We start from the raw sequence: 56,680 nt of genomic DNA on the forward strand, positions 1-56,680 counted from the left end.
GCTACCGCCGGTGTTGCCTATCGTGCTCTATAATGGAGAGCGTCGCTGGAGCGCGCCTGTCAACGTTCGGGATCTCATTCAGGCAGGGCCTGGCAGCCTGGCGCAATACCGACCGGATCTGTCCTTTCTGCTATTGGATGAAGGTGCCCTCGTTGCCGACCAGCAGTTCTCCAGCGAAGCGCGTAATGTGGTGTCGGCCATCTTCCAGCTGGAGCATCACCGGAGTCCCGCAGATGCGGTTGAGCTGATCGGGTTGCTGGTGAAATGGTTGCAGACACCAGAGCAGGCAGATTTGCGTCGACACTTCGTCATCTGGATCAAGCGAGTACTATTGCCAAACTGGGTGTCAAATGAGGAACAGGGCGGATGGCAGGCCCTGAATGAATTGAGCGAGGTGCACAATATGCTGGCAGAAAGAGCCAAGCGGTGGCCTGAGCAGTGGAAGCAGCAGGGGCTGGCGGAGGGCCGTCGGGAAGGTCGCGAGGAAGGTCGCGAGGAAGGTCGCGAGGAAGGTCGCGAGGAAGGACGCGAGGAAGGTCGCGAGGAAGGTCGCGAGGAAGGTCGTCAGGAAGGGCGTCAGGAAGGGCGTCAGGAAGGGCGCGAAGAAGGCAAGCTAGACGTAGCCCGCAATATGATTCAGCAGACTTCGCTGGATGATCAGACGATCGCGCAAGTGGCCGAGATTTCGATAGAACTGGTCAGCGAACTGCGAGAGCAAATCGAGCGCTCCAGCTGATGGTCTATCATGGCCTGTTGGTCGCTCACAGAAATCCCGCTGCCTGAAGTGTTGATTATTCCTCACCCCCACAAGCCCTCCGCAGCACTGCGCGGCGGAGGGCTTGGTTGCAGCCGGTGTCTAGCGCAGGCTGATTTCATCCTTGAGCCGAGCGACGGTGGCGTCACCGATGCCCTTTACTCGAGTCAGGTCCTCGATGGTGGTGAAGGGGCCATTGGCCTGGCGGTCTTCGACGATGGCCTGAGCCTTGCCTGGGCCGATGCCGGGGAGTTCCGCCAGCAACTCGACGCTGGCCTCGTTGATGTTGATCGGCTCGATACTCAGCTGCTCTTCGGCCATGACTGGCTGTGCCAGCAACATCCAGGTCAGTGCCAGTAGTGCGATAGTCCATAACCTGGACCGCTTGCTTGCGGAAAGGGTGCTCGAGTTGTCGTTCATCGATGGATGGCGAACAGCCTGTTGTGCGTTGTGGGTCTGCATCGGACATCTCCTTGGTGTTGAAAGTCGTCTTCATGACGTAGGGGGCTTGCCCCTTCGAGTCCGTTCGACGTGATGCCGTTGGGTCTCGACTTTCACCTTAGGCGCCGAGCGACGAATCCAGTTATAAGAAATTACTTATAAAAATATCAGTGGAATTAGATATTCAGATGAAGCCATAGGGCCGCGCGGAAGTCGCTTGGGCTGATATACTGCGGCGTTTTGGCGCTCCGGGTCCTGTGTCTCGCGACCGGGCCGGCTTGGCTCACGTCATGCAGGCCGCAGGTGCGCCCTTCGATTCCACTGTGCCGGAGGCCTCCGTGACTACCTCATCGCCCTTGATCATCGCACTCGATTATCCCTCCATGGACGCCGCGCTGTGCATGGCGGACCGACTGGACCCCGAGCGCTGTCGTCTCAAGGTTGGCAAGGAGCTGTTCACCCGCAGCGGCCCCAATGTGCTCGAAGCGCTGCATGGCCGGGGTTTCGAGGTCTTTCTCGACCTCAAGTTTCACGATATTCCCAATACCGTGGCGGCTGCCGTTCAGGCGGCGGCAGAGCAAGGCGTGTGGATGGTCAATGTTCATGCCAGCGGCGGCGCCCGCATGATGGAAGCGGCGCGCGAACGGCTCGATAGAGAGGGCCTTGCGACCCGCCTGATCGCGGTGACGGTGCTGACCAGCATGACCGCCGAGGAACTTGCAGCTACTAATGTTTCGGTAGCCCTGGACGAGCAGGTGGAGCACCTGGCGCGACTGGCCAAGGCCAGCGGGATGGATGGTGTGGTGTGCTCGGCGCAGGAGTCGGCGCGTCTCAAGGCAGCCTGTGGCGAAGACTTCCTCAAGGTCACCCCGGGTATTCGCCCGAGCTTTGCCCAGGCCGGCGATCAGCGCCGAATCATGACCCCGCGCGAGGCCATGGACGCCGGTAGCACGCACCTGGTGGTGGGAAGACCTGTCACTCAGGCAGAAGACCCGATGACGGCGTTAGAGGCAATCGAGAAGGAGTTGAAAGAGGCGTAACCCAGTCGGAGTCGGCTGGTTACGATCCGGATCAAGTCAGGCAGAAGACCCGATGGCGGCACTCGAGGCGATCGAGAAGGAGTTAGAGGCCAAGTGACCGCTACTCTCCCTCTATACCGGTGATGGGTTTGGTGGTGCCCCAATTCCTGCATCTGGGGCACTGCCAGTGCAGGTGTTCACCTGAGAAGCCGCAGCGCCGGCAGCGGTGGCGGGGTAGCGCCTTGATCAGCGGCTGGGTGTGCTGGCGCAGCAGGTCGAAACGGGGATCACCTTCGCTTGCCTCGCTGCGCTGGTACAGCCCCATCAGATAGTCCACCCCACCAAGGCTCGGCTCCTTCCTGAGCTGTTCGGTGATCAGCGCTATCGCCTCCTCATCACTCCCTCGCACCTTGCGCAGCGTCTGCGCCAACAGCAGCATTACGCTGGTACAGGGATTCAGCTCCAGAAGCCGGTGCAGGTGCGCGATCAGTCCCTCGGCGTCGTCAAGAAGCTGATAGGTGCGTTCCAGCGGCTCAAGCAGCGTCGGGATAAAGTCGGCGTCCTGCTGGGGAATGCGATCCAGATGCTTGAGCGCCTGGCGGTACTGGCCGGTGTCGTGGCACAACTCGGCCTGGATCAGGTTGGCACGGATGCAGCGTTCGTCGATGGAAAGCGCCTGCTTCAGGTGCTTTCTGGCGATGCCGTGGCTATTGGATGCTCGCGCCTCTGCGGCCAGTTCGCAGTGCCAGTGGGCGGCGGCCCGACGCAGGTCATCATGGCGTCGGGTCAGCTGGGGGACGGCCTCGTCGATCGCCTGCTGCCATTCACCCTCGCGCTCGAACAGGTCCACCAGCAGCCGCTTGGCATGGTGGCGTACTTCGGCGTGGGTTTCTTCCTTGACCAGCCCCTTCAGCAGCCGTTCGGCGCGATCGTGCAGACCCAGTTGCAGAAAGTCCCGGGACAGCTCGAGCTGCACCCAGGCTCCCTGGTGGCCGTCCAGGAAAGGACGGGCGAGCAGGTTCTGGTGAATCTTGACGGCGCGGTCGGCCTCACCGCGAGAGCGAAACAGGTTGCCCAGGGTGACGTGAGTCTCGATGGTATCGCTGTTGACCTCCAGCGCAGAGATGAAGGTCTCGATGGCCCGGTCCTGCTGATCGTTGAGCAGGTAGTTCAGACCGACAAAGTAGTCGCGGTGAAGACTTGGGGCGGGGCGTTCTTGCTGTCGACTCTCCCGCCGGCCGAGCGCCCAGCCAATGGCGAGGGCGACGACCAGCAGGCCCAGCAGCAGAAGATCGGGCATTCAGGGAAGTTCCTTCATCTCCTGCACGCGAAGACGATCGAGTTCCTTGCGCTGCTGCTGGTTATGGCGTTGGGCGCGAGTCAGCAGTGCGCGCAGCCGAATGTAGACGCCGCTCATCGCCAGCATGCCAAGCAGCACACCGACAGCCAGGGAGGCCAGCAGCCACACCGACAGGGAGGCCTCGGGCAATTCGAACCAGATGAGGTTCAGCGGCAGGGCCTGTTGGTTGTTGGTCGCGAACAGGATACCGATGACCAGTACCGCCAGCAGAATGATGGCCATGATCAGGCCTTTTAGCCAACGCATGTGTGACTTCCCATAGTGAGACAAAGAGAACGGAGAGAGCGGTTGTCAGCGAACTCAGTAGCCCAGCGCACGGCTGGCGTCGACTTGTTCGCGCAACTCCTTTCCGGGCTTGAAGTGTGGCACGAACTTGCCTTCCAGCTCCACCGCTTCACCTGTCTTGGGGTTGCGGCCGACGCGGGGCTCCCGATAGTGCAGAGAGAAACTGCCAAAACCCCGTATCTCGACCCGCCCACCATCGGCGAGGGTATCGGTGATGTCGTCCAGAATGAGGCGCACCGCGGCCTCGACGTCCTTGATCGACAGCTCCGGCTGCCGCATGGAGATCTGCTCTATCAGTTCGGACTTTGTCATCGGTTGTCTCCGTGAGTCCCACCTGGGTGTTGAGCGCTGGCCAAGCCAGTGGCGAAGGCCGTATCCGTCACAGCCTCTTGTTTTTAGATAGCATACTTTTCAAGTCTTGAGAAAACAACGCACTACATTCGTGGCAATGATCTTGCGCCGGGTCACCTCCGGGATACGCCGGCGGCTGCCTGGTCGATCGTGCTGCGGTATACTGAGGCCACACATTCCATCCCTGACGAGGTTCCCCTTGGATCAACCGTCTTCCGTGGCCTCCCGCCTCGAGGCCGAGCGCAAGCGCCTGCACTGGCACTCCCGCCGTGGCATGTGGGAGCTGGACCTCTTGCTGCTGCCGTTTCTCGAGCATTGCTACGATGAACTCGACGAGGCCGATCAGGCCGCCTATCGCCAGCTGATCACCGAAGAGGACCAGGACCTGTTCATGTGGTTGATGCGTCGCGAGTGGCCGGAAGAGCCCAGCCGTCGCCGTATCGTGCAGATGATCGTGGACTATGCCGAGACCAGCGGTCACGGTCACAATCGGGGCCTCTGAGCAGCAGCATCTCTTCCAGGGGGCGCTGGTGGCGACCATCGCGCTGGTCGTCGCCGGCGCCACTCCCTCGCCGGTAGGAGCTGTGCTCACCGCAGCTCTCTGCAGCAGACTGATTCACGCCCACCGCCATCCGCTTCAGGGTCAGCTAAGGTGCCTGGTCGAGAGTGAGCCAGCAGTGGCATCTGGGGCACCGCTGGTCGCCGTGGATGACGAGCAGGCCGAAGATGCGGGTCTTTCCGTATGGCAGCGTCGGCAGCGACGCCTTCTGCGCGCCCTGAGTCAGACGCTTTTGCGCTGGTGGGGCAAGCCCAGGGCCCCGGTGCCTGGGCGTTGGCAGTGGTGTCCGTTGGCGTCAGCTGCGGACAGATCCGTGAGGCTTTATTCGGACGACGCTGACTGGCGCGAGATCGAGCTGACCTGCGAAAGCGTCGGCGCCAGGCTGATCTCCTTACGCTGGCAGGGGCACACCCACTGGCTGTGGCCCGATTCGATGACACCCGAGGAACACCGTGTGCTGAGACGTTACCTGCTTGGCATGCCTGTGGCGTTGGGTTCTCAGACGTCAAAACGGTAATGACAGCTGTTGCCTGGCTTCCTGTGGCACCAGGCGTACGCCGACGCCGAGCAGGCGCACCGGGCGGTGGGCGCGTTGCCAGGCCTGGTCGAGCAGTTGGCGGTAGCTGGCGAGATCCGGCTCCAGGCCCTTCGACTCCAGGGTGGTGGTGGTGAAGTCGTCAAAGCGCACCTTGACGAACACGCCGGCCAGGGGCGGGCGACCATTGCGGTCGATGCGCGCCTTCAACTTCTCGCAGAGGGTGACCAGCGCCTGCTGGGCCGCGGCCAGATCCGGCAGGTCCCGGCCGTAGGTGCTTTCGACGCTGATCGACTTGCGTTCGCGCTCCACCTTGACCGGACGCTCGTCGATGCCGCGGGCGAGTTCATAGAGGCGTCGCCCGAATTTGCCGAACTCGTCCAGCAGCTTGTCGATGGGCTGTTCGCGCAGCTCCTCACAGGTGGTGATGCCCAGCGCGTCCAGGCGGGCGCCGGTGGCGGGCCCCACGCCGTGAAGCTTGCGCACCGGCAGGGCCAGCACGAAGCTTTCCACCTGGTCGGGTGGGATCACCGTCAGCCCATCCGGCTTGTCCCAGTCGCTGGCGATCTTGGCCAGGAACTTGGACGGTGCCGCCCCCACCGACACCGTGATGCCGGTGCGCGCCAGACACTCCTCCTTCAGCCAGCGGGCCATCCAGGTGGCGCTGCCCTTGAACCCCTCGACATCGCTGACGTCCAGATAGGCCTCGTCCAGCGACAGCGGTTCGACCAGTGGCGTCAGCTCATGGAAGATCGCCTGAATCTGCCTCGACACCTCGCGATACTTGTCGAAGTCCGGCGGAACCAGCGTCAGTTCCGGACACAGGCGCAGCGCGCGGGCGGTCGGCATCGCCGAATGGATGCCGAACTTGCGCGCCGGATAGTTGCAGGTGGTGATGACGCCGCGGCCCTCGCGCGCGCCGCCCACCGCCAGCGGAATGTCCCGCAGGGCGGGATTGTCGCGCATCTCGACCGCGGCGTAGAAGCAGTCGCAGTCGGCATGCAGAATCTTGCGTACGGGTGCAGGCATGGGCGGGCAGGTGCTGGCACGACGTCGGTGAAAACGGCGACTAGCCCAGGGCCTGGCCGTTGCCTCCGCGAATGACCCCAACCCCGACGCCCTCGATATCCAGGCTGTCGCGGCGCAGGTCCAGGGTGATGGGCGCGAAGTCGGGGTTCTCGGCCTCCAGGGTGACCTGATGGCCGTCACGCTGGAAGCGCTTGACCGTCACCTCATCCTCCAGGCGTGCTACCACGATCTGGCCGTTGCGGATGCGCTCGGTGCGATGCACCGCCAGCAGGTCACCCTCCAGGATGCCGACGTCTTTCATCGACAGCCCGCGCACGCGCAGCAAGTAGTCTGCGCGCGGGGTGAAGTAGTCCGGCGGCAGCGGGCAGTAGCGGTCGATGTGCTCGGCGGCGAGGATCGGGCTGCCGGCGGCGACCTCGCCGATGATCGGCAGTCCCTGTGAGGGGCTGGCTTCCTGGGGCGACTCGTTGGCGGCGCCGGAGTCTGCCTCCTGGGCCGGCAGGCGGATGCCGCGAGAGGTGCCGCGAATCACGCGAATCGCGCCCTTGCGCTCGAGCGCCCGCAGGTGCTCTTCGGCTGCATTGGGGGAGCGAAAGCCCAGGGCGCGTGAAATCTCCGCGCGGGTGGGCGGGTACCCCAGCTCGTTCATGGTCTTGACGATAAAGTCATAGACGTTTTGCTGGCGAGGGGTCAGGGGACGTGTCATGCGGCCTCCCACGGGCGGCGATGGAACAGGGTGGCTTGGCGGCGGCTTGCTGCCGGCGCTTGCCAGTGCTGGGGGCGTCAATGCTCGCCCTTGGTGAAGTGTACAGTATGGATGTACATCCAGTAAAACCGCGAAAGGCCAGGAATAGTGTGCCAGGGCACTGGTGTAGTGGGCCGCCGCCTGATGCATTCGTTTGAAACAGGGTGGAGCCAGGGTTGATTGTGCGAGAAGGGCGGCTCCCTTACACTCAAGCCAGTATTCAAACAATTGTTTCCAACTGCCCTTGACAAGACTGGACGGAGCCCGCGAATGGCCCAGACCGATACCGTGACGCGCATCCTGGACACCGCCGAGGTGCTTTTCGCCGAACGCGGCTTCGCGGAAACGTCGCTGCGCAACATTACCGGCAAGGCCAAGGTCAACCTGGCCGCCGTCAACTACCACTTCGGCTCCAAGAAGGCGCTGATCCAGGCGGTGTTCTCCCGCTACCTGGATCCCTTCTCCGATCGCTTTCATGCCGCCATCGATGAGCTCGAGCGCGGCTACGGTGATCGCGTGATTCCGCTGGAGGTGCTGCTCGAGACCATGGCCCGCACCGTGCTCGAGGTACCGGCCGAACGACACAGCCTCAAGGTGTTCATGCGCCTGCTGGGGCTGGCCTACAGTCAGGCCCAGGGGCATCTGCGTCGCTATATCCAGGACCAGTACGGTACCGTGTTCACCCGTTTCGTGGCGCTGGTGCGCAAGGCCACGCCGGAGCTGCCGGACTCCGAGCGCTTCTGGCGTCTGCACTTTGCGCTGGGCACCGTGATCTTTACCCTGTCCGGGCTCGATGCCCTGCGCGACATCGCCGAGAAGGACTACGACGAGCACGTCTCGGTGCGCGACCTGGTGCGCCGCATGATGCCGGTGGTGGTGTCGGCGCTGAAGGCGCCACTGCCGGAGCCGGCGCCGACGATGCCTCCGGCGACGCGCGAGCCAACTGCATAAGCCGAAAAGGGAGTCAGGGTGATGCATACCCCGCAACTGGCAGCGCTTCCCCCCAGCGAGGGCGTGTGGGTGGAGGTCGACACCACCCGCCAGCAGCTGACGCTGTGGCGGGGCGAAGACCCCGCCTGGCAATGCCTGGTGTCCACCGGTGCTGCCGGGACCGGTCAGCACGAGGGCAGCGGCCAGACCCCGCTGGGCTGGCACCAGATCCGTGCGGCCATCGGTGAGGGGCAGCCTGCGGGCTGCGTCTTTCGTGGCCGTCGGCCCACCGGTGAGGTCTACAGTGAGGCGCTAGGCCAGGCCCAGCCAGAGCGCGACTGGATCCTGACCCGGATCCTCTGGCTCAGTGGTCTGGAGCCGGGCTTCAATCGTGGCGGCGACGTCGATTCCCAGCGCCGCTATATCTATTTTCACGGCACCCCGCCGGACAAGCCCATGGGGGTGGCCGACTCCCATGGCTGTATTCGGCTGCGTGACGACGACCTGTTGCGGCTGTTCGACGAAGCGACGCCCGGCACGCCGGTGTGGCTGCATGACTGATCACGTCCACTGATCAAGCCAATACAGACGTCAATAAAGGCGTCACTGAGCGAAGTCCTCGTCGGCTCAGGCTTCGTCGAGCCTGGGCTCCTCAGGTCGGCATTCGACATGCCTGGATTCATCAGTCCGGGGCTTGGTCAGATGACGTTGCCCAATTGGAAGATCGGTAGATACATCGCCAGCACCAGGCCACCCACCACCACGCCCAGCACCACGATGATCAGCGGCTCCAGGAGGCTTGTCAGGGTGTCGACGCGATCGTCCACCTCGCGCTCGAAGTGATCCGCCACCCGCGTCAGCATGCTGTCCAGCGCGCCGGCTTCCTCGCCTATGGCCACCATTTGCAGCGCCAGTGGCGGGAAGCGCCTCGTCGCCCGCATCGCCAGGTGGAGTCGCTGGCCACTGGCTACCTCGTTCTGCACTGCCGCCACCGCCTGGCAGTAGACGTCATTGCCGCAGGCGCCGGCGGCGGTCTTCAGCGCCTCCACCAAGGGCACGCCTGCGGCGAAGGCGGTGGCCAGGGTGCGACAGAAGCGTGCCACCGAGGCCTGTTCCAGGATCGTCCCTACCACCGGTAGCCTGAGCGCCAGGCCGTGAGCGGCGAAGCGCGCCCTGGCCGAGCGCTTGACCCACCATCTCGCCGCACCGGCCATCACACCTGCGCTTCCCAGCAGCACCAGCCACCATTGCTGGGCGAACTCAGAAAGCTCGATGGTCAGGCGAGTCAGCGGGGGGAGGCTTGCCCCGACGCCCTCGAACATCTGCTCGAACTGGGGCACCACCTTGATCAGCAGGATGGCGCTGACCGCGAAGCCCACCGCCACCACCGTGGAGGGATACCACAGCGCCTTGCGAACCCGCGCCTTCAATCGCTCGCGCTTTTCCAGGTGGCCGGCCAAACGCTCGAGCATGCGGTCCAGCGTACCCGACTGCTCACCGGCGGCGACCAGATTGACGTACAGTGCATCGAAGGTGAGCGGGTGGCGGGACAGCGCCTGGGCCATGCTGGCCCCGGCGCTGACGTCCATGCCCAGTGCCTGAACGACTAGCCGCATGGCTGGCTTTGAAAGACTTTCGCCCAGCACGTGAAAGGCCTGCAACAACGGCACGCCGGCGGTCAGCAGGGTCGCCAGCTGGCGCGAGAACAGGGTGAGATCCCGCGGCGATATCTGGCGCTCGAAGCGCGCAAGCGTGCCGCTCTGGCGCAGCTTGCGCGGGATCACGCCAAGTTGATGCAGGTGTCGCTGGGCCTCCGGGCGGCCGGTGGCCAGTAGGACCCCGCTGCGCCGCTGGCCCTGGCGATCCTCGCCTTTCCAGTGCCAACATCTCTGGCGCGGATGCTGGGGAGTAGAACGGCGTGCACTGCGTGGGGGCCCACTTGTCCCGCTTGACCCGCTCGAACCGTTGGAAAGGTGGCTGTGGTCAGCGCGGGAACCCGATCCTGGGGCGGAAGAAGAGGCGGGTTCCCCTGGCGTCGCGCCGGGCGTGTAGCCACCCACCTGCCCGGGGGGCCTAGGAGGAGAGGCCGGAGAGGACGACGACAGGGAAGAAGAGGCAGGCGGAGCCGTAGAAGGCGAGCGATGACGAAAGGGCACGTGTCAGTGGACTCAAATGGTGGAGGGGAGGGCGGCGGTCTCATGCGGCGGTGATGCGGCAGACCTCGGCCAGACTGGTCACACCTTCGAGCACGCGGTTAAGGCCGCTGCGACGAAGGTTCGGATAGCCCTGGGCGCGGGCCAGGGCGTCGAAGTCATCGGCGCTGCCCCCTTCCAGGATCAGCCGGCGCATGCGTTGGTCCACGGGCACCACTTCGAACAGCCCGACCCGCCCCTTGTAGCCCTGGGTGCAGTGACGACAGCCCACGGCCTCGTACAGCTGGGCGGTATCGGCCTCAGCCTGGGTCAGGCCCCGTTGCATGAGTACCTCGTTGGGCAGGGTGACTGGGGAGCGACACTGGCTGCACAGGCGCCTGGCCAGGCGTTGGGCAACGATCAAGCTGACCGCACTGGCGATATTGAAGGCTTCGATGCCCATGTTCGAAAGCCGCGACAGGGTGTCGGCGGCAGAATTGGTATGCAGCGTGGACAGCACCAGGTGGCCGGTCTGGGCGGCCTTGATCGCGATCTCGGCGGTTTCCCGGTCGCGCACCTCGCCAACCATCACCACGTCCGGGTCCTGGCGCAGAAAGGCTCGCAGCGCATTGGCGAAGTCCAGGCCAATCCGGGGCGCCACATTGACCTGATTGATCCCGGACAGCTTGATCTCGACCGGATCCTCGGCGGTACAGATGTTGCGCTCGACAGCGTTGAGCTGATGGATGCCGGTGTACAGCGTCACCGTCTTGCCGCTGCCGGTGGGACCGGTGACCAGAATCATTCCCTGGGGGCTTGCCAGGGCGGTCTCGAACAGCCGGCGCTGGTCCGGCGAAAAGCCAAGCTGCTCGATACCCAGACGTGCCGACCTGGAGCCCAGTAGCCTGAGCACGATCTTCTCGCCGTAGACGGTAGGCAGCGAGTTGACCCTGAAGTCGATGTCCTCGCCATCGTCGAGCTGGACCTTGATGGTGCCATCCTGGGGCAGGCGGCGTTCCGAGATGTCCATCCGCGCCATCACCTTGAGGCGCGAGGCGATGCGCCCGCGAAGGTTAAGCGGCGGCTGGGCCACCTCGTGGAGCAGGCCATCGATGCGAAAGCGCACCCGAAAGGACTCCTCGAAGGGCTCGAAGTGGATGTCAGAGGCACGCTTTCTGACCGCGTCACGCAGGATGGTATTGACGAACTTCACCACCGGGGCGTCATCGGCCTGGTCGTTCAGGCTGGAAGTCAGCCCCGAACTTAGCCCGGCGTTGAGCTCCTCGTCTAGGTCTGCATCCTGTTCAGCGTCGAAGGCCGCGCCCGGGTCAGACGCCAGAGCCGACTGCAGACCCGGCTGCCGCGACTGAGACATCTTGCCCCTACGCTCGTCGACGCCCGTACTGTTCCCGCTTGAGGCGCCTAGCGCCCCCAGGGCGACGGCGATGGCGCCATCATCGGGGCGATCGGCGCCCAGGTAGGCGTCAAGCAGCGCGCGGATCTGATTCAGCGGTGCCAGCGCCGGCTTCAAGCTCTTGCCGGTGACGAACTGAAGCTCGCCCAGGCGGGCGAGTGTCGAAGGGTAGGGCACCGCCACGTGCAATTGGTGATCATCGAGGCTAAGCGGCAGTACCGAATGCTCACGCAGCAGGGCGTCGGGAAAGTGAGACAGCGCCGGCAGTTCGCTCGGCTCCAGCTCCTGTAGATCGACAAATGGGAGGTCATACTCTTCTGCCGCTGCACGGGTCGCCGGTCCGACACTGACCAGTTCATGCTCAACCAGGTAGCGCAACAGCGTGCTGTGGCTGTCCTGAGCCTCCCGCTCGGCCCGCAACGCCGCCGGAGGACTCAGTAACCCCTGTGACACCAGTCGTTGGGCCAATCCACTGTTTGGCCCCTGTGGCAAGCCGTTTCCGAACCCCTGGTCAAATGGCACAGCACCCTCCCTAAAAGTGGGCCCCACGATGGGCCCGATAGCTCCCGTCGGCGACATTCTGAATCTAGCCGTCAGTCTACCCCGCGATAGAACGCCCATAGAGGCCGCACAGGCGGTTTTGTTATCCGAACCCGAACTGGCGTCAAGGTTTGGGCGTATAGCCCTCAGGGGCGCTCGCAGCGCCAAGTAAGATGCTCCGAACCCGGTAGGGCGGCGTTATGGGGGTTGATGGCCTGGCTCAGCGCCATTTTCGCCATGCCGCACCACCGGTCAGGAAGTGCACCACCGTGAAACGGCAAAAAGCCAACAGGGAGCATCAGACATGGAAGACAGTAAAAGCAGTACCAGTACCAGTCATTCAGAGCAGAGCGGAACCGTGATACCGGCAGGGCAGGGCGGCTTTACCCTGATAGAGCTGTTGGTGGTGGTGGCGATCATCGGGCTGCTGTCAGCCATCGCCATACCGCAGTACACCAACTTTCAGAAGCGTGCCGCGGTGAATGCCTGCAAGGAAGAGCTGGCGGCTGCCAGGACGGCGTTGGCGGTTGATGGCACCTTTGATGAAGCCTCACCCGACATGGCCAATGCGTATGCGTGGTCTGCATGTCTGGATTCAAGTATTGCCTATACCGCTCCCACCACGACGGAAGAAGGTTCGCTCCTGGGCTGGCCATCCCCGAGTCAATTCGCGGTAGCAGATAATGCCGCCACCCTCGTCCTGCCCAAGGTCATTGATATCGATAGTCCTTGAGACTAGGCGGGGAAGCTCCAATCGCGTGCTCCCAAGCGCCCGGCCGCTGGCATCGGGACTTGGTACCCGAATTCAGGCAACAAGGAGCAGGATCTATTGGAATACCCTTCCATTATCCACCACGGTGGCGCCGATGGCGTCACCGGAAGCTGCCACCGGCTACAGATTTCTCCTGATCACGCCATCCTGATCGATTGCGGGCTATTTCAGGGAGAGGACCTCAAGGGCCAGTCCAGCTTCGAGCGACACCAGATCGAATTTCCGGTCGACGACGTCATCGCCCTGGTGGTGACCCACGTCCATATCGACCATATCGGTCGCCTACCCTACCTGATGGCAGCAGGGTTCAAGGGCCCCATCATCTGTACCCCGCCGAGTGCGCGGCTGCTGCCGCTGGTGATCGAGGATGCCCTTAAAATCGGCTTTACTCGTGACCGCAGGCTAATCGAGCGGTTTCTTGATACCGTTCAAATGCATCTTGATCCAAGTCCCTATGGCGCTTGGAAAAGCTTGCTGAACGATGAGCGTTGCAAGGTCAAGGTGCGTCTACAGAACGCGGGGCATATACTCGGTTCAGCATACGTCGAAATTGATGTTGAGGACGAGCGCGCGAGTCTGGATAATCGCTACGTCTTCTCGGGGGACCTTGGGCCGCCCGACACTCCGCTGTTGCCGGATCCCACACCACTGGAGCGGGCAGACGTGCTGGTGCTCGAGAGCACCTACGGCGATAGAAGGCATGAAGGTCGCAGGACGCGGCGCGCACAGCTCAAGGAAATGATTTATCGTGCACAGCGCGAGGGCGGTAGCGTGGTCATTCCAGCCTTCAGCATCGGCCGCACCCAGGAGCTGCTTTACGAAATCGAGACCCTTCTGCACGAGCGACAGGAGGGAGAGAAAGGCGAGCGCCCCCTGATCATTGTCGATTCACCGCTGGCTGCCCGCTTCACCGAAGTATACCGAGACCTCAAGCCCTGGTGGGACAGCGAAGCCAAGGCGCGACTCGACCAGGGCCGCCACCCCCTTAGCTTCGATGGCCTCGTCACCGTAGACAGCCACGACGACCACCTCGCCATGGTCGAGCACCTCGCCACCACCAACACCTGGGCCATCGTCATCGCCGCTAGCGGCATGGCCACCGGGGGCAGGGTAGTCAACTACCTCAAGCGACTGCTTCCTGATCCTCGCCACACCGTATTGTTTGTTGGATACCAGGCTGAGGGCACGCCAGGAAGGCAGATCCAGAGAGCGAAACGTGGAAGCGAAGTCGTTGTCGACGGAGAGCGCATGGCGGTGAATGCCTACGTCAAGAGTGTTTCGGGGTTTTCAGCGCATGCGGATCAACGGGATTTGGTTCAGTTTGTTTCACGATCTTACCCACGGGTTGTTGAAGTACAACTGGCTCATGGAGCTGGTAAAAGTCAGCGAAAGTTGCTGGAAGCACTAAAAGCGTATGTGGCAAACATTGAGCTTGGCTGTAAATCCTAAGGGCGGTCTCAAGTTCCAAGCGCATGGTATTTCAGAGAGCTCAGGCTTGCGACCCGTTTCTTGAGCACCTCGGCGTAAACCTCCATTGACGTGCGCTACTCCAGTGTCTGGTGCGGTCGCGTGTGCGGTGAGTCGGCGATCTCGTCGAGTACTTCCAGGCTCTAGACGGAGAGGTCCTTGCCCTTCGGCATGTACGGCCGCAACAGCTCATTGGTGTTCTCGTTTAAGGCCCGATGTCATGGGCAATGCGGTCAGCGAAGTAAATCGCCGTACCGGCCTTATGCGAGATTTCGTCATGCTTCACCATCTCTCTGCCTTAGTCGTGGGTCATGGACAGACGCATGCAGCGCGGCACCTCATTGCCCTTGTTGCTGAAGCCGCCGGCTGCCGCCGTGGCCGTGGTGCAATCTACTTTCGCCAAGATTACTAAGCGCGTGGTGTCCTCCACCAGCGTACCGTTGTCGGAGCGATTGTTCGCGCCCATGATGAGATCGCTCTCCTAGTGGCCAGGCATTAGGCGGTCTTCAATCTCAGGCGGCCGCATGTGACTGCTAACCAACTCGGTGATCTACTGGTGTCGATCCTTGCCACGACAGCGTGACCGACCCTTGCCGATGCCCTGTCGGAGGCTGGCGATGAGGTCCTTCTTAGGGCTGCCACGGAGCCTACATAGAGCGCGTTGTAGGTGGCCTTATGCGAGACCTGACGACGTGAATCGTTGGGAGACATGTGCTTTAGTGTGCGGGCGAACTGTTCCGGTGACTAGCACTTGCGCAGCAGGTAGACCACCACCTCGAAGAGCTTTCCGTCGGCACGCAGCAAGGGATGCTAACGTGGGTGATGTCGCGTCAGCCGGCCCCGGTAGCTCACTAAGTCGGCTTGTAGTCCTTTAGAAGATCGACCGTGTGGCGAGCGATTTCTCGCGACACGGTAGTCGGGGCACGACCCAGATGAGTGGAGATGGCCTGGATCGAATGAGTTGCTCGCATCATAATGATGCCGCCTCGGTTTTTTGCGGAGAGATGGCGATAGCAGTGATTCATGGCCAAACCGTACCTGATGGGTCACGTGTTGCACTTGTATATTGAGACCGTCCACCCCGACCACGCCAAGCGTTAGCCGCCTAGTGTATGAAAAAGCTAGGGGGATTTACACCTCGGTTTTGTTATAGTTTTAATCTTTCGTCCCTTGTACTAACTTTTTCACAGCATTTTTGGTTCGTGCGTGTTTCGTCGATGCTAGTGCGACAGAGTTCTTGTTTTATCTCTTTTGTGAATGGGTTTAAGGTGAATGAGTCTAAATAGACTAGTGAATGTAGGGCTGCGTGCACTGACTTTGTTGTCGAAGTTTTCTTTGATATTTTTTCTGGCGTTATTTTTGGAGGCCCGTGACGTAGCTCTTTACGGGTTGTTTACTGCTACGGTCAGTTATTCGATTTATTGCATTGGTTTTAACTTTTATTCATTCAGTACACGTGAATTGCTTAGTCATGAAAGTAGTAAATGGGTAAGTTTTCTAAGGGATCAAGGTGTTTTTTTCTTTTCTTCCTATTTAGTAGTGGTGCCTTTTTTTAGTATTGTGTTTTTAACGGGGTTGTTGCCGTGGGAGCTGGCAATGTGGTTTTGCTTACTTGTTGTTTCAGAACATTTAAGCCAAGAGTTGAGTAGACTTTACGTCGCCGTGTCTAAGCAGCTAATTGCCAGCTTTATTCTTTTTTTTCGGTCTGGTTTCTGGGCTTTAGCTGTCTCGCTAATTATGTGGAGCCAGCCTCAGTTTCGTTCTCTTGAGAGTATTTTGTTCGCATGGGTCTGTGGTTCTGTTTTTGCGTGTTTTCTTGGGCTCTCTTATTTTAGGTTATTTGACTGGAGATACCTCAAGGCGGCTGTAGACTGGGGTTGGATTAGAAGAGGGATTAAGGTTGCACTTCCCCTGCTAATTGCTAATCTTGCTATAAGAGGTATTTTTACCATAGATCGGTATTGGGTTCAGGCTGTTTCGGATGAAGAGATTTTAGCCGTATATGTCTTTTTTTCTGCAGTGGCTGTTTCTGTAGTGTCATTTCTTGAAGCTGGTGTGTTTGTATATCTTTACCCTAGAATCATAGCCTCGTTTAAGGAGGCACGCATGCACGATTTTTATTCCTCTGTTAGGTCATTGTTGCTGCAAACTTTTACCGTGGCATCTTTTTTGTGCGTGACTTTAGTGTTGGCTTCGAATTTGTTTTTGTCTTATCTAAATGATATGTACTCTGAGAATTTGGATGTTCTATACGTTTTATTGGTTTCAATATTTGTTTACTCATTAAGCATGGTTCCTCATTACGCGCTTTATGCAATGTCTCGCGATAAGGAAATAATCTTCAGTAATGTGGCTGGTGTTGTGGCGTTCTCTTTGTTTGCTTATTTTTTTTCTTTTTTGAGTAATTCCTTAAGAGTTCCCGTGGCTCTATGCGCAGCGTTCTCAGTTGTACTAATTATAAAGTTTCTACTGTATTATAAGAATCAAAAAGATTATTAGATATAAATTGGTTGATGCGCTAAGCTTAATTTTATTGTGGTGGAGTGGAATGACAGTTTCCGAACCAACTAGAGGATTGAGTGCAGCCCTCGGAACCTGTCAACCTGATTCGGACCGATTGTTAAATCTTAATGTAGATTTTATCGTGGTATCGCCTGCCGCCGATCGCGTTGGAAAGTTTACCAGCCTGTAAGGGGGGCGTCGTCATCGGGCTGTACCGGACTGATCGAGACACTGTCCGGTGGCACCGCCACCTTGGGACGTCCGCGTAGCAACCGCTCGGGGTGGGCCTCGAAGCTGTCATCCAGTGTTCATATAATAAGTGCAGCAGTGCGTCAGGCGAAGCCTGGTCACCCGGGAAACCTACTGCTCCGGCGTGGTGGAAAGGGTGAATTGAAACCCAGTGGGTGAGAGTGCCACCCGGCCAAGGCTAGCCACCAGCCGGTAGCGAGTCTTGCTTGGCGTCGGGCAACCGCCGCTGCGAAGCGTAGACAGCGAGCGAATAGGCCGTGTGATAGAGCACCGAAATTAATGTTTATGTGACCGCCGACAGTCTTGCCGCCCCGGAAGGCAACATTGACCCGCTCAATTGGCTTTGCGGGAAAGGTCACCTGTGTCAGAGAGCAGTGCATGTCCGCATAAGGGTTTCCCAGGAACCTGGGAGGCCCGTCATTCTCCCCCATGGATGAGAGAACAGGCGGGGGCTGCCTGTCCCGAAAGCTCCAGGCCCAATGCTATCCTGCCTGATGGTGCTGGGAGCGAAGCGCTGGCACTCATGGGGTACGGTCAGGCAACCACAAGGAGCCAGCCGGATGGGAAGACGGGAGTCGGAGTCGCTCATAGTACTGACGAAGGCTGGGAACCGGTTCGACTGGACTCAGTTGAGGGAAGGGGCGACCAATCATCAGAGCCACATGAGGGAATCATGGCAGGTGCACAAGAACATTTGTGCATGTACACATCACAATTGCGGATAGCAGCGCCGGCAGAGCGCTTCCCGCAGTGTGCCTTCACGTCACTGGCGCACCACATTGAAGTGGACCAATTGGAGCGGGACGCCCCGATAAGCCTCATACTGGAGGCACTGGAGGTGTTCATGACCAAGAAGACTCGACTTCGGAATTCCGATGAATTCGAGGCGGACGCGGTGAGGCTTGTGACCGAGCAGGGGTATTCCGTATCCGAGGCTGCCCGGCGCCTGGGGGTTGACCGTAGCCTGATGGACCGCTAGTGCCGCAAGCACCGTCAGCAAGTCTCCAGCACCCCGGAGCAGCAGGAAGACGATCGCGACGCCGAGATCAAGAAGTTCCGCGAAGAAGTTCGTAAGCTTCAGGTTGAAAAGGATATTTTGGAAAAGGCGGCCTTCTTCGCCAAAGAGTCGAGCTGAGATACCAGTTCATCGAGTCGGAGAAGGCCACCTAGCCCGTGGCCGTGTTGTGTCGGGTCATGCAGGTCAGCCGGAGTGGTTTCTATGCCTGGCCGCAGCATGACCCTGATGACCTTCGTCAGGCCCTGCTCCGCGAGGTCAGAGAGATCCATCGCCGGAAGCGCGGCAGCTACGGCAGCCGCCGCATGGCCGAAGAGCTGCGACGCCGCGGCTACGAGGTCGGCCGTTACCAGGCCCGTAGTCTGATGCAGGAAGCCGGCGTAGAGGCAAAGCAGCGGCGCCGCTGGCGTCATACCACCGACAGCGAGCACAGCCTGCCGGTAGCGCCCAACCTGCTTAACCGCCAGTTCTCGGTGGCGACACCGAACCAGGCATGGGTGGGCCGATATCACGGCGATCTGGACGCTTGAGGACTGGCTCTATTTGGCGGCGGTGCTCGTCCTCCACGAACGGCAGCTGGTGGGCTGGGCAATGGCGGATCACATGCGCACGCAGTTGGTACTGGACGCACTGGAGATGGCCGTGGGACGCCGGCAGCCCGAGAAAGGGCTGATAGATCACAGCGACCGCGGCAGACAATACGCGTCACATAACTACCGATCCGCGCTGGATCGGCACGGGTTCCAGGCCTCGATGAGCCGCAAGTGGAACTGCTGGGACACTCAGGCTAATTTCTTTATTGAGCATGCGGGCTCGGTCTGACCCGTGCTGGGATTGGCGCAATTCCTTGGCATTGACCTGTCGGCCCGGCCTTAGTGCTCATCTGGCGCGGCCAGGCCTGCCGTCTGTGACATAATAGGAGCCTTGTCCTGCACCGTGAGTGTCCTGTCCTTCGGCATGTTTGGTGGCACATGTTGGCTGAACATAAGGGGGAAGTGACAATGGCGCAGGTAGAGGCACTGATTGAGGTGGTATTAGGGGTCGACACGCATCTGGACGTGCATGTCGGTGTCATCGTCGATCCAGTGGGACGTGTGCTCGGCACCCGCTCAATCGAAACCTGTACTAAGGGTTACCAGGATCTCCTTGAATGGGCATGCTCATACGGCTTCCTCTTGCGTGCCGGGGTTGAGGGCACCGAAACCTATGGCGCGGGGCTTACTCGTCATCTTCAGGAGGCGGGCATCAAGGTGCTTGAAGTTAATCGACCGGATCGCGCTCGCCGGCGCCGCCGTGGTAAAAATGTTCCCACTGACGCCGAGAGCGCCGCCCGTGCCGCGCTCTCTGGCGAGGCCTGTGCACTTTCGAAGGCCCAGTCCGGCGCCGTCGAGGGGATGCGCGTACTTACTGTCGCCCGCCGTAGAGCGGTGAAGGCGCGAACGCAGGCGCTCAACCAGTTCGCAGCCTGTTAGTGAGCGCCCCGCAGGTATTGCGCGAGCAGCTGCTTAAGCCAAAAGCGGTGGCGTGTGTGACAGCCTGCCTGGAACTGGAGAGAGAGGAGGATTCAATACTGCTCCAGACCCTGGAATCGACCCTGCGGCTACTCGCCCGGCGCTGGTGGGCGCTGACCGAGGAGCGTCGTGAGTTAGATGCCTCACTGGAGCGGCTCACGCGCCAAGCCGCTCCGATCTTGGTCGCCAGCTTTGGTGTCGGCGCACCAGCAGCGACACTACTGGCGACCGCAGGTGACAATCCCGAACGTCTTCGCAATGATGCAGCCCCTGCCGCGCTCTGTGGCGTAGGCCCCCTTGAGGCCTCTTCGGGCAAGGTCATCCGCCATCGGCTCAACCGCGACGGCGATCGCCAAGCGAATAACGCGCTCTGGACGATTGCTATGGTGCGTACGCGCGCCTACGTCGAGCGGCGCACGCATGAGAGTCGTTTACCAAAGAGACCCTCCGCTGTCTTTAGCGTTACATTGTGCGCGAACTCTATCCTCTGATCATCAAGGATTTACAGGCCGCCGGCGCCGCGCCTTAACATAGGAGGGTCAATTCTGTCATGGAGCGCTTCTTCGACTCACTGAAAAGCGAGTGGCTGGCTGGCTGGCCAGCGATAACTGGAGCCGACAGGCCGCACGCAGGGACGTGATCGAATACATCGAGATGGAGTACAACAGCTGCCGGCTCCACTCAACCTTGGGCTACTAGACGCCGAGGGAGATTGAATTGGCAGTTGCGGTTTGAAAATTTGTCCGCTCTGACTTGACCAGAACACGCTGGCCGCTCAGCTCGACACGGACAGAGCGGTTGCACTCAGAAGCTGCATCCGTCCTCTCTTACGCAGAAGACCCATTCAACGCGAAGACGACTGAGGCGGACTTATTGCTTGAATTCAGGTTTACGAGCTAAGTCACCGATACCGACATTGTAAAGTGGCAAGCAAGACATATGCCCGCGGCAGAAAATGCCTTGGCTATCTAACGCTGCCAAAGGTAGTATCTATAGAATGTTAAAAAGCGCAAATAAATCGGACACAATGGCTAATAATATTGTTGATAAGTTAGGTATGGGAATAAAATATAATGTACATTGTAATATAACTTGTGTCTTCTGGGTGCATGTGGATTGAATTTTATTTTTTCATCAATCACCTAGGGTGAACTTTTAATCTATTCTTTTAAATAGACTTTGATCTAAGGAAAAAGCATGTTTGACGAAGCATCTGTTCTTATCACAGGCGGCACCGGCTCGTTCGGTCACACTTTTATTCCTATGCTGCTAGAGCGCTATAACCCGAAACGAGTGATTATCTTTTCTCGCGATGAGATGAAGCAATGGGAGATGGCAAAGAAGTTCGAAGGTGACCCAAGGGTGCGTTTCTTTATTGGGGATGTGAGAGATAGAGATCGTGTTTATCGTGCACTAGATGGTGTCGACTATGTAGTGCATGCTGCCGCGACCAAGATTGTACCCACGGCTGAGTACAATCCATTTGAATGTGTGAAAACGAATGTCCAAGGGGCAATGAATCTGATTGATGCCTGTATCGATAAGGGCGTGAAAAAGGTGGTAGCACTATCTACAGATAAGGCAAGTAGCCCAATTAATCTCTATGGTGCGACTAAACTAACGTCAGATAAGTTGTTTGTGGCAGGAAATTCATACGCTGGTGGACATAGTACCCGCTTTGCGGTGGTCAGGTATGGAAACGTAATGGGGTCGCGGGGGTCTGTGATTCCTTTCTTTATGTCGATTAGGGATAAGGGGGAGTTGCCGATCACCGACGAGCGCATGACTAGGTTTATGATTTCGCTCGAACAGGGGGTGGAGCTGGTCTGGCACGCGTTTGATGATATGGAAGGTGGTGAAATCTATGTCAAGAAAATCCCCTCAATGAGAGTTACCGATCTAGCGCGAGTTGTTGCCCCGGATGCCAAGCAAAAAGTGGTGGGTATTCGGCCTGGGGAGAAAATGCATGAACAAATGATTGGTGCGGAGGATGCTTATTATACATATGAATACCCCGAGCATTATAAAATTCTTCCGGCTATTAATAGTTGGGACAAGGATGCGAACCGTATAAAAGATGGAAAGCGAGTCCCTGAGGGATTTGTGTATGCAAGTGACAATAATAAAGAGTGGATGTCTGAGGAAGAACTTCAGTCTTGGATTAACAAAAATTGGGAAAAAATCGGAGCAATTTGATGATACCGTACGGGCGCCAAGATATCCGGCAGGATGATATAGATGCAGTGCTCGAAGTACTGCAATCAGATTTCTTGACTCAAGGGCCTATGGTCGTAAAGTTTGAAAATTTGCTCTCGGAAAAAGTTGGTGCCCGCTATGCCTTGGCTGTGAATAGTGCTACTTCTGCCTTGCATGTTGCATGTGTGTCATTGGGGCTGGGAGAAGGCGATTGGCTTTGGACCTCTCCGATCACTTTCGTCGCATCGGCAAATTGTGGTCTATATTGTAACGCTAGGGTGGATTTTGTAGATATTGATCCTGAGACGTATAATATTTGCCCAATGGCTCTAGAAAAAAAATTGCAAAAAGCAGAGCTTTCCGGCTGCCTTCCGAAAGTCGTTGTGGCTGTTCATTTATGCGGGCAGCCATGTGACATGAAAGCTATCTATAGCCTCAGCCAAAGATACGGGTTCAAAGTAGTTGAGGATGCATCGCATGCCGTTGGCGGTAGATATAAAGATGAGGCAATAGGAAACTGCCGGTACAGCGATATTACGGTATTCAGTTTCCACCCGGTCAAGATTATCACTACTGCTGAAGGCGGGATGGCTCTGACAAATAATGAGGAACTTGCGGAGCGAATGAGCCTTCTGCGTAGCCATGGGGTGACACGTGATCCTGAACTGATGACGCATGAAGCCGATGGTCCTTGGTACTATCAGCAAGTCGACTTAGGCTTTAACTATAGGATGACGGAATTACAGGCGGCTCTAGGAGTGACACAGTTAGAGCGACTGGATTCCTATGTGGCGGCACGGCATTCACTAGCGGTTCGTTATGACCGATTGCTTTCTGCACTACCTCTGACCACCCCCTGGCAGCACCCTGACAGCTATTCTGGGCGCCATCTCTATGTCATACGACTCGATCTCGCGTCGATCAACAAGAGTCAACGGCAGGTTTTTGAGACGATGCGGGCGCTGGGTATAGGGGTTAATATCCATTATATCCCGGTGCACACCCAGCCCTATTATCAGGGACTAGGCTTTAAGTCAGGTGACTTTCCGGAAGCTGAGCGCTATTACGCCGAAGCCATTAGTTTGCCCCTGTACCCGACGATGACAGAAGCCCAGCAGGATGAGGTGGTCGAGGCTTTGCGGCGGGCCCTTGAGGAGGCTTAAGTCATATGACGCAGTGCATAGCCGTACTTCCCGCTCGTGGCGGCAGCAAACGTATTCCGCGAAAGAACATTCGTGAGTTCGCAGGAAAGCCTATGATTGCCTGGTCAATTCAGGCTGCCCTCAAGAGCGGATGCTTCGATCGAGTGATTGTGTCCACTGATGACGATGAGATTGCAGAAGTGGCCGTAGACTGTGGTGCTGAAACCCCATTTCGGCGGCCTGCGGCTCTCTCCGACGATCACAGCGGCACTATCCCAGTCATTGCTCATGCAATTGACTGGTTGGGCGAAGAGGAAGGGGTGAGGCCAGAGGCTGTGTGTTGCCTTTACGCCACTGCGCCGTTTGTGAGAGCAATGGACTTGCGTAGGGGGATCATGGAACTGAAAAGAGAAGACGCCGACTATGTCTTCTCTGTAACCAGTTACGCCTTTCCGGTTCAGCGCGCGTTGAAAATAGATAAGGATGGCTACGTGGCTATGTTCCAGCCAGAACATTTCCACTCACGTTCTCAGGACTTGGAGGAAGCGTACCACGACGCGGGCCAGTTTTACTGGGGCCGTGCAGCCGCCTGGTGCGCTGGCACGCCGATCTTTTCTGAAAGGGCTCGGCCGTTGCTTCTGCCGAGACATCGTGTGCAAGATATCGATACCCCGGAAGATTGGGATCGTGCTGAGTGGCTATTCCGCGCAATGTTGGCGGAGGAGGCATGACAGTAACTCTACAGACAGTGCCAGTAATTGCTTTTCGCGCTGATGCCTCGCGCCAGATTGGTACGGGCCATGTGATGCGCTGTTTGACCTTGGCGGATACACTCTCCGACCAAGGGGTTGTCTGTCACTTTCTATGTCGTCCCCATGACGGCCACTTGATTGAGCGGATCGAGTCTCATGGCCACACAGTGCACCAACTACCTTTAGATGAGGCGCTTGTTCAAGGGAAACGCTTCGGCACTGATGGGGCGAATGTTCCTGCGCATGCGTGTTGGCTGGGCGTGCCGTGGGAGGTCGATGCCGAACAAAGCTCTAGGGTGTTGGCCTGCCTGCGACCGGATTGGTTGGTTGTGGACCATTATGCACTCGACGCGCGTTGGGAAGAGATTGTCGCTGCCCCTGGCTGCCGGGTAATGGTGATTGATGATCTGGCAGACCGATCGCATTGTGCAGAAATGTTGCTCGATCAGAATCTAGGGCGCTGTGCCGCTGATTATGCCGACTTGGTACAGAAGTCTTGTCATTTGCAATTAGGGCCCACCCACGCCTTGTTGCGGCCTGAATTTTCGGAATGGCGTAACGCAAGCCTGGCTCGTCGCCAAAACGTGCGGCTTCAGCGCCTACTGATCACAATGGGCGGAGTTGACACTGATAACATCACCAGCCAAGTTTTGTATGTATTAAACCGTTGCAGATTGCCAAACGATCTTGAAATTACCGTAATAATGGGGTCTACCGCACCTTGGCTTGACGCCGTACGCTACCAGGCACAAAAAATGCGGAATCCAACAAAGGTTGTAGTTGACGTTGACGACATGGCCCGACGTATGACCGAGTCTGACCTGGCTATCGGTGCGGCGGGTAGTACTTCTTGGGAACGCTGTTGTCTAGGACTGCCCACCGTGATGCTGGTCCTGGCTGATAATCAAACAGCGATTGCACAGCATCTGCATGCGGCTCAGGCTGCGATAAATATTGGAAGTATTGAAAGTTCTAATTGGGAGAACCAGCTTGAGCGTGTAGTGGCGGAAGTAAGTGCCAACCCACTTCAACTTCGTGTTATGACAGAGCGCGCCGCCAGCCTTACTGAGGGACAAGGCGTTTGGTCAATAGTTAATTATTTGTTGAGTGGCGGATGATCCATGCAGATCACGTTGTTATGTTCTAGCCCTGAGCACCCTGTTAACGCGTGGTTGGAAAGTTGGCGGGCACACCATCAAGGCAGGCACTCCATTACGTTGTGTCGCACCAAGGATGAACTCCCAGGAGGGGATGTATTGTTTCTCGTCTCCTGTAGTCAAATTATCGATGCCGCTACTCGTGCCCACTATTTGCATACATTGGTGTTACATGCTAGCGACCTACCCTACGGCCGCGGGTGGAGTCCGTATATCTGGAGACTGCTTGAAGGCGCTGCGTCTATCACGGTAAGCCTGCTTGAGGCCGAGGATGGCGTGGACACGGGGGCCATTTGGGCTAAGCGGACTTTTCCGGTGCCTGCGCACGCCTTGCACGATGAAATTCATCGTCTGCTTTTCGATACAGAACTGGAATTGATGGACGAGGGTCTGACTCTTATCGGGGCCGGGGCCCAGCCGGAGCCCCAGCCAGCCACCAAGACGCCAACGTACTATCGTAAACGTACGCCAGCGGATAGTGAAGTCGACCCGACAAAATCTCTGTGTGAGTTATTTCCAACTATACGTCTCATGGATCCGCAGCGCTATCCAGCTTTCTTTCGCCTACATGGCCATACATACTCTATTGAAATTAAAAAGGTAACATCTCATGATGACGATTAATATCGATGGCCGAGAAATCGGACCGGAGCAGCCCCCGTATATCATTGCTGAGTTGTCGGCTAACCATAATGGCAGTATTGACACAGCACTCAAGATCATTGAAGAGGCTAAGCGTGCAGGTGCTGATGCCATTAAGTTACAGACCTACCGGCCTGATACCATTACGCTAAATAGCGACTTACCGGATTTTCAGATTACCGACGGACTCTGGAAGGGGCGTACCCTCTACGAGCTATATGAATGGGCTCATACGCCTTGGGAGTGGCACCGGACTCTGTTCGAGCGTGCTCGGAAACTTGGGATTTCCATTTTCAGCTCCCCTTTCGACACTACCGCTGTGGACTTGCTTGAAGACTTGGGCGCGCCAGCTTACAAGATTGCATCTTTTGAGGCCGTTGACCTGCCACTGATCGAGTATGTGGCCAGAACAGGCAAGCCAATGATTATATCTACTGGGATGGCTGACTGTGACGAGATTCAAGAGGCAGTTGATGCCGCCCGCGGTGCTGGGTGCCAACAGTTGGCTATTCTCCAGTGTGTCAGTGGCTATCCGGCCCCGTCCGAAGACTATAATCTACGCACTATTCCCGATATGATGGGGCGTTTTGGGCTAGTCACAGGGCTTTCCGATCATACTCTCGACAACACCACTGCAATTGCCAGTGTGGCACTCGGCGCCAATTTGATTGAAAAGCATTTTACGTTGGATCGAAATGGCGGAGGGCCCGATGACAGCTTTTCACTAGAGCCGACTGAGCTTACGGCGCTTTGTCGTGATACCAAAGTCGCTTGGCGGGCGCTTGGAAAGGTTGACTATGGGAGAAAATCAAGTGAGCAAGGGAATGTGAAGTTTCGACGGTCGTTATATTTTGTTAAAGATATGAAGGAGGGTGATGTTATTACTGAAGATTCGGTTAAGAGTGTGCGGCCGGGCTACGGAGCAGCACCCAAAAATCTAATGAACTTGATAGGGGTGAAATTATCGAGAAGTGTAAGAAAAAACACTCCGGTCCTCCAGAGTGATATATCTGGTTAGTAGCAAAATCGATGACGCGCCTGCAGGAATGTAATGATGAAGAAATTGGAGGATTTAATGACGAAACGTCACGTTTGGTCCACGAGAATAGGGTGTTGCCATAAAGCACTACTCCCCCAATCTTGCTACAGAGAATCGGTTTGCCATCATTATGAGGTAAGCTAGGAATTCGATCCGGACCGTAATCAGTCAACTGGTCTGGGTTCGGCACCATTTGCTGTCCCCAAATATCTGAACACGCCCGGGCTTAGCCGCGTAGTGAATACAGAAACCCGGGGACATTACTTATTTGCCGCGGTGCCTTGCAGCGGCATAACGCATGGATTGGATTCTATCGCATGATCCGGGACGCTCGATGCTTGCCACAGTTCTCGCCGGCTTCCTCGAGGCCGGCATAAAGTTGCGAATAGCCATAGACGCTACTACTGGCGGCGTAGTAGTTGCGGATCAGCCCGAGGAATCTCTGGTCCTCGATCGCCCGCTCTGTCAATGGCTTTTGCAACCAAGCGTAGAACCCACTACCTTAGGCTCAACTGATCACTGCCACCTAATGGGGGCAGACATGGCAAGGCGAGAATGGCGAGGAGGACTCTCTGCAAGCCCAAAAGCAGTTGCAGGCGGGTAGTTTGTCGGCTGCTTTGCCAGGACCCATGCTCAGTATGTCGTGTGCTGTCCATCAACGGAAGTATCGCACCCCGACTTCGGTCACGGTCCAGTCGCAACTGACCGTATCCGATAGACAGACGATCTCTCGTGGTCTCGCTCCTAGTTTATCCTATCGGCGCATCGCCAAGCAGTTGGACCGTTCTGTTTCCAAAGGGAGCCGGGAGGTCATCCGCTACAGTGGCCGAGCTCAATACCCGGCAAGCATCGCCGATGAGGCTGTATGGGATCGGCAAAAACGTCCTAAGATGTGTTATCTGTTGACTGTTCTTGAGCTGCGACAGTTCTTGGCTGAAAAGCTCTCGTTTCAGCGGTCTCATGAGCAGATCTCGGGTTGGCTGAAACTCCGCTTTTCGAGTGAACGGCGTCTGTATGTATCACATGAGACGATCTGCCGTAGCCTGCACATTCAAGCGTGGGGCGTGCTGAAGAAAGAACTGATGCAGCACCTGCGCCCCAAGCGCATGAAGTGACGCTCCAGCCATGCTGCAAGCCAGCCACGCGAGCAGAGCCGGGGTGCAGTCTCTTATAACGCGAGTGTCCTTCAGAGGCGGAAGACCGGGGCGATTCTGGGTCACTGGTAAGGCGACTTGATCACCGGTGCCAAAAATTGGCTCTTCGTCGCTGGGTGTGGAATTCGCCCCCAGAGCTGGGCCAGGATATGACCTCCACATGGACAGGGGGTACGACATGAACGGCACGCAGATTCTGACCCTCGGCCTGGGCCTTGAAGCGCCCTGGATGCTCAAGGACCAGCACCTGAATACCTCCGTGTCGCCCCACCGCCTGGACCTCTATGTCGAGGCCGAGCGGGGCAGCCTCTACCCCTGCCCGGAGTGCGGCAAGGCCTGCCCGGCCCATGACTTTTCCGACAAGACTTGGCGGCACCTGAACTTCTTTCAGCACCACTGCTACCTGCACGCTCGCGTGCCTCGCACCAAGTGCCCCGAGCATGGCGTCAAGCGTATTGAAGTGCCCTGGGCGCGGCCGGGCAGCGACTTCACCCTGCTGTTCGAGCAAGCCGCTATGTCGTTGGTCAAGGAGATGCCGGTGCTGGCCGTCTCCCGGCAACTGGAGATCTCCGACAAACGCCTGTGGCGCATCGTGCATCACTACGTCGGCCGCATGCTGGGTGGGCTGGACCTGGCCAGCGTGGCCACCGTCGGCGTCGATGAAACCGCCTCCCGACGCGGTCATCGCTACGTCACGGTATTCCTCGATATGCAGCGCAAGCAGGAACCGGTGATCTTCGCCGTCCCCGGCCACGGCAAAGACGCCATCAAGGCCTTCAGCGCCTTTCTGGCAGCGCATGGCGATGACACCGACAACGTGGTCGAGGTCGTGTGCGACATGTCACAAGCCTTCCTCAGCGGCGTGGCCGAGCATCTTCCCAAGGCCGACATCACGGTCGACTGGTTCCATATCGTTCAGACCTTCACCAAGCGGCTGGACGAGGTGCGCAAGAAGGAACGCCGGGAGCGGGGGCATCCCAAGTCGCTGCGCTGGGCCCTGCTGAAAAGCCTGGACAACGAGAACCTGACGCCCAAGCAACTGGCGGCGCTCCAAGAGCTGGTGGCCGATCAGAGCGCCACAGCCGATGCCTGGGTGATCAAAGAGAAGCTGCGCTGGATCCAGAAGGCCCCGACGCCACGGGCGGCTCGGTGGCGTATCACGAACTACCTCAAGGTCATGAAGGCGGCGGTCACCGAGAAGCCTCTCCTGAAGCCGATGGGGAAGGCCTTGGCGACGCTGGAGCGCCATGCTGACGCAGTGGTCAGGCGCTGGATCTCGGGACTGACCAACGCACGACTGGAAGGCATGAACGGCCTGTTCCAGGCGGCTCGGTCACGCGCACGTGGCTACCGGAACGAGGCCAACTTCATCACGATGATCTACCTGATCGGCAGCCCGGTGGGCCGCCTGCTCGATCAGGCCAAATCCACATGAAGTGACGAAGAACCCAAAAATTTCTATATCACGACCTTGGCCGAGCGCCATTCTCGTTTCACCATCTTGGTTCAGGTAGATGGCAAAGACACGACCAGTTTTGTTGCTGCTTTGATAAGGGAGACCAAGCGCCTATCTAATGCTTTGAAGAGAACTCTGACATTGAATCGAGGTACAGAGCTAGAAGCACATAGGTACTTCAACGTTGCAACCGTTGTCCAAGTCTACTTCTGCGACCCTCAGAGTCCATTGAAGAGAGGAGCTAATGAGAATACCAATGGACTGTTGAGACAGTACTATCCGAAAGTCATGGTTTTATTCACGTCCACCCTGAAAGACTTGGATCAGGTGGCCATGCGGCTAAACGAGAGCCCGATAAAGGCGCTGGTCTACAAGACACCTGTTGAGGTCTTATCAACCACTGTTGCATTGATCGGTTGAGTACAGGGCGGCTTTTTGCGATTTCAAGCTCTTCCGACTTCTCGGCCAGTTGTCGCTTAGCCGGGCACCCTCTTCGGCCAATGCTTGTTCGCGTGCCGAAGTATTTCGCTGGCTGGGCCTTGGACCTTCACGGGTAGAGCTGGCTGGACTGGCGACCACACTCTTGGGCGGCAGCACTGATGCGGACATTGATAGCAAGCGAGAGGGCCTTGGCCTTGTATTCCTGGGAGTAGAGTGTACAGGTCTCCTTTATCGAAGCTGCTTGCCTTGCCATGGTGTCACCTCGTTCGGTGTACTGCCTTAACGGGGTGTCCACTGTTGGTGGGCAAGATCATGGGTATGAATTCGTTGTTTGCGGCACTGGACATTACGACAGGTGAAGTCATTGCTCGCCTCAAGCCACGGCAGCGAAGTGTGGAGTTTCTTGATTTCCTCAATGCAATCGAGCGGTCAGCGCCAGCTAATCTCGATGTCCACCTCATTTTGGGCAACTTTGGGACACCCAAAACTGATAAGGTGTAGGCTTGGTTGGCGGATAGACCGTGCTATCATGTTGATTTCACGCCAGCGTCAGCATCATGGTTGAATCTCGTGGAGCGATTCTTTACATGATCAGCGAGAGATGGATCTAGCGTCAGGATCACACCTCTGTGAAGGACTTGGCGGATTCCAACCGTCACTACCTGACGGGCTATAACGAGAACGTCAAGACATTTCCAATGGCGGAAACCCTGAAGAGATAGTGGCGTCGGTGGGTCGAATAGTATCATCGCTTGAGCGACACACCGACAAGCCAGACTAATTGTATGAACTTGTAAAAAACCACACTAGGGGTTGTCTGACAAGTGCATGCGCTAAGCAATAGGCGTTAAAAACTTGCTTATAATGCTCGTTTGCGTCTTGTGAGTTTCGCTTTCTTACCGACTACTTCCTTGTCTAACCTTTGCTCATCGATTTTTCGGACGAAGTCTAGAGGACTCCCGGGAGATCAAATTACCTTAATGTGTCGTCCACGGTTCTTGGGGAAAATCGGACTGTGTTAGTCGGCGAAGTAGATGCTGGTCTATATTAAAACCTTTCTACTCGCGCGATTGGCCTAGTTGAGCTATAAAACAATTGAGTAATAGCAATCATCTCTTATCTGATAGTCAAAGGCTGCATACTATGAATGGGTGCTGGTATAACCCTCATGAAGATGAGGGAGATCATTGGGAGATTAAATTTAGAGGCGTAACAGTGTGGGGGTATTTTCGCCCCGAGTGGAGGCAGCGAAAGGTGACTTCATTTTCTCCCAAGGTAGCGTTTAGCTATCGTGATCTAGCCACATTTTTGAGGTTTTTATCGATTCCCTTTAGGAAAAGAAGGCCTTTAGTTTTCGTGACGGGGCGTCAAGATATGCTTAGATTTGTAGCTTATCACTTTAAAGGTGTTGATATTGACTTGTATGTCAGGTCAGAAACAGTTAGAGGTGACTCCTTTTTTATAGAATGTTTTAGATTTATTTTTAGAAAGACTTTTTGGTTGGTTTTTTTTAAGGACTACCGTAGGTTGCTCTGCTCTCTTTATAAGATAAGACCTAAACATGTAGACAATGAAAGCGTCGCTCGTCAAGTTAAGGCTATTATTGGCGATTATTTTTTTAATTATATTCTTAGATTTTTTTTTAAAGATAGAGAGGTCTATTTTTCTAATTGTGTAGTTCCACAAATTGAACGTTATCAAAATTTACTTAATAGCTGTGAGATTCAACACGGCGTTATACATTCGTCACACTTAGATTATGCGAAAATACCTAACGGCCTATTTAAAACAAAACTTTTGGCATGGAATAATTTTTGGGAGAAAGTAATAATCGAGAAGTGTATGTTCAAGGGGGCTGTGATAAGTTCAGATTATGAGCCGATATTCCAATCCTCTGATGGGTTTTCTTTTGATGTTTTGATATATACTACGGTAGATGACGAGTTTTCAAAGAAAATAGAAAATATAGATTGTAATTCAAGTTCTCAAATTATTGTTCAAAAACATCCAAGAGATTATTATAGGTATGAAAAGATAGGAGGAAATGTCCGTTTTGGTTATGGGGTGAATGCCTTGAAAGCGGAAAAAGTGGTCGTATCAGATTCCACATTGATTAGAAAGTTAAATGTCTCCGGCAAGTTCTTTTATTATATGATGGCTGGAGAGGAAGAGAGAGAAGAGGTTGCGAGAAGACTTATGTCTAAGTATGATGTTAAAATCTATCAAGATTACGAAATAATTGAGTCTTTGAATGATATTATGTGATAATTGGTTGTTAATAAATCAATCTTTAAGCAAGCTTGTTAACTCATGTTAACTCGGTGTTGCTCATCCTACATCGTTAAATGGTAATTACTCGTCGACTCGGCCATAGCCAAATCGACTTCTCGGAAGTCTTATTATGGAAGATGCCCCCACTGCCAAGCTAGTTGGAGCCTCAGCAGCTGTTAGACTCTGAACCATGTGGGGCGTGATGAGGTTCCAATGAAGTACTCCGACGAGCGCCGAGAAGCCATCCTCAAGAAGCTGCTCCCGCCGCATAACCGCACAGTGGCGGAGTTGGCCTAAGAAGAAGGCATCTCAGCAGCCACGCTATACAACTGGCGTAAGAAGGCTCGCCAAGCGGGCCGTTTGCTACCTGACCAGAGCGATGATCCCGAGGGCTGGAGTTCGCAGGACAAGTTCCACGCCGTGCTGGAGGCGGCGGCCCTCACTGAAGCGGAGCGTGCCGAGAACTGCCGGCAGCGCGGCCTCTATCCTGAACAGATTCAGCGCTGGCGGGTGAGCTGCGAAGGTGTCGACGCCGGAGTGAAGTCACCTCCAAGCAGCAGAATGAAGCCCGCAAGGCGGACCGCCAGGAAAACAAGGATCTCAAGCGTGAGCTGCGCCGCAAGGAGCCCGCTCTCGCGTAAACCGCAGCTCTCTTGGCGCTACGAAAAAAGGCCCGAGCGATCTGGAGGGACGAGGACGAATGATCAGCACTTCAGATCGCTAGGACGCCGTACAGCTGATAGATGAGGCGCGTGCCGAGGGAGCCCGCCTGCAAACCGCCTGCGCAGAGTTCAGCATCGGTACCAACACCTACCGCCGCTGGGGTCGGGGCGGTCAAGATCGCCGGCCTCTGGACGTGCGACCTGCCCCACGCCATGCCCTGTCATCTGAAGAGCGTCAGCAAGTGCTGGAGATTTGTCATCGTCCCGAGTTTGCCAGCCTGCCGCCCGGGCAGATCGTGCCGCGGCTGCTGGACGAGGTAGGGCTATACGTGGCGTCAGAGTCCGGCTACTACCGCATCCTCCGGGAGTGCGGCGAGTAGCACCAGTGGTGGCCGCGCTCGTACCCCACGCCCAAAGGGGGATCCTTAGCGACACCGCGAGACACGCCCCAATGCCTGTTGGAGTAGGGGCGTGACGTACTTACCGACCCGGGTGCGTGGGCAGTTCTACTACCTCTACATGATCGTCGACATATACTACGGCAAGATCGTTGATGCCGAGGTCTTCGATCAGGAGTCCATGGGCAACAGCAGCGAGGTCATCCAGCGCGCCGTGTTACGCGAAGGCTGCATCAACAAACCATTGGTGTTGCATGCTGATAATGGCTCCGCCATGAAAGGGTCGACGCTTCAGGCGACACTTGCAGCGACTGAACATCATCCCGTCGTACAGCCGCCCCAGAGTCTCTAATGACAACGCATTTTCAGGACATGCAAGTACCGGCCTGACTACCCATCGGACGGCTACGAGAGCCTGTCAGCGGCGCAGCAGTGGGTGACCGGCTTCTTGCGCTGGTACAACCACGAGCACCGCCACAGCGCCATCCGCTTCGTCATCCCAGAGGAGCGGCATGCCGCCCAGGATGACGAGGTTCTGGCAAGGCGGGATGCCATCTATGCTGAGGCGAAACGGCAACATCCCGGACGGTGGAGCGGCGCTACCCGCAACTGGACGCCACGTCGGACGGCCTGGCTGAACCCCGATCAGGAAGATCCAATCTTCATGCAGGATCAGCGTTTAGAAGCCGCGTGATCCCGCGTTCCAACAAGCTTGACAGGCATCGCCAGGTTCCTGGACGAGGTCGCGCAACAGCGCTCGCTGCCTGCCTCGATTGTCTGCGATAACGGCCCCGAGCTGACCGGCAAGGCGATGTTCTTCTGGGCGCGTAAGCGAAAGGTCACGCCGGCCTTCATCCAACCGGGCAAGCCGACACAGAATGCCTTTATCGAGAGCTTCAACGGGAAATTCCGGGATGGCTGTCTCAATCAGCACTGGTTTCTGAGCCTCACCGATGCCCGGCATGAAATCGACCAATGGAGAGCCTACTACAACTAAGTCAGACCGCACAGCTCACTGGGCTATATTCCGCCCGTCGGCTATGCCCAGCGGTGTGCATGAAGGGGCGGTTTCTCACATTGTGGACGGACCTTGAACAGGGGAAGGTTACGGTCATTTGGATACATGCGCTTCAGTGTGATGGCTATCTGCCTAGGAGACCAGTACTTGCGCAACAGGTAGGTCACCAGGTCGAAGAGAGGCGTATCAAGGCGCAACTTAGATTGTCGTCGTGCTCGATGTCGGGTTAGCGTGGCCCTGAAACCCGCCAGACTGGCATCATAGCCCGCATGAGAAGGTACCGTATGCCGAGCCAGTTCCCGAGAAATCGTGCTGGAAGCTCCCCCAAGGTACTTGGCGATGGAGCGTATCGAGTGACCTTCCCGCATCAGCATGATGGTGGCGCGTTCTTCAGCGGTACGGTGGTGGTAGCAATGAGTCATAGCGATAGCGTACCTGATCGATCAGGTGTTGCACTTGCTCATTGAGACCGCCCTGCTGAGCCACATCGTCCTTGAATTCAGGGGTATATCTCTGATTATTCATAGAAATTCCTCCTATGCTAAAATAATATGCCATAGATTTTTTAAGGGCTGGGGAACGTCTAATATAAGGCGCGGAGGTATCTAAGAAGCCCGGCGTTATTCAGAAAGACATTGAAGGCCAAGGTGTTACTGAAGGTGTATGCAAATGCTTTATAGGTGTCGAGACCGACATTTTTTGCCACGTTAAAAGTGTTTTTCTTAGAGTGTCAATTTCTTCCCTTTTAATTTTTATAAATTTCTTTTCTGATAGATTTAAATATGTATATGAGCTTACTGCGCCGCATTAGTCATTTTTTTAAGTTAGATGTGTATGTAGCATACCTAGGAGATTTTTCATTTCAGATCGGTCCACCAAGTTCTATGAAGAGTCTATCCGAGCTATTAAGTGAGATTTATAAAGTTGAGGTGACTAATAATTTAAGAAAAAAAATAGAGTCAACTAATGAAAATAGTCAAAACGATGCCGTAGCGGCCGGGAAAAGCAATACATTGTGGAGGTTCAATATAAAGAAAAAAGCTGTGAAATATGCGAGGCTATATTGTTTTTTAAGAATATTAAGGTTTTTTGTCCTGCTGTTATTGTTTAACCTGAAGTGCAATTTTTTACAACTTGTTAATAAAGGCTTGGTTGTTGTTATAACCCAGCCATTTTATTTTCCAATAATTAATAGGGGGCATGTAGTATATATAAGAAGAGCTAACGAGCCTTTAGGTAAGGTTTTGGAAAAAGGTGTTAAAGGATATCTTGAAAAACGTTTTTACGATTGGGTGGTTAAAAGAGTTGTTTATTTGGTTCCGATAAACCGTCAATCACCAGGCTGTGTAATTCCCAACCATTTCGATGTAGAAAATCATTATTTAAATTATCCTAGCGCAATGTCGTCCTTACACGTTACTGGCACATGGAATTATCGAAAGGGGGCCGATCGTGTTGCTAGTGTGATAGAAAATTTACCTTTTCAATTAAGGTCCAGGGCTTGTGTTTATGGAGGGCTGGGATTGGATGATAATATTAATGAACTTGTAGTTTCTTTAGGGGATTGTTACAAAGGTATTGTTGCTGAGCCTTTCAAACACTATGTTGTTGGTGATATTTTTTTGTCATTATCTCGCTTAGAGGGTTTTCAGAGATCTATGGCAGAGGCGTTGTTACAAGGGTGTCTAGTTGTAGCAGTTAGTCGTCCAGATAGTCGGTATATAGAGGATTATCCGGGCGTTTTTATAGTTGATAAAGGAAAAGAGTTTAGCTTTGAGGAATGTGCTGAATTTATTGAAGAATTGTTTAGTATGCCAATAGAAGAAAGGGTAACTCTTGGTGAGAAAAATAGAGAGCGCGCTATTGAAGATATGGGGAGAGATTCTATTTTAGCGGCGTGGAAGTCTGTTCTTGATGATGTTATGGAACAAAGCAATGACTAAGTCGTCTGGGAGATTTGTATATCTCGAAGTTACCCGTTTGTTTTTGGTGTTTTATCTCGTATTTCCTTTGGCTTTTTATGGCCTACCATATCTCTACTCATTATCTGAAGGTGCGATTAGGCTGCATTTTTTTAATACTTTCTCTATATCTAGTAATGATTTTTTTATTTTTTTTATAGGACATTGTCTTTTAGGTTCTGGGGTTTTGGCAGCGTGTTGGAAACAGGGAGTTATTTTGCGAGTAAGAAGAAACCAATCTCCGATGTTTTCAATTATAACGCTCGTACTCTTTTTATTACCCTTTTTGGTATCGAATGGATATATAAAATCCATTGTTATGCCTTTTTTTTTAATATTGTTGGTTTGTAGGTGGCCAGGAAATAGAGTGTTTTTATGTTTGTTTTTTATAGCTTTTGCTCAGATGCTGGTATCAGCTGACCGATTTCCTGTTTTGTTGATCATTATGCTCTGGTTACTACCTTTTATAGCTAAGCAATCTTTTTTTAAGATTATTATTTTCGGCTGTTTTGCTGTTTTGTTTCTTGTTTTTATCTTGCAGCCGCTACGTAGTGGTATTCTACCTTTTTCCGGTTATTTTTCTGACTATAGTTATTTTTTCAAGCATTTACATCCAATTTATATTGGTGCACACCTTTCGTTGGAAGCGGAATTCCCCATGAAGATTTTGCTGGCTGAGAGTATTCCGTTGATGAAATCATTAACTTCATCTGTAAGTGTGATCGAAGTTATTGCAAGGATGGGCCTTCCAGAAAATATTATAGCAAGTGGTATTAGGCATGGGTCAAACTCGTCAATGTACTTCTCTTTTTGCGGGATTTTTGTTTTGGCCGGATTAATACTTGCAACGAGATTTTTAAATTCTTTTGTAAAGATAAGTTTGATTAAAAACTCTGTTATTATGTATTTTGTTGTATATGGACCATATTTTGTAAGAAGAAGCTTTGGGTCATATTTTGTTGATATTGTTGTCCTAGTGTTCGTTGGTTTGTTAGTGACGTTTTTTGTTTTTCAGGCAAGGTGTTCGTCTAATCGTTGAAATGACTCGCCCTATAACTGAGCAAATTGGCTATAGTGCAGTGGTGTAAAGAGGAGGTCTCTAACTACAAGCACAACACTATTGGAGTGTCGGAGATATGGGCACTGACTTCTGGAGAACCTCCGCGTATACCTCCAGAGGCGTCTTGGCGTTCAACGTCTCTGCGTGTGTCTGCGATCTCACCGAGCTCCTCCTGGGTGTAGGTCGATAGGTCCGTTCCCTTGGGCAGATACTGTCAAAGCAGACCATTGGTATTCTCGTTCGTCCCACGTTGCTACGGGCTGTGTGGATCGGCGAAGTAGATGGCTGTCCCGGTACGTTGGGTTATTTCGGCATGCTTGACCATCTCGCTCCCTTGGTCGTAGGTCATCGACACCCTAAGTGAGCGTGGAACACGGTTCAATTTGTCACTAAAGCCGACCATCCCCCGACCGTCAAGCTAGTTGGAGGCCCCCACTGCCAAGCTAGTTGGAGCCTCAGCAGCTGTTAGACTCTGAACCATGTGGGGCGTGATGAGGTTCCAATGAAGTACTCCGACGAGCGCCGAGAAGCCATCCTCAAGAAGCTGCTCCCGCCGCATAACCGCACAGTGGCGGAGTTGGCCTAAGAAGAAGGCATCTCAGCAGCCACGCTATACAACTGGCGTAAGAAGGCTCGCCAAGCGGGCCGTTTGCTACCTGACCAGAGCGATGATCCCGAGGGCTGGAGTTCGCAGGACAAGTTCCACGCCGTGCTGGAGGCGGCGGCCCTCACTGAAGCGGAGCGTGCCGAGAACTGCCGGCAGCGCGGCCTCTATCCTGAACAGATTCAGCGCTGGCGGGTGAGCTGCGAAGGTGTCGACGCCGGAGTGAAGTCACCTCCAAGCAGCAGAATGAAGCCCGCAAGGCGGACCGCCAGGAAAACAAGGATCTCAAGCGTGAGCTGCGCCGCAAGGAGCCCGCTCTCGCGTAAACCGCAGCTCTCTTGGCGCTACGAAAAAAGGCCCGAGCGATCTGGAGGGACGAGGACGAATGATCAGCACTTCAGATCGCTAGGACGCCGTACAGCTGATAGATGAGGCGCGTGCCGAGGGAGCCCGCCTGCAAACCGCGTGCGCAGAGTTCAGCATCGGTACCAACACCTACCGCCGCTGGGGTCGGGGCGGTCAAGATCGCCGGCCTCTGGACGTGCGACCTGCCCCACGCCATGCCCTGTCATCTGAAGAGCGTCAGCAAGTGCTGGAGATTTGTCATCGTCCCGAGTTTGCCAGCCTGCCGCCCGGGCAGATCGTGCCGCGGCTGCTGGACGAGGTAGGGCTATACGTGGCGTCAGAGTCCGGCTACTACCGCATCCTCCGGGAGTGCGGCGAGTAGCACCAGTGGTGGCCGCGCTCGTACCCCACGCCCAAAGGGGGATCCTTAGCGACACCGCGAGACACGCCCCAATGCCTGTTGGAGTAGGGGCGTGACGTACTTACCGACCCGGGTGCGTGGGCAGTTCTACTACCTCTACATGATCGTCGACATATACTACGGCAAGATCGTTGATGCCGAGGTCTTCGATCAGGAGTCCATGGGCAACAGCAGCGAGGTCATCCAGCGCGCCGTGTTACGCGAAGGCTGCATCAACAAACCATTGGTGTTGCATGCTGATAATGGCTCCGCCATGAAAGGGTCGACGCTTCAGGCGACACTTGCAGCGACTGAACATCATCCCGTCGTACAGCCGCCCCAGAGTCTCTAATGACAACGCATTTTCAGGACATGCAAGTACCGGCCTGACTACCCATCGGACGGCTACGAGAGCCTGTCAGCGGCGCAGCAGTGGGTGACCGGCTTCTTGCGCTGGTACAACCACGAGCACCGCCACAGCGCCATCCGCTTCGTCATCCCAGAGGAGCGGCATGCCGCCCAGGATGACGAGGTTCTGGCAAGGCGGGATGCCATCTATGCTGAGGCGAAACGGCAACATCCCGGACGGTGGAGCGGCGCTACCCGCAACTGGACGCCACGTCGGACGGCCTGGCTGAACCCCGATCAGGAAGATCCAATCTTCATGCAGGATCAGCGTTTAGAAGCCGCGTGATCCCGCGTTCCAACAAGCTTGACAGGCATTGCAGCAGTCGCCAGGCGTAGTAGCGGCTGCGGGCGACACCGAGAAACGCACACATCCGTTGAATGCTGAAGGCCTGACGATGCTGCTCGATGAAGGCGTACTTCACTTCAGGCTTTTCGCGAAGTACACCGCCTTTTTCAGAATATCCTTTTCAAGTTGCTGACGGTGCTTGCGGCACTAGCGGTCCATCAGGCTACGGTCAACCCCCAGGCGCCGGGCAGCCTCGGATACGGAATACCCCTGCTCGGTCACAAGCCTCACCGCGTCCGCCTCGAATTCATCGGAATACCGACGTCGAGTCTTTTTGGTCATGAACACCTCCATCGCCTCCAGTATGAGGCTTATCGGGGCGTCCCGCTCCAATTGGACCACTTCAGTACTTGTCGATGGGGCATATCGAGTGACTTTCACGCATCAGCATGTTGCTGGCACGTTCTTCAGCGGTAAGGTGGTGGTAGCAATGAATCATAGCGATAGCGTACCTGATCGATCAGGTGTTGCCGTTGCTCATTGAGAGCGCCTCCTGTCCGCTACCATACACTTAAGGTGCGCTGCAATCCCACAACTTCATCGTCTCTGAATTTTAATTTATAGATTCATGAGATAATTATCGGATTGTAACGCTAACAGTTACCATGATTTTCTTCAAAGTGAGGTTTTCTAGTGCCCTTTTCTGTTTTAATGTCGGTTTATTATAAAGAAAACCCAGACTACTTGCATAGTTCTTTACGGAGTGTTTGGGATGATCAAGAACTCAAGCCAGATCAGATAGTAATAGTTAAGGATGGGCCTTTGACGTCACCTCTGAACGATGTTTTGGGTGAATGGGAAGAAAGGCTAGGCGAGAGTTTGTTTACTGTACTTGCTATAGAGAGAAACGTTGGGTTGGCGGAAGCGCTGAATAAAGGTATTGAAGTTTGTAGATATGATTTAATCGCTCGAATGGATACTGACGATATTTCGCTTCCCACAAGGTTTTTAAAGCAAATAAACTTTATGGAGAAAGCACAGAATGTTGATGTATCTAGCTGTTTTATAGAGGAAAGGGGCGAAGATTTAAAAGATGTTTACGGCATAAGGGAGATTCCTGTGGGGCATGAAGAAATTCTGAATTTCTCAAGAAAGCGGTCGCCAATTAACCACCCTGCTTCAGTGTTTAGGAAAAGTTCTGTTGTTGAGTCAGGTGGCTATCCTGATAAGTATCCCGAAGACTATGCTCTTTGGGTTAGAATGCTATTTTTGGGGTACCGATTTGCTAATTTTCCTGAAGTTCTTTTGATGATGCGCACCGGTGATGGTTTCTATGAAAGGAGGGGGAAGAAATTTTTGAAGGGAGAGCTGAGTATAATTTTGATGCAAAAAAAATATAATATGATATCTTGGTTTGGTTTTTTTCGAAATGTAATGATTAGGTGTGTCCTACGCCTTTCTCCCGCTTGGGTAAAAAAAATTGCTTATAAGTTAGCTCGATAGATGTTAGGTCCCGGATGAATAATTACACGCTTGGTCAATAGCTCAGGACGCCGGTTCTGCCAGTCTTTCATCGCAGAAATGGGGGCTTGGTGCTTCAATGCCTTCTGCGGGATGTGATGATTATACAGCCAGCAGTACCGTTTTAGCGTTTGCTCCAGGTCGTCTCCGGAGACATAGCGACGCGTTGCCAAGACGTCACACTGATACGGCCATTGAAGCGTTCGACCATTTCGTTGGTTTGAGGGTGGCCCGGTCGAATCAGGCAGTGCTCCACGTGGTACTCTGCACATGCTTGGTCAAACGGATGCTGTCCGGTAGGCTTGCGCTCTCCACCAGAGGTGAAGCGATCCGTGAAGCTTTTGCCATTGTCCGTCAGCACCTTTTGGACCTTGAACGGCGCCTTCTCAACGACCCGGTGAAAAAACGCTTCAGCATCGCTTGCCGCCTGGCTGGAGCGCAGCTCCAGGTAGACACAGCGCGTAGCACGGTCGATGGCAACGTACAGATAGCGGCGCTGCGTCTCATCAGGCATCTGCGGTAGATACTTGATATCGATATGGAGGTAGCCCGGTTCGTAGTCTCGAAAGGGCTTGGGCGCTTCCTTCTTGCCCTCCTGGTCCCTCTTAGCCAATTGGGCCAAGGTAGGTACCTGGCGGCGTTTCAACATCCGGTGAAGCGCCGCTCTGGATAGCGTGGGGTGCAAGAACTCCCGGGCGACGACGAGCAGGTCGTCGAGCCCGAGACGAAGGAGTTCGGTAAGCGTCCGGTGAACCCATCTAACGCTGAGTTCCGAGACGGTAGGTGTCAACCTATTCATAAGTGGACACCTACCATGAGTGAGTTAAGCGTGTTGGCAACGCCCCGGAAGCGTCGCCGATTCACCGCTGCGTTCAAGGCCAAGGTCGTCGAAGCATGCCAGCAACCCGATGCCTCCGTGGCTGGGGTTGCCTTGGAACATAGCCTGAACGCCGACCTGGTACACAAGTGGATCCGTGATGCTCGTCGGCGGAAGCCGGGGGGGGGACACCCCACCGTTTGTCCCGCTACCTATGGCAAGTCCCTTGGCTCCTGCGGCCACCCAGCATCAGGAGACGGAGTGTATACGACTCCCGATCCCGCACTCTCGGGGGGCAGTGACCGTGGAGTGGCCCGTGTCAGCCGCCGAGAGCTTTCGGACGATGCTTCGGGATCTGCTGTCATGAGCCGTATCGATGAGATCTGGTTGGCCACCGAGCCGCTGGATGCGCGCCGGTCCCGATACCGCCCTGGCGCGGGTGGTGACGGTGTTCGGCACCGCCCGGCCGCACTGCGCCTATCTGTTCGCCAACCGGCGCGGCAACCGCATGAAAGTGCTGGTTCATGATGGCCTGGGAATCTGGCTGTGCGCCCGGCGCTTGAACCAGGGCAAGTTCCACTGGGCCGGCAGCGGGCACGGCGACCGGGTGGAACTATCGCCGGAGCAAGTGACTGAAGTGACTCCCTCCATAGCTGCACAGGGTATAGTGCAGTCATCAGGAGGACAGGATGAGCGACGGCAACTCCATCAAACGGTGGACCGCGAAGCGCAAGGCCGCCGTGGTCGTGGACATCTTCAAGGGCAAGACCACGACGGCTGAAGTGGCTCGCCAGTACGATCTCACTGTCTCTGAGATCGAGGGCTGGGTCGATGAGGCCCAGCGCAGCATGGAAAACGGGTTCAAGGCCCGCCCCAAGGACATCCGTGAGCAGTATGAGTCCGAGCTCCGGGAGACCAAGGAGGCATTGGGTGAGGCCCATCTGCAGATCTATGCGCTAAAAAAATTCAAGCGCCTGCTCGACGAGGACGAGAACTCGTAAGGTCGCTGCAGGCGCAACTGGCCGAGGAAGGCCATGTGGTATCGCTCGTCAAGCTCTGCCGCTGGCTGGGATTCCCCCGGCGCGGCCTGTATTATCGGCCCAAATCGCGGAAGCGTGCCATCAATGCCGACTTGGCGGTGCGGGTGAAACTGGCCCTGGAGTGGTTCCCCACCTATGGCTATCGCCGCCTGGCGTGCGTCTTAGGAGAGAACCGCAAGCCGATCCAGCGCATCCTGCAAATGAAAGGCTGGCAGGTACGCAAGCGGCCACAAGGCTTCCGACCGCGTGCCAAGAGCTTGCCGTCAGTCACGTCACGGCCTGATGAATGCTGGGCGACGGATCTCACGCACGTGTGGTGTGGAAAGGATCGGCGAGCCAGCCTGGCGGTGATCATCGACTGCTGCACAAGAGAGATCCTCGGCCGGCGACTATCGGACAATGGCAGCAGTAAGACCGCTGAGGCCGCTCTGGAGGAGGCGCTGCTCTATCGACTGGGGGCGCTGGCACTTCGCTCCGACAACGGCCCGGTCTTCAGGCCGGCACTACACGGGCACGGTGAAGGCCTATGGTCTCACCCAGGAGTCCACTACGCCGTATACACCGGAACAGAACGTCCTCGTGGAGCGCTTCTTCCGGTCCTTGAAGGAGGAGTGCATCTGGCAGCATCGCTTCGAGTCGCTGGGCCAAGCCAGAGTCGTGATCGATCGCTGGATCCGGTATTACAACGAAGAGCGACCACCTCATTCTCTGGGCTATGTGGCACCCCGAGCACACCTCGCATTAACTGGATGAGGTGTGCAGAAACCAGGGGGGCATTACACTCGGACGCAGCAACTGGCTATTTGCGGGCTCACTGCGCAGCGGCCAGCGCGCTGCCAACATCATGAGCCTGATCCAGACTGCCAAGCTGAACGGCCATGAACCGCATGCCTACCTGAAAGGCGTACTGGCTCGGCTGCCAACCCAGAAGGACAGTCAGATCCACGAGCTGCTGCCTCAGCACTGGCAGCCAGGCGACTGATCACTCGCAATGGGTGATGGCCAGCCGCTTACAGCGAAAAACGCATAAAGCGACGGATCTATTCTACTCGAGATGCTGCTTTTAGCGGTGTGTTCGACTATATCGTAATGCTCTACAATCCAAGGTGCTGTCACGGCACAAATTATGGTCTATCTCCTATTGAGTACGAACAGCGTTATGCCCTGATCCTAGCGTGTGTCTAGAACACTCGGGGAGATTCATATATGAATATGAATTAAATATAAAAATAGATAAATATTTCACGTCTATTTTTTTAATTAATTTTCACGTATTGTTAGGGTGGTTTTGTGAGCTATACCTATGAACGTCGTCATTCAAGATGGTATGAGAAGTTACTGTTGGGTGTGCCTTTTCAGATTTTATTTGGGTTGCCTTTTGTTGTTATTTTTCCTTCTCTGGAAAGGTGGGGTTGGGGGTTTTGGAACAATCTTAGCGACAACCGTATTAATACCGTAAGTGCTATTGCTTTATCTTTCTTAATAATTACATTTTTCTTGCGTAGGTTCACGAGATTTCCTGGTGTACGTGTAGCTGCTTATGTTGCGCCGACGGTAAGTTTGGCATTTCTTGTCATTGTTGCTATTTTGCTTTTCACGAGGGAGGCCTATACACGGCAAGTTCTTTTTATGGGATACTTGGCGTGTCTTGTCTGGTTTTTTTCAGGTTACTTTATAGGGCGACGCTATCGGCAATTGAAGATTGGTGTCGTCCCAATCGGTAATGCTTTGGACATGGAGTCGCACTCAAGGATAGAATTGAGACGTCTAATTTCACCAGAGCCAGATGGGGTGCGTTACGATGCGATAGTTGCAGATTTAAGAAACGATAACTTGGGTGCGAAGTGGGAAAGGTTCTTGGCTGAGTGCACACTATGTAGAATTCCTGTATATCATGTAAGGCAAATTCAAGAGTCAATGACTGGCAAGGTTAGGGTCGACCATCTTTCCGAAAATGAATTTGGTTCTTTGATGCCTTCTGCCATTTATTCAAATGTAAAGCGTGCCATTGATTTGGCTGCTGCTTTATTGCTACTTCCTCTTTTTCTTCCTATTATGCTGGTAACGGCTGTATTGATCCGAAAAGAAAGTGAAGGTCCTGCTATTTTTCGGCAGAAAAGGATGGGGTACAGAGGGGAGGCGTTCGAGGTTTACAAGTTTCGTAGTATGTATGTGGGTAAGGCGGGGAAGGGATTTACTGACGGGGAGCACGATCCACGTATAACACGAGTCGGAAAAGTGATTAGGAAGTTCAGGATAGACGAACTGCCCCAGATTTTTAATGTGATTAAGGGGGAGATGAGTTTTATTGGTCCTCGGCCAGAGTCGATGGAACTCTCCGAATGGTATGAAAGAGATGTGCCTTTTTTTAGGTATCGCCATGTCGTCCGTCCAGGTATTTCAGGGTGGGCACAAGTAGAGCAGGGGTATGCGGCGGAAGTTGAAGGTATGATTGAAAAGCTACAGTACGATTTTTATTATATAAAGCATTTCTCTCTTTGGTTAGATGTTCTTGTTTTGTTCAAAACCGTAAAGACGGTGTTTACCGGTGACGGTGCAAGATAAAATTATTTTGGTCGATAACAAATGCTTCAAGTAAAAGATTGTAATGTTGCTTTCTCTTCTACTTCTACACCGAAGTGGATGTATACTTTTTGTCTTGCTCTGACGTTTATCTATGGTGGTCTTCGTATATGGCTTCCTGATATTGGCCAAAAGGCAGGAACAGTTATAGCCTTGCTGGCATTGGTTCTGATTCTGTGGAAGGGGAAGACGCTTCGAACCAGTATGGTTTTCTGGTGTCTGCTCGGTGTTTTGATTGCTCAACTGCTGAGTTGGGGGGCAGGGTATTATCACCATCCAAATTGGTTACCAGACAACCCCGAGTTGGATCGACTTGGTAAGTGGTTTTTGTTCGTAGGTGTCGCATTCTGGCTTGGTGGTATGCGTAAGAATGTGTGGACCATGTTGCTGCTCTCATTAATCGGCTTTGTGGCAACATGCTTTCTTTTTGAAGGGGCGATTGAACAGTGGTGGCGTGGCCTTCAGGGGCAAAGAATTGACCTTGATATAAGAAATGCCCAACATACTGCCATGTTTTTTGGCGTGGCTGTTATTGGTTTGTTGTGCTTTTCTAGGCGTTGCTTTTCACTTGGACGATTATCCGTATTGACGGTTCCTTTTTGGGTCGTTTCATTTGCGGTTTGCCTGCTGGGTGTTTTCGTGACCCAGACTCGGGCGGTGTGGTTGTCGCTGACAGTAACCACGTTTCTGGCGATTCTTGTGTTTTTAATAGTGATCTTCAAAGGGACTGTTTCGAGAAGTATCAAAAGGCAGGGAATCGTAGCACTCGCGTGTATTCTCGCGATTCTTGGCACGTCAGGCATCGTCTTCAAAGACACTTTCGAAAGACGTCTTGCATCTGAAAATTCGGTTATGGTCAATGCCTGGCAAGGTAACTGGGAAGAAGTACCTTATAGTAGTATCGGCAACCGTCTTCACACTTGGCGTGCTGGCCTCGAGTGGTTCGCGGAACGTCCAATCGTCGGCTGGGGAGGAGATGCGAGAGGGTTAGTAATTGACCATACTGAATGGCTGCCCCAATCGGTCAAGGATAGGTATGGACATCTTCACAATACCCTACTGGACTTTGTCGTGAGCTATGGTTTGCTGGGGTTATCCGTCATTATTGTTCTTGTTATCTGGACTGGGTTAGGAAGCTGGAAAGCCTGGCGTGCTGGCGTTATGCCAACGGAGGTTTTTGCGTTTGGTTGGGCATTTTTTGTCTACTACTTTATCGTCAGCCTATTTGAATCCTATAGCTTCTTTTGGACAGGGTCCTACATACAAAATGTTGTGATGGGGGTGGTGGTCACCTTTATCTGGCGGTGGCAGCTGGAGACAGGTAAATCGGTTTTCCCACTCCAAGGAAGCTAACTTCTTGATGATCACTCAGGTCAGCCAGTTTTGGTCTATTTCCTGTAGCACGAAATTTTCGTGTGCCTTGATATGGGTCTGGAAGAAGTCGTGACCACCATAGTCACTCCAGTCTTTACAGGGGATTCCGCTCAATAACCTCTTCAGCTTTCGTTTCAGTTGTCGCTCAAGCCCTGGCGTGCCTCCAAGATCGTGCATGGAGTGCAGTGCCAGGGCTTTTTGTTTCTGGACTTCGATGCTTAGCGGGAAGCTGGCGATGCTGTCGTCTTGAGGTAACGATGTGCTGGTTTGGATTGGCCATACGCCTGTTGCCGCGTGAGCGGGACCTCTTGGGAAGCCACGGGTGCTCTTCAGATGGTTGGCGTAGAGCAACAGGTGGTCAGGGGCGTGCCCGCTTTGCTCGATGGCTGCCTGCAGGTGTCGGGTGCTGGCGATATGGTCGGCGTGAGGGTCGAGGTCTGTGTGGGGCGTGATGATGGTTGTCGGTTTGATTTTGTTCAGTAGCGATGAAAGGTCGCTCTGGAGATTTTCTCCAGTATTTTGCACTTGCCCATCCGTTGGGAGAGACAGTCTGTTCCACTGGCGATAGGCGTCGGGCGTGAGCGTCGGTGCCGAGTGTGAGGGCACGGCGGTGTGTGGCTTCTCATACAGCTCTGCAAGAGTGTCGTTGAAGTAGCCTAGCATGATGAGTTGCTCTGCCGGCACACCGGCGAGCAGCGGGGTGGTGGCACTATTCCAGGCGCGAACAAAGCCCTTTCGTTGTGAGGCTTCTGCGAGTGAATCGTCGAGCCCTGGCCAATATTGCTTGTCGAGGCGCTTAAGGCGCTCGCCCGCGGTGAGGGTGACGATCCAGGTGTTTTTGGGGTACTGGCTGTAGACACCGAAGGCAGCGAGTTCGGCGTCATCAGGGTGGGGAGCGATGATAAGGATCGGTCCGCTCGCCAAGTCTGGGTTGCGGCAGCCGAGTAAGGTGGCGTCCCCCTCAAGCGTCAGATGTTTAAGCTTTAGCTGAAGTTGGTCGAGTGACTCGATGCCTGTGAGGTTGATCAAGCGCTTGCCGGTCTGATTGGGCTCGAGATACTGGGTAAAGCGTTCCGTAGGTTGGCTGTTGCTTCGGTCGATGATTGTGACTGCAGGCAACTTCCAGCGGGACGTTGCCCGGTAACGTACCTCCAGCATCCAGGTGTTGGGCCGAACGTCGCCTGTGCTCAGTGCGGCAATGGCTGGGTCAGCCAACTGAATGATGCCATTGTCGTCGATGGTGGCCTTGCACTCCCAATCGGGTGCAAGGGGTAAGTGGTGGTCACGCTGGATGGGCATAGAGGTGTTCCGAAGGGGCTTCTGTCAGTGCCATAAGTTGCGCGATAACGCTTTGCGGTTCAAATGCTTTGATCATCTTCTCGTCGATGATGACAGGGTCTTTAACGGCTTCCAAAAGCTTTTCGGCAAGGCCAGCATCGCTGGGCTCGGCCAGCAATCTAGCCTGTGGGCCCGTCAACACCTCGCTGATGCCGCCTGGTACCTTGCAAGCGACGCACTGGGTGCCGATGGCCAGGGCTTCGACCAAGACGATACCGAGCCCCTCGAAGTCGGAGCTGAGCACCAGGGCGGTTGCGTCTTTCATCCAAGGGTAGGGGTTGTCCCGTTGGCCCAGAAAGTGGATACGGGAGGCAAGACCGAGCTCCAGGGTCATCTCTTCCAGATGGCGACGTTCGGAGCCATCGCCGATGATCACCAGATCGTGGTCGAGGCCTTGATTCACCGCCAGGTGGTAGGCCTTGAGCAGCCGCTGCTGGTTCTTCACTGGAACGAGTCGCGCAACATGTACCAGGTAGGGTCTGGGGATGGCCGGTTCTGCCGGTTCTGTTGCCTTACAGCGTATGTCTTCGATCGGTACCGCGTTGTAGAGAAGTTCGCTTCTGCTGGGCTCGACCCCTTGGCGCTCCAGATAGTCGCCGACTTCCTGCTGTACCCCTCTGGAGACGTGAAGTAGTTGCTTGCCCTGGTACAAGGTTCTCGTCAGCCAGCGGCCTTTGGCGGTGTTTGGAAATCGCCCTGTCACGGCTTCGACGACGCGCCAGGTGCGTTCGTCATCGAACGCCCAGAGGTTCTCGAAGGCGCCCTGGCCTCGAATCAGGATAAGGTCGAAACGCCCATGCTGAGCTTCCAGTGTTGCCACATAGTGTTTGAAGGCATTTGAGCAGCGCCTGCCGCGCCAGACGAACCCCGACTGCTTGATAAGAGGAGACAACAGCGCCTTGTCGGCAAGATGGGTGAAGCGACCTATCCCCTGGCGGCTCTCACGATCAACATCGTATTGGTGGAGCCAGCAGGTTTCTCTATCGGCTGATGGGGCTGTGCCCTTGAGGACCAGCAGGTGAGCCTCGTGGCCGGCGCTTTGCAGCTCCCTTGCCAGGTTTCGTGTGGCCTGCTCTATCCCGCCCATGCCCATTCTTCTCAGTACGAGCAGAACACGCTTGTTGTCCTTCATATTCCCAGTCCCAGCTTTTTCTTCGATTTTTCGTTAGTTTAGCAGGTGATTGGTCGGCGCGAATGGCCGAAATAGCGCAGTTTATGATCCGGCATAGTCGGCCCAATAGTGCGCGGGAGCCCATGGAGCGAAGGGTAGAGGAGGAGAGGAAGCACGCCGTTGATGTTTCGCGAGCGGTCGGCTCGAACCTGCATAGCATTGTGTGGTCTCATTGTTCACTTTTGCGATCGCAGGACACAAGGGCGCCTATCATGAGAACGCTGGTTGTGGTCAGATCCCTCAAGATGGGCGGGATGGAGCGGGTGGCGGTCAATCTTGCTGATGCCTTCCATGAAGCAGGCTATGAAAGCCATCTGGTGTATTTTCGCAAGGTGAAGCGCCCCCTGAGGCCAGAGCATTCCGGGGTCAAGGTACATCACCTTCCACTTCAGCAGCGTAATCGATTGACGCTGGTCGGCTCTGGCCTAGAAGTGTTGGCCCGCCTGTTACTCAATCCGCTGATGGGCAGGGCATTGTTCCTGGGGCTTGGCGTAATGGGCGGCGTCGTGTTTCGACACTGGTTGAAGCGCTTCGAGCAAACGCACGGAAGAGTAGACCGCATCGTGTTTCGGGGCATCGGCACCTTCGAGCTGGTATGGAGCTTTCGCGACAAGCGTGCTCGCTACGTACTCGAAAATATATTTCACTTCGACGGCGCTAGTCGCCGCAAGGCCCTGTTTGCGCGCTGCCTCTATCATCGCCGGGATCTGGTGGCTGTGTCTCATGGGGTTGCAGACAGTTTGCGCAAGGCGCAGACACTCTGGAAGTTTCGCCCACGCTCTCTCACGGTGATTCCCAACCCTTGTCCGCTGCGCTCGATCCGTGAGGCGATGCTGGAAGCCAATGACGCGATACCATCCGAGCCATACCTTTTGAATGTGGCGCGTCTGGTGCCGGCCAAGGGACAAGACCTGCTGCTGCGTGCCTACGCGCGATCCGGTACTAGCCTGCCGCTGGTGCTGGTAGGGGATGGTCAGGAACGAGATAGCCTGGTGGCTTTGGCGAATGAGCTTGGCATCGCTGACAAGGTCATCTTCGCCGGCAATCAGCACAACCCGTACCCCTGGATGGGTCACGCTCGGTTGTTTGTGCTCAGCTCGCGTTTTGAAGGCATGGGCATTGTGCTATTCGAGGCGCTCGCCTGCGGTACGCCGGTATTGTCGGTGGACTGCCCGGGAGGCGTGCGAGAGATTCTCAAGGGAGAACTCGAGATCAGTCTGGTCGAGCGTAGCGAGGATGCTCTCGCTGCCGGAATCACCGCTGCGCTCGAAGGGCCCAAGCCTGAAGTGCGTGAGCAATGGCTTGACGATTTCAGGCCGGAGGGAGTGGCGCAGGCCTTCGTTGCGCGCTGAAGATAGCATTTAAGACCTTTTTTGATTTGGGCAGTGGATATGGTAACTGCCAGACAATGTCGTAAGGATGAATAGAATGAAGGTATTAGTCACCGGTGGAGCCGGCTATATCGGGACCCACACCCTGGTCGAGCTGATCGCCGCCGGGCACGAAGCTGTTGTCTTTGATAACTTCTGCAACAGCTCATCCAAGGCTATCGCCAGGGTCGAAGAGCTGGTCGGCCAGAAGGTGCCGGTGGTGCACGGTGACATTCGTGATCGCGCCTGTCTGGACAGGGTCTTTGCCGAACACTCGGTGGAAGCGGTGATCCATTTTGCGGGCCTGAAGGCGGTCGGCGAAAGCTATCGGCAGCCGCTTTCCTACTATGACAATAACGTCACCGGCACCCAGCGCTTGCTCGAGGCCATGGAGGAGGCTGGGGTTAGATCGATCGTGTTCAGTTCCTCCGCCACGGTCTACGGTGAGGACGCACCGGTGCCTTACGTCGAAGTCATGGGACGTGGCAGACCTTCCAACCCCTATGGCGCGACCAAGGCCGTGGTGGAGCAGATGATCGAGGACGTGGCTAGGGCCGATGATCGCTGGTCCGCTTCCTTGCTTCGCTACTTCAACCCCATCGGCGCGCATCCTTCCGGGCGCATCGGTGAGGACCCCCAGGGTATCCCCAACAACTTGCTGCCGTTTGTCTCCCAGGTGGCGGTGGGGCGCCTGCCGGAGCTGTCCATCTTCGGGGATGACTATCCGACCCGGGACGGCACCTGCGAGCGTGACTATCTGCACGTGGTAGATCTGGCCGTGGGGCACGTCAAGGCGCTGGAGGCGATGAAGGAAATGACGTTGTCGGGTGTGGCAACCTATAACCTGGGCACCGGCAGAGGCACTACGGTTCTTGAAATGGTCCGTTCCTTTGAGCAGGTGACGGGGCAGCGGGTGCCGTATCGCATTGCTTCGCGCCGTGAAGGCGATCTTCCCGCCTTCTGGGCAGACGCCTCGAAGGCAAGATTGGAGCTTGGCTGGAGCGCCAAGAAAACGCTGGAAGACATGATGCGGGATAGCTGGCGTTGGCAGTCGGCCAATCCTGAGGGGTATGGAGGCTAGTTGTGATTTCTATTTTGGCAGGCGTGGCGCACGGCTGCGACTTCCGTCTAGTGCTGTAGAAACTGCGCTAGAACGCTTGTTTTGTGTTTCAGCACATCAGTCATGCGTGGTAGGGCCAAGTATCTGTTCTCGTGAACGTGAGAAGCCGCTGATGATAGGGAGCTCCTTTTTTGGTCGGATGCTTCCTGCATGTCTTCTCGCAGCGTATTGCGCGTTCTTTTTATCGTGGATCATCTGAACTCAGGCGGAGCGCCTGTAGTGGTCAGGGATTTGATCGCTGGCATGGTCAGCGCTGGTGCAGAGGTCACCCTGCTGATCCTGAGTGACCGACAACGTCACCGTCTGCCTGCTGAGGTGCACCTGGTGACGATGCCCTATGTGGTCAAAGGGAACCTCAGCAAATGGATGCGCTATCGGGTCCACGCGAAGATGCTGGATCGCTGGTTGAAGGAGCAGGAGCACGCCTTCGATCGGGTGTATGCGCACCTGCACCATGCCCATCAGGTGGTATCCCGCTCGCGGCTCAGGGACGTCGCCTGGTATTGCCTGCATGCGGACCCAGTGATTGGCTTTCTCGGCAACAAACATGGCTTCTCGCGGTTATTGAAGAAGCGCAAGGTGCGCGCCTTGTACCAGGGCCGCAAGCTGGTCACCGTGTCCCAGGCGATGCTGGATCGATTGTGTCTGCACTTTGGTGTGACGCCGTCTCGTGGCGTGGCCATCCATAATCCGGTCGCCATCGACAACGTTCGTCGGTTGGCGGGCTGTGCCGTCGATGATGTACCTGACGACTACCTCATCTATGTGGGACGAATGGATATTCGTCAGAAGCGGCTGGACCGGCTGCTCGACGCCTACCTGGCCAGTGGCACCGCCTTGCCATTGATCATGGTGGGAGGCGGGGCGGGGCTCGACAAGGTCAGGTCGATGGTAAAACAGCGCCAGTTGGAGGGGCGAGTCCTGACCCTGGGGCCCCGGGACAATCCTTATCCGTATATCGATCGGGCGCGAGCGCTGCTCCTGAGTTCCGACTATGAGGGATTTCCACTTGTTCTGCTGGAAGCTTTGGCCTGCCAGACCCCTGTGATCAGCGTCGATTGTCCCACCGGCCCGGCAGAGATACTGACAGGCGCTTTGACGCCTTGGCTCGTGCCCCTCGAAAGCATCGAGACCTTTGGCGCCTGTATTGCTCGCCTGGTGAATGACACGCCGCAGATTGATGCCACCCAGTGCGAGCACTATCGGCTGGAGAACGTCGTCGAGCGTTACCTGGTACTTCATGATGACGATTAGCACACAGCCGCATTTGGGCGACCCGCTAGCCCAGGAAAGCATTGCCAACATTGGCTTTGTCAGGGAGAGCTGTCGCCGAACTCGCGTTGGCTGAAACGCTACCTGCTGTCCTGGCTGAGATCCCCGTCGAACTGATCCAGGTAGTGGTGGAGTCGGGCGGAGACTTCCTTGAGGTTAGCGTGGCCACGCAGCTTGTTGGGTGTCAGCGAGTCTTCCAGCAGGCGCCATCGCTTGGCCGTCTGGCGTGGCAGGGGCCTGACGTGGGCGTCGACCCAGGTGAAGTCACCCTGCTTGTCGATCAGCAGGTTGTTGAAGTGAAGGTCGCGGTGGACAAAGCCTGCCCGGGCCAGTTGGGCCACCTCTTTGCTGAACTTGTCGAGAAAACTTTTCTGCTGAGGGCGGGAGAGTTGATCAAACACATCGCCCGCCGTTGTTGCACCGCTGACCCGTTCCATTAACAGAAGTGATGCGTTTCTGTTGAGCGGATTAAGGCTCAACCCCCAGCCGTGGAATCGTGGTGTGCGCAGTCCCGCCTGCTTGAGGATGCGCATGCTGAGGTATTCCTTGCGCGCATCCGACTGGCCCAGCCAGCGTTTTTCGAGATAGTCCCGGGTCAGCCACTTGAAGGGCTCAAGCGTCTTCGAGAACTTGTCCGGCACCACCTTGGCCAGAATTCTGCCGTCCTGGGAGACAAAAAAGCGGCTGGAGCCCACCGCCTCGAAGGCGGCGGTGGTCGTGGTCTGAGACAGCGCGAGGCGCTCCGGCAGCTCCCGGGTGTGGAACATCAGGTAGCGCCGTCTCCGGTCGTTGAAGGGAATATCCAGAAGCTGCATGGTTCAGGCTGCCCCTGACTGCAGGGCTTCGAACTTCGGCAGCACGTTCTGTGTGAGAAACTGCTGGTAGTGGCGCGGTTCGATGGTGACTGGCGTCTTGGCCATGCGCGCCATGGCGCTAGCAAGCCCTGCCTCGTCGTCGCGTGCGACCAGAAAGTCCTTAAGTTCCTGGGTCAGGATCTCCTTCGGGCCACTAGGGCAGTCGACGCTGATCACCGGGGTGTGCAGCAGCAGCGCCTCGATCAGAACTCTTGGCAGGCCTTCGGCGTCCGAAGTCAGCACCATGGCCATGGCGTCTTGTATGTAGGGGTAGGGATTGGCGGTATAGCCAAGCCAGTGGATGTGATCATCGAGCCCCAACTCGCCGATCATGTCCCTTAGACGTTGTTCGTTCTCCGGCTTGCCCTTGCCAAGCAGCACCAGGGGCACATCGAGGCCATGCCCGTCCCGGGCCTGGCGATAGGCCCGCAGCAGGCGGTCCTGGCGCTTGCGCGGCTCGATCGCGGCAACCGATAACAGGTAGCGGCCTTTTTCGACCCCTGCAGGCAGGCTCAGGGGCTCGTCTGCCATCGCGACGAAGGGCTCCCGCTCGTAGGGGTTGTAGATCGGGATGATCGTCTCGGCTTCAAGTCCCACCAGCTGCTCGAGGTTCTCTTTGACGCCCTCGGACACCGCGATCACCTTGCGCCCGCCGTAGAAGCGGCGCACCTTGGCAAAGGCCCTGTCCCGGGCGGCCGGGTCACTGAACTTGGCGCTGACGTCGGACTTGATCCAGAAGTAGAGGTTGGGCCAGTCCAGGTGGCGGGTGATCTTGTCGCAGGAGCAGGAGATCACCACCTCTGGCCGCCAGGCCTCGAGGGCCTTCTGGACCTTGCGGGCCTGCCACTTTTCGGTCAGCACCGTGGAGGTTGCCTTGGTCAGGCGCGTGACCACCGCCAGGTTCTCGATATCGAGGCCATCAGGAAGGCGGTGCTCCACCTTGTCGCGCAGGGTGAAGACCTTGACGGCGTGACCACGCTGGCGCAATTGGTCCGCCGTGTACAAAAGCGACTTCTGGGCGCCGCCTCCGTAGAGGTCTTCGATGACAAAGGCGATTCGCTGATGGTTCACGGTGGCTCCGGTTGAGAATCAGTGGCGGCTGCGGACGCCAAAGTTTACCACAGAGCCTTGGTTGGTCTCGTTGCACCTGGAATCTGTTTGCTGCTCAAGTCGCCGGCTCGTACGCTGCGAAGGTTCGTCAAGTGGGCTTTCCTGATTTCAGTGGTATCGCGTTACAATTGGCCCAGTTTTGGAACAGGTGTACATATGAAGATTCTGATTACCGGGATGGCGGGTTTTATCGGTCACGCGGTTGCCAAGCGGTTGAGTGGTCAGGGGCACGAACTGGTCGGTGTCGACAACTTGAATGACTACTACGATGTTGCCTTGAAGGAGGCGCGCCTTGCCGATCTCAAGGGGTGTGAGGACGTCCGCTTCGAGCGTCTGGATATCGCTGATCGAGAGAATTTAGAACGCCTGTTCAAAGAGGAAGGTTTTGACAAGGTTATCCATCTGGCGGCGCAGGCTGGCGTGCGTTATTCGCTCGAGAACCCTCACGCCTATGCGGATGCCAACCTGGTGGGGCACCTCAATGTGCTGGAGGGCTGTCGCCATGGCAAGGTAGAACATCTGGTCTACGCTTCGTCCAGTTCGGTCTACGGGGCCAACGACAAGGTGCCCTTTGCCACCGACGATGACGTCGACCACCCCATCAGCCTCTATGCGGCCACCAAGAAGGCCAACGAGCTGATGGCCCATACCTACTCCCACTTGTATGACCTGCCCACCACCGGGCTCAGATTCTTTACCGTCTATGGCCCCTGGGGGCGTCCTGACATGGCGCTGTTCAAGTTTACCCGGGCGGTGCTGGAAGGTAGGCCCATGGACGTCTATAACCATGGCGACATGTCCCGGGACTTCACCTACATCGACGATATCGTCGAAGGCGTCGTGCGCGTGCTGGACGTGGTGCCTACACCACGGGGTAGCACCGAGGTCACCACCGATACGGCCTCTGCCCCCTACGCGCTCTACAACATCGGCTGTGGTAGTCCGGTGTCGCTGATGGACTTCGTTCACGCCATCGAGAAGGCGGTTGGGCGAGAGGCGATCTGCCACTACAAGGACATGCAGCCGGGTGATGTGCCGCGTACCTGGGCGGACACCGAGGCACTGTATCAGGCGACCGGGTATCGCCCGCAGATGCCGGTGGAAGAAGGTGTCAAACGCTTTGTCGATTGGTATCGCCGGTTCTACGCGGTGTAAGCCATGTGTCAGACATGTGTCACCCCAGGGGGAGCAAAGGGCGATAGGTTGTGCCTGCAGGTGCTCTCGCTATCCCATTTGACCCAGGCAAGGAAAGGGCTGTGCCATTTGCAGGGCGGGATTGCTATCCTTGGCCGATCAAAAATTTCAGTGAGTGAGTGACAAGGGATGAAGATCACCATTTTTGGCACCGGCTACGTGGGCCTGGTCACCGGGACCTGCCTGGCGGACGTCGGTCACGATGTCATCTGCATGGACGTGGATGAGAACAAGATTGCACGCCTCGAAGCCGGCGAGATCCCTATCTTCGAGCCGGGGCTTGAGCCCATGGTCAAGGCCAACGTGTCGGCGGGGCGGCTCAAGTTCACCACCAATGCCGCCAAGGCGGTCAACCATGGTGTGCTGCAGTTTATCGCCGTGGGCACCCCGCCGGATGAGGACGGCAGCGCGGACCTACAGTACGTGCTGGCGGTGGCCAAGGCCATCGGCGAGCATATGCAGGACGACAAGGTGGTGGTCGACAAGTCCACCGTGCCGGTGGGCACCGCCGATCGGGTCAGGGCGATGGTGGAGTCGCAGCTCGAGCAGCGTGGTGTCAGCCTGAACGTTGACGTCTGCTCCAACCCTGAGTTTCTCAAGGAAGGCGCTGCCATCGAGGACTTTGCCCACGGTGCGCGTATCGTGGTCGGTACTGATTCCGACAAGGTCAAGCAACTGATGCGGGAGTGCTACGCGCCCTACATCCGTCTGCAGGAAAAGCTGATGTTCATGGATGTGCGGGCGGCGGAGCTGACCAAGTACGCCGCCAATGCCATGCTGGCCACCAAGATCAGCTTCATGAACGAGATCGCCAACCTGGCCGAGCGCCTCGGCGCCGACGTGGAGCAGGTTCGTCGCGGAATTGGTAGTGACCCGCGGATCGGCTACCACTTCATCTATCCGGGCTGTGGCTA

At 55.8% G+C, this 56,680-nt stretch carries 52 protein-coding genes and 11 pseudogenes (2 of these 63 running past the window's edge); 42 read left to right on the top strand and 21 right to left on the bottom strand.

Annotation, left to right across the window (positions count from 1 at the left end; translation table 11 throughout):
• Positions 1–736, top strand: partial view of an Rpn family recombination-promoting nuclease/putative transposase gene (locus EBB56_RS11640; protein ID WP_124804422.1) — the 3' portion only. The gene continues 335 nt to the left of window position 1, outside the view; only the last 736 of its 1,071 coding nucleotides appear in the window; its start codon lies beyond the left edge, outside the window; its stop codon occupies positions 734–736.
• A 120-nt stretch (positions 737–856) separates the two neighbouring features.
• Here EBB56_RS11640 and EBB56_RS11645 read toward each other — a convergent pair whose 3' ends face one another.
• Complete coding sequence (locus tag EBB56_RS11645) at positions 857–1,216, bottom strand: ComEA family DNA-binding protein (protein WP_308812428.1); 360 nt, start codon at positions 1,214–1,216, stop codon at positions 857–859.
• A 317-nt stretch (positions 1,217–1,533) separates the two neighbouring features.
• Here EBB56_RS11645 and pyrF point away from each other — a divergent pair, with 317 nt between their 5' ends.
• Positions 1,534–2,235 (top strand): orotidine-5'-phosphate decarboxylase, encoded by a 702-nt coding sequence (gene pyrF / locus EBB56_RS11650; protein WP_124804423.1) that lies wholly within the window; start codon positions 1,534–1,536, stop codon positions 2,233–2,235.
• A 100-nt stretch (positions 2,236–2,335) separates the two neighbouring features.
• On the opposite strand, the gene lapB is transcribed toward pyrF, so the two are convergent.
• From lapB to EBB56_RS11665, 3 genes are read right to left on the bottom strand one after another with little or no spacing between them, the layout of a single operon-like run.
• The gene (lapB, locus tag EBB56_RS11655; RefSeq protein ID WP_124804424.1) at positions 2,336–3,514 is read right to left on the bottom strand and encodes a lipopolysaccharide assembly protein LapB; all 1,179 of its coding nucleotides are present in this window, start codon (positions 3,512–3,514) and stop codon (positions 2,336–2,338) included.
• A complete protein-coding gene (locus tag EBB56_RS11660) occupies positions 3,515–3,820 on the bottom strand; it encodes a lipopolysaccharide assembly LapA domain-containing protein (protein WP_045994572.1) in 306 nt (101 codons plus the stop codon).
• A gap of 54 nt (positions 3,821–3,874) precedes the next feature.
• The gene (locus EBB56_RS11665; RefSeq protein WP_045994571.1) at positions 3,875–4,171 is read right to left on the bottom strand and encodes an integration host factor subunit beta; all 297 of its coding nucleotides are present in this window, start codon (positions 4,169–4,171) and stop codon (positions 3,875–3,877) included.
• 238 nt (positions 4,172–4,409) lie between these two features.
• On the opposite strand from EBB56_RS11665, the gene EBB56_RS11670 reads away from it, so the two are divergent.
• Positions 4,410–4,712, top strand: coding sequence for a succinate dehydrogenase assembly factor 2 (locus tag EBB56_RS11670; protein ID WP_045994570.1), 303 nt, complete (start codon positions 4,410–4,412; stop codon positions 4,710–4,712).
• 562 nt (positions 4,713–5,274) lie between these two features.
• Here EBB56_RS11670 and dinB read toward each other — a convergent pair.
• Positions 5,275–6,333, bottom strand: a complete 1,059-nt coding sequence (gene dinB, locus EBB56_RS11680; protein ID WP_108132778.1) for a DNA polymerase IV — start codon at positions 6,331–6,333, stop codon at positions 5,275–5,277.
• 40 nt (positions 6,334–6,373) lie between these two features.
• Positions 6,374–7,039, bottom strand: coding sequence for a transcriptional repressor LexA (lexA, locus tag EBB56_RS11685; protein ID WP_108132779.1), 666 nt, complete (start codon positions 7,037–7,039; stop codon positions 6,374–6,376).
• A gap of 309 nt (positions 7,040–7,348) precedes the next feature.
• Here lexA and EBB56_RS11690 point away from each other — a divergent pair, with 309 nt between their 5' ends.
• On the top strand, positions 7,349–8,029 hold the full coding sequence (locus EBB56_RS11690; protein WP_045994566.1) for a TetR/AcrR family transcriptional regulator: 681 nt from the start codon (positions 7,349–7,351) through the stop codon (positions 8,027–8,029).
• 21 nt (positions 8,030–8,050) lie between these two features.
• A complete protein-coding gene (locus tag EBB56_RS11695; RefSeq protein WP_124804426.1) occupies positions 8,051–8,569 on the top strand; it encodes a L,D-transpeptidase in 519 nt (172 codons plus the stop codon).
• A 137-nt stretch (positions 8,570–8,706) separates the two neighbouring features.
• Here EBB56_RS11695 and EBB56_RS11700 read toward each other — a convergent pair whose 3' ends face one another.
• Complete coding sequence (locus tag EBB56_RS11700; protein WP_260425341.1) at positions 8,707–9,792, bottom strand: type II secretion system F family protein; 1,086 nt, start codon at positions 9,790–9,792, stop codon at positions 8,707–8,709.
• Between the two features lie 412 nt (positions 9,793–10,204).
• On the bottom strand, positions 10,205–12,022 hold the full coding sequence (pilB, locus tag EBB56_RS11705; protein ID WP_260425342.1) for a type IV-A pilus assembly ATPase PilB: 1,818 nt from the start codon (positions 12,020–12,022) through the stop codon (positions 10,205–10,207).
• 376 nt (positions 12,023–12,398) lie between these two features.
• Here pilB and EBB56_RS22280 point away from each other — a divergent pair, with 376 nt between their 5' ends.
• Positions 12,399–12,827, top strand: a complete 429-nt coding sequence (locus EBB56_RS22280; RefSeq protein ID WP_124804429.1) for a prepilin-type N-terminal cleavage/methylation domain-containing protein — start codon at positions 12,399–12,401, stop codon at positions 12,825–12,827.
• 96 nt (positions 12,828–12,923) lie between these two features.
• The gene (locus EBB56_RS11715; RefSeq protein ID WP_124804430.1) at positions 12,924–14,315 is read left to right on the top strand and encodes an MBL fold metallo-hydrolase; all 1,392 of its coding nucleotides are present in this window, start codon (positions 12,924–12,926) and stop codon (positions 14,313–14,315) included.
• A 316-nt stretch (positions 14,316–14,631) separates the two neighbouring features.
• Here the strand turns inward: EBB56_RS11715 and EBB56_RS22160 are convergent, their stop codons facing one another.
• Together EBB56_RS22160 and EBB56_RS22165 are read right to left on the bottom strand one after the other, a co-directional pair.
• Entirely contained in the window at positions 14,632–14,799 is a 168-nt protein-coding gene (locus EBB56_RS22160) for a hypothetical protein (protein WP_260425343.1), read from the bottom strand.
• Between the two features lie 385 nt (positions 14,800–15,184).
• Entirely contained in the window at positions 15,185–15,358 is a 174-nt protein-coding gene (locus tag EBB56_RS22165; RefSeq protein ID WP_260425344.1) for a helix-turn-helix domain-containing protein, read from the bottom strand.
• Between the two features lie 247 nt (positions 15,359–15,605).
• Between EBB56_RS22165 and EBB56_RS11725 the strand changes: the two genes are divergently transcribed.
• The 11 genes and pseudogenes from EBB56_RS11725 (at position 15,606) to pseI (ending at position 26,517) form a co-directional block, all read left to right on the top strand.
• Positions 15,606–16,832 (top strand): hypothetical protein, encoded by a 1,227-nt coding sequence (locus tag EBB56_RS11725; RefSeq protein ID WP_124804431.1) that lies wholly within the window; start codon positions 15,606–15,608, stop codon positions 16,830–16,832.
• Positions 16,833–17,928: 1,096 nt separating this feature from the next.
• Positions 17,929–18,879, top strand: a pseudogene (locus EBB56_RS11730) (IS3 family transposase); the annotation flags it as partial.
• A gap of 221 nt (positions 18,880–19,100) precedes the next feature.
• Positions 19,101–19,571, top strand: a complete 471-nt coding sequence (locus EBB56_RS11735; protein ID WP_185696424.1) for a transposase — start codon at positions 19,101–19,103, stop codon at positions 19,569–19,571.
• On the top strand, positions 19,571–20,101 hold the full coding sequence (locus EBB56_RS11740; protein WP_185696425.1) for a transposase: 531 nt from the start codon (positions 19,571–19,573) through the stop codon (positions 20,099–20,101). The genes EBB56_RS11735 and EBB56_RS11740 overlap by 1 nt, the downstream gene beginning before the upstream one ends.
• Positions 20,102–20,151: 50 nt before the next feature.
• Positions 20,152–20,309, top strand: a pseudogene (locus tag EBB56_RS11745) (integrase core domain-containing protein); the annotation flags it as partial.
• 498 nt (positions 20,310–20,807) lie between these two features.
• Positions 20,808–21,806: a UDP-N-acetylglucosamine 4,6-dehydratase (inverting) gene (pseB, locus tag EBB56_RS11750; RefSeq protein ID WP_124804434.1), complete on the top strand. Its 999-nt coding sequence runs from the start codon at positions 20,808–20,810 to the stop codon at positions 21,804–21,806.
• The gene (gene pseC, locus EBB56_RS11755; RefSeq protein ID WP_124804435.1) at positions 21,806–22,969 is read left to right on the top strand and encodes a UDP-4-amino-4,6-dideoxy-N-acetyl-beta-L-altrosamine transaminase; all 1,164 of its coding nucleotides are present in this window, start codon (positions 21,806–21,808) and stop codon (positions 22,967–22,969) included. The genes pseB and pseC overlap by 1 nt, the downstream gene beginning before the upstream one ends.
• Positions 22,970–22,974: 5 nt before the next feature.
• Positions 22,975–23,679, top strand: coding sequence for a pseudaminic acid cytidylyltransferase (gene pseF / locus EBB56_RS11760; RefSeq protein WP_124804436.1), 705 nt, complete (start codon positions 22,975–22,977; stop codon positions 23,677–23,679).
• Complete coding sequence (gene pseG / locus EBB56_RS11765) at positions 23,676–24,818, top strand: UDP-2,4-diacetamido-2,4,6-trideoxy-beta-L-altropyranose hydrolase (protein ID WP_124804437.1); 1,143 nt, start codon at positions 23,676–23,678, stop codon at positions 24,816–24,818. The genes pseF and pseG overlap by 4 nt, the downstream gene beginning before the upstream one ends.
• 3 nt (positions 24,819–24,821) lie before the next feature.
• Positions 24,822–25,481 (top strand): formyltransferase family protein, encoded by a 660-nt coding sequence (locus EBB56_RS22345; RefSeq protein WP_124804438.1) that lies wholly within the window; start codon positions 24,822–24,824, stop codon positions 25,479–25,481.
• Positions 25,468–26,517, top strand: a complete 1,050-nt coding sequence (gene pseI, locus EBB56_RS11775; protein ID WP_221621166.1) for a pseudaminic acid synthase — start codon at positions 25,468–25,470, stop codon at positions 26,515–26,517. Before EBB56_RS22345 ends, pseI begins: the two co-directional genes overlap by 14 nt.
• 331 nt (positions 26,518–26,848) lie before the next feature.
• Here pseI and EBB56_RS22350 read toward each other — a convergent pair whose 3' ends face one another.
• Positions 26,849–27,019 carry an IS3 family transposase gene (locus EBB56_RS22350; protein ID WP_409360206.1) on the bottom strand — a complete coding sequence of 57 codons (171 nt, stop codon included), beginning with the start codon at positions 27,017–27,019 and terminating at the stop codon, positions 26,849–26,851.
• A 148-nt stretch (positions 27,020–27,167) separates the two neighbouring features.
• Between EBB56_RS22350 and EBB56_RS11780 the strand changes: the two genes are divergently transcribed.
• The 6 genes and pseudogenes from EBB56_RS11780 (at position 27,168) to EBB56_RS11805 (ending at position 33,917) form a co-directional block, all read left to right on the top strand.
• Complete coding sequence (locus EBB56_RS11780; RefSeq protein WP_124804439.1) at positions 27,168–27,653, top strand: helix-turn-helix domain-containing protein; 486 nt, start codon at positions 27,168–27,170, stop codon at positions 27,651–27,653.
• Positions 27,654–27,870: 217 nt separating this feature from the next.
• Positions 27,871–29,127, top strand: a complete 1,257-nt coding sequence (locus EBB56_RS11785; RefSeq protein ID WP_124804440.1) for an ISL3 family transposase — start codon at positions 27,871–27,873, stop codon at positions 29,125–29,127.
• A gap of 36 nt (positions 29,128–29,163) precedes the next feature.
• Positions 29,164–29,568: an IS30 family transposase gene (locus EBB56_RS22355; RefSeq protein WP_185696426.1), complete on the top strand. Its 405-nt coding sequence runs from the start codon at positions 29,164–29,166 to the stop codon at positions 29,566–29,568.
• Positions 29,569–30,843: 1,275 nt separating this feature from the next.
• Positions 30,844–31,854, top strand: a complete 1,011-nt coding sequence (locus EBB56_RS11795; RefSeq protein WP_124804441.1) for a hypothetical protein — start codon at positions 30,844–30,846, stop codon at positions 31,852–31,854.
• Positions 31,855–32,073: 219 nt separating this feature from the next.
• A pseudogene (locus tag EBB56_RS11800) lies at positions 32,074–33,614 on the top strand (IS3 family transposase).
• An 18-nt stretch (positions 33,615–33,632) separates the two neighbouring features.
• A complete protein-coding gene (locus EBB56_RS11805; protein ID WP_124804442.1) occupies positions 33,633–33,917 on the top strand; it encodes an integrase core domain-containing protein in 285 nt (94 codons plus the stop codon).
• 41 nt (positions 33,918–33,958) lie between these two features.
• On the opposite strand, the gene EBB56_RS11810 is transcribed toward EBB56_RS11805, so the two are convergent.
• Both EBB56_RS11810 and EBB56_RS22170 read right to left on the bottom strand, forming a co-directional pair.
• Positions 33,959–34,360, bottom strand: coding sequence for a helix-turn-helix domain-containing protein (locus EBB56_RS11810; protein WP_124804443.1), 402 nt, complete (start codon positions 34,358–34,360; stop codon positions 33,959–33,961).
• Entirely contained in the window at positions 34,329–34,463 is a 135-nt protein-coding gene (locus EBB56_RS22170; protein ID WP_260425351.1) for a hypothetical protein, read from the bottom strand. The genes EBB56_RS11810 and EBB56_RS22170 overlap by 32 nt, the downstream gene beginning before the upstream one ends.
• A 263-nt stretch (positions 34,464–34,726) precedes the next feature.
• On the opposite strand from EBB56_RS22170, the gene EBB56_RS11815 reads away from it, so the two are divergent.
• Both EBB56_RS11815 and EBB56_RS11820 read left to right on the top strand, forming a co-directional pair.
• Positions 34,727–35,881 carry a glycosyltransferase gene (locus EBB56_RS11815; RefSeq protein ID WP_124804444.1) on the top strand — a complete coding sequence of 385 codons (1,155 nt, stop codon included), beginning with the start codon at positions 34,727–34,729 and terminating at the stop codon, positions 35,879–35,881.
• Positions 35,874–36,938, top strand: a complete 1,065-nt coding sequence (locus EBB56_RS11820) for a hypothetical protein (RefSeq protein ID WP_124804445.1) — start codon at positions 35,874–35,876, stop codon at positions 36,936–36,938. The genes EBB56_RS11815 and EBB56_RS11820 overlap by 8 nt, the downstream gene beginning before the upstream one ends.
• Before the next feature lie 78 nt (positions 36,939–37,016).
• Here EBB56_RS11820 and EBB56_RS22175 read toward each other — a convergent pair.
• Positions 37,017–37,362 (bottom strand): annotated as a pseudogene (locus EBB56_RS22175) (IS30 family transposase); the annotation flags it as partial.
• Between the two features lie 99 nt (positions 37,363–37,461).
• Here EBB56_RS22175 and EBB56_RS11830 point away from each other — a divergent pair.
• Positions 37,462–39,002: pseudogene (locus tag EBB56_RS11830) on the top strand (IS3 family transposase).
• Positions 39,003–39,042: 40 nt separating this feature from the next.
• On the opposite strand, the pseudogene EBB56_RS22180 reads toward EBB56_RS11830, so the two are convergent.
• Both EBB56_RS22180 and EBB56_RS11835 read right to left on the bottom strand, forming a co-directional pair.
• Positions 39,043–39,162 (bottom strand): annotated as a pseudogene (locus EBB56_RS22180) (IS3 family transposase); the annotation flags it as partial.
• A 47-nt stretch (positions 39,163–39,209) separates the two neighbouring features.
• Complete coding sequence (locus EBB56_RS11835; RefSeq protein WP_185696427.1) at positions 39,210–39,344, bottom strand: transposase; 135 nt, start codon at positions 39,342–39,344, stop codon at positions 39,210–39,212.
• Between the two features lie 369 nt (positions 39,345–39,713).
• On the opposite strand from EBB56_RS11835, the gene EBB56_RS11840 reads away from it, so the two are divergent.
• On the top strand, positions 39,714–40,505 hold the full coding sequence (locus EBB56_RS11840; protein WP_124804487.1) for a glycosyltransferase: 792 nt from the start codon (positions 39,714–39,716) through the stop codon (positions 40,503–40,505).
• Here the strand turns inward: EBB56_RS11840 and EBB56_RS11845 are convergent.
• A pseudogene (locus tag EBB56_RS11845) lies at positions 40,487–41,343 on the bottom strand (DDE-type integrase/transposase/recombinase); the annotation flags it as partial. The gene EBB56_RS11840 and the pseudogene EBB56_RS11845 overlap by 19 nt on opposite strands.
• Here EBB56_RS11845 and EBB56_RS22360 point away from each other — a divergent pair.
• From EBB56_RS22360 to EBB56_RS11885, 9 genes and pseudogenes are all read left to right on the top strand, one after another.
• Positions 41,338–41,496: pseudogene (locus tag EBB56_RS22360) on the top strand (transposase); the annotation flags it as partial. The pseudogenes EBB56_RS11845 and EBB56_RS22360 sit on opposite strands and share 6 nt — an antisense overlap.
• A 250-nt stretch (positions 41,497–41,746) precedes the next feature.
• Positions 41,747–42,121, top strand: coding sequence for an IS66 family insertion sequence element accessory protein TnpB (gene tnpB, locus EBB56_RS22365; protein WP_409360207.1), 375 nt, complete (start codon positions 41,747–41,749; stop codon positions 42,119–42,121).
• The gene (locus tag EBB56_RS11860) at positions 42,030–42,341 is read left to right on the top strand and encodes a DUF1153 domain-containing protein (protein WP_124804447.1); all 312 of its coding nucleotides are present in this window, start codon (positions 42,030–42,032) and stop codon (positions 42,339–42,341) included. Before tnpB ends, EBB56_RS11860 begins: the two co-directional genes overlap by 92 nt.
• A 239-nt stretch (positions 42,342–42,580) precedes the next feature.
• A pseudogene (locus tag EBB56_RS22370) lies at positions 42,581–42,814 on the top strand (DDE-type integrase/transposase/recombinase); the annotation flags it as partial.
• Positions 42,780–43,133, top strand: a complete 354-nt coding sequence (locus EBB56_RS22375) for an integrase core domain-containing protein (protein WP_409360208.1) — start codon at positions 42,780–42,782, stop codon at positions 43,131–43,133. The pseudogene EBB56_RS22370 and the gene EBB56_RS22375, both read left to right, overlap by 35 nt.
• 28 nt (positions 43,134–43,161) lie before the next feature.
• Positions 43,162–43,362: pseudogene (locus tag EBB56_RS11870) on the top strand (transposase domain-containing protein); the annotation flags it as partial.
• A 38-nt stretch (positions 43,363–43,400) separates the two neighbouring features.
• Positions 43,401–43,565 (top strand): annotated as a pseudogene (locus tag EBB56_RS22185) (IS3 family transposase); the annotation flags it as partial.
• Between the two features lie 105 nt (positions 43,566–43,670).
• Positions 43,671–44,945, top strand: coding sequence for an exopolysaccharide biosynthesis polyprenyl glycosylphosphotransferase (locus tag EBB56_RS11880; RefSeq protein WP_260425345.1), 1,275 nt, complete (start codon positions 43,671–43,673; stop codon positions 44,943–44,945).
• A gap of 21 nt (positions 44,946–44,966) precedes the next feature.
• Positions 44,967–46,316: an O-antigen ligase gene (locus EBB56_RS11885; RefSeq protein WP_124804448.1), complete on the top strand. Its 1,350-nt coding sequence runs from the start codon at positions 44,967–44,969 to the stop codon at positions 46,314–46,316.
• Positions 46,317–46,331: 15 nt separating this feature from the next.
• On the opposite strand, the gene EBB56_RS11890 is transcribed toward EBB56_RS11885, so the two are convergent.
• Positions 46,332–47,636, bottom strand: a complete 1,305-nt coding sequence (locus EBB56_RS11890) for a PIG-L deacetylase family protein (protein WP_124804449.1) — start codon at positions 47,634–47,636, stop codon at positions 46,332–46,334.
• On the bottom strand, positions 47,620–48,807 hold the full coding sequence (locus EBB56_RS11895; RefSeq protein WP_124804450.1) for a glycosyltransferase: 1,188 nt from the start codon (positions 48,805–48,807) through the stop codon (positions 47,620–47,622). Before EBB56_RS11895 ends, EBB56_RS11890 begins: the two co-directional genes overlap by 17 nt.
• Before the next feature lie 251 nt (positions 48,808–49,058).
• Here EBB56_RS11895 and EBB56_RS11900 point away from each other — a divergent pair, with 251 nt between their 5' ends.
• From EBB56_RS11900 to EBB56_RS11910, 3 genes are all read left to right on the top strand, one after another.
• A complete protein-coding gene (locus EBB56_RS11900; RefSeq protein ID WP_185696428.1) occupies positions 49,059–50,198 on the top strand; it encodes a glycosyltransferase in 1,140 nt (379 codons plus the stop codon).
• Positions 50,199–50,274: 76 nt separating this feature from the next.
• The gene (galE, locus tag EBB56_RS11905; protein WP_124804451.1) at positions 50,275–51,297 is read left to right on the top strand and encodes a UDP-glucose 4-epimerase GalE; all 1,023 of its coding nucleotides are present in this window, start codon (positions 50,275–50,277) and stop codon (positions 51,295–51,297) included.
• Between the two features lie 189 nt (positions 51,298–51,486).
• A complete protein-coding gene (locus EBB56_RS11910; RefSeq protein WP_124804452.1) occupies positions 51,487–52,590 on the top strand; it encodes a glycosyltransferase in 1,104 nt (367 codons plus the stop codon).
• 98 nt (positions 52,591–52,688) lie between these two features.
• On the opposite strand, the gene EBB56_RS11915 is transcribed toward EBB56_RS11910, so the two are convergent.
• Positions 52,689–53,423 carry a lipopolysaccharide kinase InaA family protein gene (locus EBB56_RS11915; protein ID WP_124804453.1) on the bottom strand — a complete coding sequence of 245 codons (735 nt, stop codon included), beginning with the start codon at positions 53,421–53,423 and terminating at the stop codon, positions 52,689–52,691.
• 3 nt (positions 53,424–53,426) lie between these two features.
• Entirely contained in the window at positions 53,427–54,533 is a 1,107-nt protein-coding gene (locus tag EBB56_RS11920; protein WP_124804454.1) for a glycosyltransferase, read from the bottom strand.
• Positions 54,534–54,728: 195 nt separating this feature from the next.
• Here EBB56_RS11920 and EBB56_RS11925 point away from each other — a divergent pair, with 195 nt between their 5' ends.
• Both EBB56_RS11925 and EBB56_RS11930 read left to right on the top strand, forming a co-directional pair.
• The gene (locus EBB56_RS11925; RefSeq protein ID WP_124804455.1) at positions 54,729–55,727 is read left to right on the top strand and encodes an NAD-dependent epimerase; all 999 of its coding nucleotides are present in this window, start codon (positions 54,729–54,731) and stop codon (positions 55,725–55,727) included.
• A 168-nt stretch (positions 55,728–55,895) separates the two neighbouring features.
• Positions 55,896–56,680 carry the 5' portion of a UDP-glucose/GDP-mannose dehydrogenase family protein gene (locus EBB56_RS11930; protein ID WP_124804456.1) on the top strand. 559 nt of this gene lie beyond the right edge of the window, so the window shows 785 of its 1,344 coding nt (coding positions 1–785); its start codon is at positions 55,896–55,898; its stop codon lies beyond the right edge, outside the window.

Source organism: Halomonas sp. YLB-10, from assembly GCF_003856855.1.
Taxonomy (GTDB): domain Bacteria; phylum Pseudomonadota; class Gammaproteobacteria; order Pseudomonadales; family Halomonadaceae; genus Halomonas; species Halomonas litopenaei.

Bases quoted from the DNA above. Each gene is read 5' to 3' on its own strand.
- EBB56_RS11660 (WP_045994572.1), bottom strand. From the start codon at position 3,820: ATGCGTTGGCTAAAAGGCCTGATCATGGCCATCATTCTGCTGGCGGTA.
- EBB56_RS22165 (WP_260425344.1), bottom strand. From the start codon at position 15,358: ATGAATCACTGCTATCGCCATCTCTCCGCAAAAAACCGAGGCGGCATC.
- pseC (WP_124804435.1), top strand. From the start codon at position 21,806: ATGATACCGTACGGGCGCCAAGATATCCGGCAGGATGATATAGATGCA.
- EBB56_RS22345 (WP_124804438.1), top strand. From the start codon at position 24,822: ATGCAGATCACGTTGTTATGTTCTAGCCCTGAGCACCCTGTTAACGCG.
- EBB56_RS22375 (WP_409360208.1), top strand. From the start codon at position 42,780: ATGGCAGCAGTAAGACCGCTGAGGCCGCTCTGGAGGAGGCGCTGCTCT.
- EBB56_RS22170 (WP_260425351.1), bottom strand. From the start codon at position 34,463: ATGAATAATCAGAGATATACCCCTGAATTCAAGGACGATGTGGCTCAG.
- pseG (WP_124804437.1), top strand. From the start codon at position 23,676: ATGACAGTAACTCTACAGACAGTGCCAGTAATTGCTTTTCGCGCTGAT.
- EBB56_RS11910 (WP_124804452.1), top strand. From the start codon at position 51,487: ATGTCTTCTCGCAGCGTATTGCGCGTTCTTTTTATCGTGGATCATCTG.
- EBB56_RS11885 (WP_124804448.1), top strand. From the start codon at position 44,967: ATGCTTCAAGTAAAAGATTGTAATGTTGCTTTCTCTTCTACTTCTACA.
- tnpB (WP_409360207.1), top strand. From the start codon at position 41,747: ATGCGCGCCGGTCCCGATACCGCCCTGGCGCGGGTGGTGACGGTGTTC.
- EBB56_RS11860 (WP_124804447.1), top strand. From the start codon at position 42,030: ATGAGCGACGGCAACTCCATCAAACGGTGGACCGCGAAGCGCAAGGCC.
- EBB56_RS11815 (WP_124804444.1), top strand. From the start codon at position 34,727: ATGAGCTTACTGCGCCGCATTAGTCATTTTTTTAAGTTAGATGTGTAT.
- EBB56_RS11925 (WP_124804455.1), top strand. From the start codon at position 54,729: ATGAAGATTCTGATTACCGGGATGGCGGGTTTTATCGGTCACGCGGTT.
- EBB56_RS11840 (WP_124804487.1), top strand. From the start codon at position 39,714: ATGTCGGTTTATTATAAAGAAAACCCAGACTACTTGCATAGTTCTTTA.
- EBB56_RS11780 (WP_124804439.1), top strand. From the start codon at position 27,168: ATGCTCAGTATGTCGTGTGCTGTCCATCAACGGAAGTATCGCACCCCG.
- EBB56_RS11890 (WP_124804449.1), bottom strand. From the start codon at position 47,636: ATGCCCATCCAGCGTGACCACCACTTACCCCTTGCACCCGATTGGGAG.
- pseF (WP_124804436.1), top strand. From the start codon at position 22,975: ATGACGCAGTGCATAGCCGTACTTCCCGCTCGTGGCGGCAGCAAACGT.
- EBB56_RS11810 (WP_124804443.1), bottom strand. From the start codon at position 34,360: ATGACTCATTGCTACCACCACCGTACCGCTGAAGAACGCGCCACCATC.
- EBB56_RS11895 (WP_124804450.1), bottom strand. From the start codon at position 48,807: ATGAAGGACAACAAGCGTGTTCTGCTCGTACTGAGAAGAATGGGCATG.
- EBB56_RS22280 (WP_124804429.1), top strand. From the start codon at position 12,399: ATGGAAGACAGTAAAAGCAGTACCAGTACCAGTCATTCAGAGCAGAGC.
- EBB56_RS11695 (WP_124804426.1), top strand. From the start codon at position 8,051: ATGCATACCCCGCAACTGGCAGCGCTTCCCCCCAGCGAGGGCGTGTGG.
- galE (WP_124804451.1), top strand. From the start codon at position 50,275: ATGAAGGTATTAGTCACCGGTGGAGCCGGCTATATCGGGACCCACACC.
- EBB56_RS11725 (WP_124804431.1), top strand. From the start codon at position 15,606: ATGAGTCTAAATAGACTAGTGAATGTAGGGCTGCGTGCACTGACTTTG.
- EBB56_RS11915 (WP_124804453.1), bottom strand. From the start codon at position 53,423: ATGCAGCTTCTGGATATTCCCTTCAACGACCGGAGACGGCGCTACCTG.
- pseB (WP_124804434.1), top strand. From the start codon at position 20,808: ATGTTTGACGAAGCATCTGTTCTTATCACAGGCGGCACCGGCTCGTTC.
- EBB56_RS11645 (WP_308812428.1), bottom strand. From the start codon at position 1,216: ATGCAGACCCACAACGCACAACAGGCTGTTCGCCATCCATCGATGAAC.
- pseI (WP_221621166.1), top strand. From the start codon at position 25,468: ATGATGACGATTAATATCGATGGCCGAGAAATCGGACCGGAGCAGCCC.
- EBB56_RS11690 (WP_045994566.1), top strand. From the start codon at position 7,349: ATGGCCCAGACCGATACCGTGACGCGCATCCTGGACACCGCCGAGGTG.
- lexA (WP_108132779.1), bottom strand. From the start codon at position 7,039: ATGACACGTCCCCTGACCCCTCGCCAGCAAAACGTCTATGACTTTATC.
- EBB56_RS11835 (WP_185696427.1), bottom strand. From the start codon at position 39,344: ATGACCAAAAAGACTCGACGTCGGTATTCCGATGAATTCGAGGCGGAC.
- dinB (WP_108132778.1), bottom strand. From the start codon at position 6,333: ATGCCTGCACCCGTACGCAAGATTCTGCATGCCGACTGCGACTGCTTC.
- EBB56_RS11900 (WP_185696428.1), top strand. From the start codon at position 49,059: ATGAGAACGCTGGTTGTGGTCAGATCCCTCAAGATGGGCGGGATGGAG.
- EBB56_RS22160 (WP_260425343.1), bottom strand. From the start codon at position 14,799: ATGGGCGCGAACAATCGCTCCGACAACGGTACGCTGGTGGAGGACACC.
- EBB56_RS11820 (WP_124804445.1), top strand. From the start codon at position 35,874: ATGACTAAGTCGTCTGGGAGATTTGTATATCTCGAAGTTACCCGTTTG.
- EBB56_RS11665 (WP_045994571.1), bottom strand. From the start codon at position 4,171: ATGACAAAGTCCGAACTGATAGAGCAGATCTCCATGCGGCAGCCGGAG.
- EBB56_RS11735 (WP_185696424.1), top strand. From the start codon at position 19,101: ATGGCGCAGGTAGAGGCACTGATTGAGGTGGTATTAGGGGTCGACACG.
- lapB (WP_124804424.1), bottom strand. From the start codon at position 3,514: ATGCCCGATCTTCTGCTGCTGGGCCTGCTGGTCGTCGCCCTCGCCATT.
- EBB56_RS11785 (WP_124804440.1), top strand. From the start codon at position 27,871: ATGAACGGCACGCAGATTCTGACCCTCGGCCTGGGCCTTGAAGCGCCC.